Below are 57,671 nucleotides of genomic sequence, written 5' to 3' on the forward strand. Positions count from 1 at the left end.
CCAATTCTTTTGAGCCAAGAATTCGAGGCTTACGCTAGGGTGTTAAGAAGAGATATAAAACGGATTAAAGCAACACGTACTAATTTATATGAAGTAAATATGGGCGCAACAGCTGTTGGAACCGGTTTAAATGCCGAACCAGAGTATATTGAAAAAGCAGTGAAGTTCTTAGCAGAATTGACTGGTTTTCCAATAAAGGGATCAGAAGACCTTGTGGACGGTACTCAGAATACAGATGCGTACATCGAAGTTTCAGCTGCACTTAAAATTTGTATGTTAAATATGTCTAAGATAGCGAACGATTTGCGGATGATGACTTCTGGTCCTCGCTGTGGATTAGGTGAAATTAATCTGCCCGCCCGCCAGCCTGGCTCGTCTATAATGCCAGGAAAGGTAAATCCTGTAATGGCCGAAGTATTAAATCAAAGTGCTTTTCAAGTAGTTGGAAATGATTTGACCATTAGTATGGCATCAGAGGCAGGACAATTTGAGTTAAATGTAATGGAACCTGTCATTGTTTTTAACCTCTTGCAATCTATTAAGATTATGAAAAATGTATTTACGGTATTCCGCGAACATTGTATAAGCGGTATTACTGCTAATAAAGATAGACTGGAAGCTTACGTGAATAATAGTGTTGGAGTCATTACGGCTATTAATCCACATGTTGGCTATGAAACAGCTGCTAGTATTGCAAAAGAAGCAATTGATTCTAACCGGCCAGTCAGAGAAATTGTTTTAGAAAGAGAAGTTTTAACAGCAAGCGAATTGGATATGATTTTACACCCATTTGAGATGACCAATCCAGGCATAGCTGGTAAGGAATTACTTAATAAAAAAACCAAGGAATTAGTTTTAGTATAGTCATATTTCGCTGAGTGCCTAGCTTCTGTGCTGGGCGCTCTAATTAAAAAATGCAACACTGGGAGGTTTACAAAAATATGGAGCGTGGAAAACATCAGCATTTTTACCGAAAGCTGCATTCACTTTCAGGAATTATTCCTGTCGGGGTGTTTATGACCGTTCATTTATTCGTCAACTATACGGCAACATGGGGAATCGATTCTTATAACAAAGCAGCAGGCTTTATGGTGAACTTGCCTTTTAAATATTTTCTTGAGCTATTTATCATCTTTATTCCTCTTTTATTCCATGGGGTTTATGGAATTTTTATCGCCCGTCAATCCAAAAACAATGTTAACAGGTATGGTAATTTACGAAATTGGAAGTTTTTCTTACAAAGAATAACAGGTCTGATTGCTTTTGTTTTTATCATTTGGCATGTTTGGGAAACAAAAGTGCAAGTCGAGTTTAGCGGGGTAGAAGCAGATTATCATTTAATGGCCGGAATTGTTGATAATGGTATCTCCCTATCACTTTATATCATAGGAATTCTATCCTGTATTTATCACTTCGTGAATGGTATTTGGACCTTCTTGATTACATGGGGAATCACGGTATCTCCGAAATCACAAAAAGTTACACAATACATTTCTTTTGGATTATTTATTGCATTATCGTTTATCGGGATCCGTGCAATCCTTGCATTTGCTTAAGTACTAGATAGGGAGGACAGACAAATGAGCAAAGGTAATATCGTAATTGTAGGAGGCGGCCTGGCCGGATTAATGGCAGCTATTAAAATAGCAGAAAATGGTACAAAGGTTGATTTATTCTCAGTTGTGCCGGTTAAACGGTCCCATTCTGTTTGTGCACAAGGAGGTATAAATGGAGCAGTTAATACAAAAGGGGAAAACGACTCTCCTTGGGAGCACTTTGATGATTCGGTTTATGGCGGTGATTTTCTGGCAAACCAGCCTCAGGTATTAGCTATGTGTGAAGCTGCACCGAAAATTATCCATATGTTTGACCGTATGGGGGTCATGTTTAATAGAACGCCTGAAGGTTTATTAGATTTCCGTCGTTTTGGGGGAACACAGTATCATCGAACGGCATTTGCCGGGGCAACAACCGGACAACAGCTTCTTTATGCACTAGATGAACAAGTCCGCAGCTTTGAAGTACAAGGGTTAGTGACAAAGTATGAAGGCTGGGAATTCGTTTCCTCCATTATAGATAATGAAGGGGTTTGCCGTGGTATAACTGCACAAAATTTACGGACGATGGAAATTAAGGCATTTTCAGCTGATGCCGTGATTATGGCAACCGGCGGGCTTGGAATCATATTTGGAAAGTCAACAAATTCAACGATTAATACGGGATATGCTGCGGCCAGACTCTACCAGCAAGGTGCTTTATATGCAAATGGAGAATTCATTCAAATTCATCCAACTGCGATTCCTGGTGATGATAAAAACCGGCTCATGAGTGAATCTGCACGTGGGGAAGGTGGACGAGTCTGGACCTATAAAGACGGGAAGCCTTGGTATTTTTTAGAAGAAAAATATCCTGCTTATGGAAACCTTGTTCCACGTGATATTGCAACCCGCGAGATTTTCGATGTATGCGTAAACCAAAAGCTTGGTATCGATGGGGAAAACAAGGTATATCTTGATCTATCTCATATTGACTCGAAACAATTAGATATAAAGCTCGGTGGAATAATGGAAATCTATGAAAAATTTATGGGTGATGACCCACGGAAGGTACCGATGAAAATTTTCCCTGGCGTCCATTACTCAATGGGAGGCCTATGGGTAGATATTGACCAGAAAACCAATATTCCTGGACTCTTTGCAGCAGGTGAATGTGATTACTCTCAGCATGGTGCAAACCGACTGGGGGCAAATTCATTATTATCTGCAGTATACGGCGGAATGGTTGCGGGGCCCAAAGCGCTAGAATATATAAATGGAATTCAAAAGACCACTGATCAGGTTTCTAGTTCTATCTTTGAAAAACAAGTTAAAGAAGACATGGGAAAATACGAATCTATTTTATCGATGAATGGAACGGAAAACGCCTATCTGCTTCATAAGGAGTTAGGCGAGTTAATGACAGCAAACGTTACCGTGGTACGGGAAAATAAGAAATTAAAATATACCTATGAAAAACTGCAGGAATTCACGGCGCGTTATAAAAATATTAACATCGAAGACACTGCAAAATGGAGCAACACCAGTACATCGTTTGTTCGTCAGCTAGAAGGAATGATTAATTTAGCACATGTCATCACAAAAGGAGCATATAACCGGAATGAAAGCCGTGGTGCACACTACAAACCGGAATTTGCTAATCGTAATGATGAGGAATGGTTAAAAACCACAATGGCTAAATATAATCCAGCATCGAATTTGCCAGAGCTCTATTATGAAGAAGTAGACACTTCCTTAATCGAGCCGCGTAAGCGTGATTACACCAAAGCGAAAAAGGGGGCAAAATAAGATGACTGGAACAGAGAAAAAAATTCATTTTATTATTACTAGACAAAAAGATTCTGAGTCTGCCCCATATACTGAAGAATTTATTATTCCTTACCGCACAAATATGAACATCATCTCAGCTTTAATGGAGATACAAAAAAATCCAGTCAATGCCAAAGGAGAAAAATCTACTCCTGTAATCTGGGAATCAGTATGTTTAGAGGAAGTCTGTGGTGCTTGCTCTATGGTTATTAATGGGAAGCCGCGCCAAGCTTGTTCATCTTTGATTGATCAGCTTGAACACCCAATTCGGATTTCCCCATTGTCTACGTTCCCGGTTATCCGAGATTTAACGGTGGACCGTTCGCGGATGTTTGATGCACTAAAAAAAGTAAAGGCATGGATTCCAATTGATGGAACCTATGATTTAGGACCAGGACCTCGAATGCCAGAAAAGACACGGCAATGGGCCTATGAATTATCAAAATGTATGACATGTGGGTGCTGCCTTGACGCCTGCCCAAATGTAAATGAAAATTCACGATTCATGGGGCCAGCACCAGTGTCTCAAGTTCGCTTATTTAACGCACATCCTACCGGTGAAATGCACAAAGAAGAGAGGCTTGCGGCACTCATGGGAGAAGGGGGAATCACTTCTTGCGGCAACTCCCAAAACTGTGTGGTGGTATGTCCAAAGGGAATCCCGCTAACGACGTCAATTGCAGCTTTAAATCGCCAGGTTACACTTCAATCATTCAAAAACTTCTTTGGATAAGTAGTATCGGGATGTCCGAACAGTTATATTTAAAAATTTAGGCAGCCAGGAAAATTAATTCCGGCTGCCTTTATATTTTGATAAGATTAGGTAGAGGTGAATCTTATGAAGCCATCGGATAGTAAAAATCGTATTGATATACTAGATTATTTAAGGGGTTTTGCGCTGTTGGGAATCATCTTAGTAAACATCCTGCCGCTTATGGCTGTAAAAGTGCCAGAAGTTGGCTCAGCCGACGCTTCTTATCAACGGTTTCTCTATTTATTTGTGGAGGGCAGATTTTATACGCTATTTTCTTTTTTGTTCGGTGTGGGCTTCTATCTATTTATCTCAAGAGCGAATGCGAAGGGGAAAAATGGCTACGTTTTATTTTTGAGAAGGGTGGCGGCATTATTTATTTTAGGCTGGTTCCATGTTAAATTCCACCCTGGTGAGGCATTGACTGTTTATGCCGTGACAGGGCTGCTATTACTCCCATTTTACAAAGTGAAAAAAGAGATTAACCTTGCTATTGGTTTAATCTTGCTGGTGCTTCTAAGTATTATGGCATTAAAGTTGTTTATGGTTGTACCGCTGATTCTGCTGGGGATTACTGCTGGTCAATACCAGCTGTTTGAAGGACTGGCAGGAAAGAGAAAAAAGGTTTCCATCTTTACGGTCCTTATGCTAGTAATGAGTATTTCGGGGCTCATATATCAATACCAACATGCACCGTTATATCCATTTGGTTTTTATACGGGCGTGGATGAAGCTACTTATCAGTTTTTAAGTATAGGAATTATGATTGGGCCACTTGTTTCCGCTTTATATGTTGGAATGCTGATTCTGCTTTTGCAATTCCAGACTGTTCAAAAGCTGTTGTCCCCTTTGAAGAGCTATGGGCGGATGGCACTGACAAACTATATTTTTCAAACTGTTTTTCTCTATTTAGCAGGCTATATTTTTAACTTGTTTGAGTCATTAACTTATCTTCAATCTCTTTTCGTTTGTATAACGATTTATATTATACAGCTTTCCTTTAGCGTAATCTGGCTGCGCTTCTTTCAATTTGGACCATTAGAATGGATTTGGCGCGTTGTTACGTACTTGGAGGTCCCGCCCATGAAGAGACGAGTAAAAGAGATAAATTAAATAAGAGGACCTGCATGTCAGCATGCAGGTCCTTTACTCATCTTCAGTTTGTTCTTTACGGATATAATCCGAGTATTCCATAATGGATAAGGTATTATCAATTCTTTCTTGAAGACGATTGGTATTCTTTATTTTCTTCATGGTTTTTCGGTCATAGATAGATGCAGGATGTTTAGCACTTGGTGCACTGTAAAAAGTTTTATCACTAATAAACGATCCCCCTGGCAAGTAATATCTCATTCCAAGCAGGTTCTTTTTATAGTGAAAAAGATTGTGACCAATCATTTGCGTATCATGTTCTATGCCGAGTAAGTTTAATAGGGTCGGCATTAAGTCAATTTGCCCGCCGAGGTGGGAATAAGTTTCGCCTGTGAAGTGGCCTGGTACCGTAAATAACACCGGTACAACAAAGCGGTCCTGCATCGTATATTCATGACCTAAGAATTCTTTTAATAGGGTTTTATCTTTTTCGGTGACAGGTGCACCGTGAAGACCAGAGTGATCACCATAAACCAGAATAACTGATTCATCATAGATTCCCAACTTCTTTAGCTGTTTGATGAATAACCCAATTTGTTCATCCGTATAGCGGACAGATTGAAAGTAGTTCCCTACATACGTATCTTTATAGTCTTCAGGTAAGTCTAGAAACTCATATTCTTCAGGCATTTCAAATGGTGTATGGCTTGTTAGCGTAATAATATTGGAATACATTTTCTCGTGCGTCTTTAACTGCTTTTCCAACTGTTTGTCCACAAAGTTAAACAGTACTTCATCTGCCGGACCAAAGCCGATTTCCTTTTCATTTGGCATCTCGTTACTGGTATAGATATAATCAAATCCCAGTGCTGGGTATAATTTATCACGACTCCAATAGGTAATATCATCAGCATGGTAGGTTGCAGCGCCGTAGCCATTCTTTTTTAGCGTCCAAACAAGTGAAGGAATCTCTTCACCCTCAAGGGTATTAACCGTTGGGTCCATGCCTTCTGGGTATAAGGAGGTATGCATGAGCCATTCAGCATCAGAGGTATTACCCGCCCCAATTTGCTGATAAACATTATCGAAATAGGCACTTTCTTTTAAGAGCGCATTTAAATTTGGTGTGATTTCCTGTCCATTAATCTTATGGTTTAAGGTAAATTCCTGCAAGGATTCCACTTGGATAATAAAAACATGGCGGTTTTTTGCGATTCCAAAAGTGCTGTGTTTAGCAGCCGGAACATAGGTATTGCCTTTTAAACTTTCAAGTTCTTTTTCAGACATGTACTCCTGACTTGCAAAGGCTTTCCCCAGGCTGTTTGCGTATGCTTGAACGAATTGTGATTGGATATAGCCATGCTTCTTTGCAAAGTAGGATACATCAATTAATGGATAGCGAAAAGCAATAACCGTCATGACTAGTGCAATACAGCCAAAGCCAATTGCCCATTTCTTTGCTGAGGTAAAGGATGTGGGCTTCTTCTTGAAAAACCAAATAAGCGGGAGGATTAGCACCACATCTAAGAAAAAGAAAAAGTCATATGGACTGCCAAGCAGGGCAACTGTGCCTCCAACAGAGTTAGATTGATAAATTTGTTTGACATCATAATAAGATGGTACGGTTGAAAAATACCGTGTATAATAAACAACGACAATGAACAGAACTGACAAAAGCAGGCTATAAAGCCAGATAGCAAACCAAGTCCGTTTTTTACAAGTTCTCATAAGGGTACATAAAACAAGGGCCCACATCGGAAACTCAACCACTAACACATGAAAAACCGATGTATTTTCAAAAACAACTACCTGGAAGGCATATATTTTTATAAACAAAACAACCAAAAGCAATAAAATTGGGTAATGAAAAACAGTACTCGAAACCTTATCCATAAAAAACACCTCAAAAAGATACTCATCTCACATAAACTTATCAAAACATCTACAATTCTATCAACTAATATAGGCAATAAATAATTATTTTTTGAAACCTTAGTTCCTGCTGAAATTATTTTTCCAATATGATATGATTATGCAGAATTTTGGCAAAAATAACCTTATTAAGATTTAAAGGGAGGAATACGATGGAAGAGAACAATCAGGGCGCGTCATCCATTTCTGCTGGGAATATATTTTCAAATCGAATTGTGTTAGCCATTATGTCTTCGAACTTTTTACTCCAGTTAGGAATTTGGATAAGAAATTTCGCGATTTTACTATACGTTACCGATATTACAGATAATGATCCGGTTTATGTTTCATTGATATCAGTTGTTGAGTTTACCCCGATATTTATTTTTTCATTTATTGGAGGGACATTTGCCGACAGATGGAAGCCTAAATTGACGATGGTTTGGTGCGATATGTTGTCTGCCTTATCGATCGGGCTGGTACTGTTGGCACTGCTTTTTGGCTCATGGCATGCAATATTCTTTGCAACGCTTATTTCAGCTATTTTATCTCAGTTTTCCATGCCTTCAGCAATGAAACTATTAAAGCAGCATGTACCAGGTGAACAGCTGCAATCAGTCATGGCTATCTTCCAATCATTGATGGCAGTTTTCATGGTCATTGGCCCTGTGATTGGAACACTTGTCTATCAATCATATGGAATTTACATATCCATAGGTGTTATGGGAGCGATGTTCTTACTTTCAGGACTAGTGTTAATGTTCCTGCCTCGTGATTTGGAGAAGGAAAAAACGGATATTCAAAATAATTTTAAAAAAGAACTAGCAGATGGCTTCCGTTATGTGATGTCAAAAAAAATCTTGAAATCTATGGGCGGTATTTTTGCTGTTTGTGGTTTGGCGGTTGGGTTAATTTCACCGTTAATGATTTTTATAACCATCGAAAAACTCGGAATGCCAAAGGAATCTCTGCAGTGGCTGTTAATGGCAAACGGTATTGGTATGCTGGCTGGCGGTGGTATCGTCATGGCATTCTCGAAAAAAATCTCACCTCAAAAGCTCCTTGCAATTGGGATTTTCGCGAGCATGGTATTTACTGTTGGAGTTGGCTGGTCAACAAGCTTTACGGTAACGCTGGTATTACAAGTATTGAACGGCATTTTCTTCCCGTGTATTCATATAGGAATTAACACAATCATTCTAAAATATTCGGAAGAAGCATTTATAGGGCGTGTGAATGGTGTCCTTAGCCCGTTGTTTATGGGGATGATGGTGATTGGAATGTCGGTTGCAGGGGTTGTGAAAATCCCGCTGACATTATCCGGTGTTTATACGGTTTCTGGTGTATTATTTCTGATTGGGTCCTTACTGGTTGTTCCACTTTTCAAAGTAAAAGAGGAGGGGGCAAACCTCTCAATGGTAGAGAAGCAGCCGCAGGCTTAGAATGTAAAAAAGGCGCATTAAGCTCAGCTTAATGCACTTTTTTTGCGTTTTTCTTGATCGCCGCTTGTTAATTGCTGCTCTGCAAATCCGCGGTATAGTTCATGTGATTGTGTTAATTCCTGATGCGTCCCGATTCCGGTGACTCGCCCTTTTTCGATGAAAATAATTTTATCGGCGTATACGATCGTTGATAAGCGGTGGGCAATTACAAAGGTAGTACGGCCATCCATGAGACGTGCTAATGCTTGTTGAACAATACCTTCTGATTGGCTGTCCAAGCTTGCCGTTGCTTCATCCATCATTAATATCTTAGGGTCACGTAAAAAAGCACGCGCAATCGCAATCCGCTGCCTTTGACCGCCTGAAAGTTTCACGCCGCGCTCTCCAACCTCTGTGTCAAGTCCATCTGAAAAGGACTTAATAAAATCACTTGCATATGCCATCTCTGCCACTTTCCAAAGACGTTCATCTGAAATCGATAGACCATTTGGCAGACCATAACATAAATTTTCGCGGATGGTTCCCGCCATCATTGCACTTTCCTGCGATACATAACCAATCTGACTGCGCCATGCTTTAACGGATAAATTTGTTATCGGAATATCACCTACCATTATTTTTCCGGAGGTAGGCTCATAAAAACGTTCAAGTAAGCCAAACATGGTGGTTTTCCCGCCGCCGCTTGGACCGGCAAACGCAATCATTTCTCCTGGCTTAGCAACAAACGACACGTCTTCGAGGACGGGTTCATCATCGCTATAGGCAAATGAAACATGGCTGACCTGTATCGGTTTATTGGTGATGTCTAGTTCCAAACCTTTCTGGCCGTCTTCCAAAGTCAGGTTTAAGATATCGATAATCCGCTCGGTAGCCCCTTTGGCCTTTTGTAACTGGGTAAAGAACATAGCGAAACTCGTAATCGGAAAAATAATTTGAAATAGGTAAAGTAAGAAGGCTACCAGTGATCCAGTGGACATCGTTCCGTTGGCCACCCGCATACCTCCGTACCCAATAATCATTACGATGACGATCATAACAACCAGGTACATGATAGGGGCAATGAGTGCAGTGATACGTGCTTCTTTTAAACCAAAACCAAGCAGATTGGCAATGCCTGTTATTCCTTTTGTCTCTTCATGCTGTTCTGCCGTTGATGCTTTCATTAAGCGGATTTCACTTAAAGTTTGTTGAATGGTTCCAGTAAAGACAGCCGTTTCATCCTGCAGACCGCGTGAAATTTTTGCCATCTTCCTTCCGAGCGGCATCATAATAATAAACGTGAGAGGGACAGATATTAACATTATCAGTGTCATTTTCCAATCCATTATCAATAAAATTACAATAGCACCGATAATAGAAATAATTCCTGAGATAAACTGCGGAAAGTGATTTGATATTAGATCACGAACAACACTTGTATCATTTACAATCCGGCTGACGGTTTCACCGCTGGATTGTTTATCAAAATAGCTGACAGGTAAATGAATTAATTTAATCCACATCTTTTCACGCAGCCGGGCAACAATTTTTTGCCCGACAAAACTTAACAGGTAAATCGATACCCCGCTGATGATGGCTTGGAAAATGAATGCCGCACCTATCCCAATCATGAGCGGAATACTCAACGAGGCAACCGAAAATCCATCAACTAAGTTTTTCGTTAAAACTGGAACAAGAAGTCCCGCAAGAGTCGTAATCAGACTTGCAGATAAACCAATAAACAACGCAGTTTTTGGGACCTTGGCAGATAATATAAGAGAAATAAATGGCTTAAGTCCATCTGTGTTTTGTTTCATTATGTATGGCTCCAATCTTTCAAAAATGAATGATTTCATAAGCAATCATACGTTCATCAGGAATGATATGCAAATGACAATTTGGTAAAATAGAACAAGTGAGGGAAAGAGAGGAATAACGAAAATGGATGGTTCAAAAGTATTAACTGAATCAAAAGCAAAAAATGATACAAAAGCTTGGCTATTCGTAGTTCTTGCTGGACTCCTTGAGATTGTCTGGGCAAGCGGCTTTAAATATGAAGAAGTTCCGTCTTGGGTTGTACTTATAGCCATCTTGTTTAGTTTTGATTTAATTATTAGAGCGACAAAAGTAATCCCTGTTGGGACCGTATATGCTGTATTTGCTGGAATTGGTACCATTGGCACAGTTATTGTCGAGATGGTGTTTGAAAATGGCTCGGTTAGTCCATTAAGAGTGGCCCTTATTTTATTACTTTTAGCATGCATTATTGGTTTGAAATTAACAAATAAGGAGGGAGAGGTTTAATGGATTGGCTGATGCTTATTTTAGGCGGTTGTTTTGAAGTCGTTGGGGTTATTGGCTTAAAAAGAACAGCTGATAAAGGAAACGTTATCAATTATCTAATCCTTATTGGAGGATTTATAATGAGTTTCCAATTGCTAATACGGGCAATGGAGACCATACCTCTATCCACTTCCTATGCAGTATGGACAGGGATTGGAACGGTAGGAGCAGCATTGGTTGGAATGGTATTCTTTAAAGAATCCAAGAGCAGGCTTCGGATTGCGTGCATTTTAGGTGTTATTTTTTCAGTAGTTGGCTTAAAGCTTGTACATTAAAAAACATCTCTCGATTCGTCGGGAGATGTTTTCTTTGCTTAGGCGAGCTTTTCGAGCTCTGTAAATACTGCTTCGTAATCTTCCTTTTTATCGGCTTTAAACGAGGTGTTCATATAAGTGATCACGCCATCTCGGTTTACAACAAACACAGAGCGGATGGCCACACCGCCTTTTTCGTTATAAACCCTATAGTCCTTAATGGTCTGCCTTTGCCAATCAGAAGCTAATGGATAAGGCAATGTCGCCATACTTGCAGCAAAAACTCGATGCGAATGAATATGATCGGCACTGATAGCAATTACCTCAGCACCTAACTGTTCAAAACGTTTGTAATCCTCTTTCCAAGAGGAAATTTCTTTAATTCAGCCGGGAGTAAAATCCATTCCATAAAAGGCGACAACGACGTTCGTCTTTCCCCGATACTCAGAAAGAGTAAGAGGGTCCTTCGTTGTTGCAGGTAATGAAAAATCAGGGGCTGTATCCCCAACCTTTAAGGTTCCTTCCAAGATAACTCCTCCATTCTCGAAACAATATCCTTTGCTAGGATTGCCATCTTATTGAAAAATTACACACAAAAAAGATGGTGCCTGGCACCATCTTTAAACTTAATAGGAAATTGCCTGGCTCCCAAATTGGAACCAGCTTGCCACAAAGCTTTCAAGATTAGCTGATCTATTCGGGTCCGGGTAGAAGGGGTCGTTAAAATACACGTTTTTATCATCATATCCGGTGATTAAAATAGAATGCATTCTGCGAGTAATATTTACTTCTCCCTCATTTGTAGTCCATGTTTCCCATTGATCTTCTGATAATAATGTAAATGTGCTTGCGACAATTACCCAAACAGGTTTACCCTCATTAAGCTTTTTTTGTACAGAAGAAAAACGATCTCCCGTTAAATTCTCGATTTGGCCGGGCAAGTATTTGTTCGCAAGTTCTTCAATTACCTCGTGGTAAACACCCAATCCAGGCTGATTATAGGTATACATATTCCCGACAAATCCTTGATGAGGGTTCCCAAAATATCCATCACTGAAATAAGGTACTTTAGGAATTTCGTCTGCCAAAGTAAGTTTGTCAACAGAAACACCAGCGAAATTAAGCAGCATAGCCAAACTGGTTACTTCACACCCTCTTGGCAGCTCGGGGAATTGTTGCAGTGTTGGAACAGCTAAAAGAATACTTTCTTTCATGACAGGCTCCTTTTCATAGATAATTATTGTCCGATCAATATGAAAATCAGCTTTATATTCTGCGCTCGTCTTAATCGGAGAGTTAGAAGCATAGTAGATGGGAAGGATTAATAGGAGGCTTAACATTGTTATCTTTTTTGACTGCTGATTTTTCATGTGAGCGGCTCCTTTTTTCTCCAGTAGTTCTATAAATCTATTATCCTTATTTCATACTCTCAATCGATTTCTCCGACATAGGTAGCAAAACGTAAGAATCATATTTTAGTTTTACGAGGTAAACATCATATTTATGTCACAAATTATTCAAAAAATAGTGAACATAGTTCTCACAATCCGGTTGACTTGAAATTTTTCAATGCTTATAATCAAATAGTAAGGACATTGATAATGATTTTCAGTGTCATTTATTTTTATCAATTTGTGATAACTATTCTCAATTAGATTGATAATGATAGAAAAATAGAAATGTTGGGGACTGTCATGAAAAAAAGATTTTTACTGCTAGCATTACTAGTCTTATCTGCTGCTTCCTTATTTGTCGGGGTTAGCAGTATATCACCATTGGACTTGTTAGATTTCCAATCAGAGGAGACGCAAATATTCCTTATCAGCAGACTTCCAAGGCTTGTTGCGATATTACTGGCAGGAGCGGGGATGAGTATTGCTGGCTTAATCATGCAGCAACTTAGCAGGAACAAATTTGTTTCACCGACCACCGCAGGAACCCTAGATGCAACTAGGCTGGGTATCCTTGTCTCAATGCTTTTGTTTGCAAATGCAACCATGCTTGAAAAGATGGCAGTAGCCTTTGTTTTTGCGCTTGCTGGTACGTTTGTTTTTATGCAAATTCTTGATCGAATAAAGTTTAAGGATGCTATTTTCATACCGCTTGTAGGTTTAATGTTTGGAAATATCTTGTCCTCTGTGACGACTTTTTTCGCTTATCGTGCTGACGTCATTCAAAACATGTCTGCTTGGCTGCAGGGTGATTTTTCAATGATTATGAAGGGCAGATACGAATTACTCTACATAAGTATTCCGATTTTAATTATTGCTTATTTCTATGCAAACCGCTTTACAGTAGCCGGAATGGGGGAAGACTTTTCAAAAAACCTTGGACTTGCGTATCGCCGGATAGTGAATATTGGTCTTATCCTTGTTGCACTCGTAACGACAACGGTAGTTTTAACTGTCGGAATTATCCCGTTTTTAGGCTTAATTATTCCAAATATCATATCGATTTTTAAAGGCGATCATTTGCAAAAAACATTGCCGCATACAGCACTCCTTGGGGCCATCTTCCTTCTGATTTGCGATATATTGGGCAGGGTGCTCATTTATCCATATGAAATTTCAATCAGCCTGATGGTTGGGGTAATTGGAAGCGGAATTTTCTTATACTTACTGTTCCGGAGGAAGGCATATGCGTAACTCAATCAAACTACTAGTCTTTGCCTTAATCGCAGCCGGAGTATGTGCGATCTATTTATTTCATGAATTAAACGGCAGCTTTGGATATGCCCTTCCAAAACGAACGATAAAAGTACTGGCAATGGTTTTAACCGGAGTCACAATCGCTTATGCAACGGTTGTTTTCCAGACGATAACACATAATAGAATCCTAACACCAAGCATCATGGGATTGGATTCACTATACATGCTTTTACAAACCTTAATTATTTTCTTTTTAGGGTCAGGTCATATGATTATCGTCAATAAACAGGTAAACTTTTTAATCTCAGTTGTTGTAATGATTCTTTTTGCCCTTCTTTTATATAAGTTTTTATTTAAAAAGGGTAATCAGCCCATTTACTTTTTATTGCTTGTCGGAATCATTGTAGGAACATTTTTCTCAAGTTTCTCCACGTTTTTTCAGGTACTGATTGACCCAAATGAATTCCAAATTGTTCAAGACCGCATGTTTGCGAGTTTTAATAATATCAATTCAGACTTAGTTTGGCTGGCGATTGTACTCGTTGTTCTTGTGATGATTTATGCATGGCGTTTTTTAAAGTATTTGGACGTCCTGTCATTAGGCCGTGATACAGCAATTAATTTAGGGGTTCCATATGATTCGATCGTCAAACAAATGCTAATCATCGTGGCAGTCTTCATCTCCATCTCGACTGCTTTAGTAGGACCCATTACCTTTTTTGGCTTAATTGTTGCCAATCTATCGTATCAATTTTTCAAAACGTACAAACACAATATCCTGATCACTGGAGCCATCCTTATGAGTATCATCGCTCTTGTAGGCGGACAATGGGTGGTTGAACGAGTGTTTACTTTTTCAACAACGTTAAGTGTCATTATTAACTTTATTGGTGGAGTGTACTTCATCTATTTACTGCTAAAGGAGAGGAAAGCTGCATGATACAAGTCCGAGCTTTGTCAAAGCTATATGGTAAAAAGTCCGTGGTTGAGGATGTGACCGTCGATATTCAGCCGCGGAAAATCACGAGCTTTATCGGTCCGAACGGGGCAGGTAAATCGACTTTATTATCAATGGTGAGTCGTCTTCTTGATTCAGATACGGGTGAAGTATTGATTGATAAATCCGATGTGAAAAAGATGAAGTCAAATGATTTTGCTAAGAAGGTATCAATCTTAAAACAGTCCAATTATATGAATGTTCGTCTGACCATTCGCGAGCTCGTATCCTTCGGACGCTTTCCCTATTCGAAGGGGAGGTTAACGGAGGAAGATGAAAAGATTGTTGACCAATCGCTTGAATATATGCATTTAACCGATATGCAGGACAGCTTTTTAGATGAATTATCTGGCGGTCAAAGGCAGCGTGCGTTTATCGCGATGGTTATTGCGCAGGATACAGAGTACATTTTACTGGATGAACCTTTGAATAACTTAGATATGAAACATTCCGTTCAAATTATGAAAATTCTTCGCCGTCTGGTTGATGAGCTTGGAAAAACAGTCGTCATCGTGCTGCATGATATCAACTTTGCGTCAGTTTATTCAGATAGAATAGTAGCGATGAAAGATGGTAAGGTCGTGAAAGATGGACCTACAGAAGAAATTATTGAATCAGCCGCATTAAAAGAGATTTACGATATGGATATTCCCATTCAGAAAATGGATGGTTGCAGAATTTGTGTATATTTTAGCTCATAATAAAGGGAGAGAAATGTTGTGAAAAAGTGGAGTTTATTAGTTTTAATCGTATCGATGTTTTTATTCTTAGCAGCATGCGGGTCAAAGGAAGAAAGTAAGGCAGAACCAGCTGATACCAAACCGGCAGCGGCTGAAAAAATGACAATTGAACATAAGTATGGGAAAGTAGAAATCGATAAAAATCCAGAAAAAGTAGTCGTTTTTGATTTTGGGATTTTAGATACATTGGATGAATTAGGAGTGGAAGTTACTGGCGTTCCGCAAGCAGCCATTCCTTCATACTTGGAAAAATATGCAGGTAAGGAATATACAAATGTAGGAAGCTTAAAAGAGCCGGATTTTGAAGCGATTCATGCGATGCAGCCTGATGTAATTTTCATCTCTGCACGCCAGGCTGAACTATACGACCAATTCGCAGAAATTGCTCCAACTGTTTTTGTAGAATTAGACTATAACAAGTACATGGAGTCATTCGAGAAAAATATGAACCTTGTTGCTGATATTTTTGATAAGAAAGAAGAAGTAGCCAGCGCATTAGAAGAGATTAATACAACGGTTGAAGAAGTAAATAAGAAGGCTTCTGAAAATGACAAAAAAGGATTAATCGTCTTAGCGAATGAAGGAAAAGTAAGTGCTTATGGACCAAGCTCCCGTTTTGGTGTAATTCATGATGTGTTTGGTTTCGGAGCAGCTGATGAAAAAATTGAAGTGTCTACGCATGGTCAAAGCATTACGATGGAATATATTATGGAGACAAACCCAGACGTATTGTTTGTCATTGATCGTAATACAGCAGTAGGCGGAGAAGCTGGTGCTGAAAAAGTAATCGAAAATGAGCTTGTCAAAAAGACCACTGCCTTTAAAGAAGATAAGATTATTTACTTAAATCCAGATACATGGTACCTAAGCGGCGGCGGATTAAAATCTGTAAAGCTGATGGCTGAAGAAATCGAAGCGGCGTTATAAAATATGAGCCAGGTTTGATACCTGGCTTTACTTTTAGGGAGGGATATTAATGTTCTATCAGGTTAGAAGGATTGTAGTCAAAGAGGGATTTAGCGATCAGGTGGTCGCGAACTTTTCAAACCGAGGCGGTTTGTTGGCTCAACGTCCTGGATATATCGGCAGACAGATTTTGGTTAAGAAGGTACGCCGCGGCGAAGAGGAAGTTATGATTATGGTTCAATGGGAATCTGAAGAGGATTGGAAAAACTGGGAGAAGAGCCCCGAGCATATTGCCGGTCATAAGGCGAAGCCAAAGGCAGAGAAGCCTGAGTATATTATTGAAACTAGTCATGATCTTTATTATGTAAAAGGTTAAGTTTTTATACGAGAGAGGCTGACGCGATTTTTCACTTAGTGTGAACGAAGCGTGTCAGCCTCTTTGTTTATTCTTTTTCAATTTCTACGTTATGCTCTTTTGCCAATTCATCAAGTTTATCGTTATAATCTTCGATTTGTAGACGTCCTTCTTCGAGAAGTTGATTGGCTTCTTCGATTATACTAGCATCTTGTTTCTCAATGGCTTCAATAATTTTTTCAAATGCGCTAAATTGGAGTTTTGCACCAGATAGGTAGATTTCGTGGATCTCCTTCAGTTCATCTGTTTCAATCCGAACGGATTCGAGTTCAGAAATTAAATCCGTATAGTTTGGAATAACCTCGTTTACCAAGGCATCATACATGGTCTGATCATCAGTATAATTAGCCCCTGCTACACCTTCATAAGCGGCAACAGCCTTATCCTCCAATGTTTGCGCCGTTTTCAACTCCTCATTTACATAATTTAAAATGTCATCCTGAACAGGCCCCCCACAGCCAGTAAGTATAAGCAATACGCCAAACAATGCTGCTGCCAACACCCGCTTCACCATAACCCCACCTCCATCGACCATTATATGAACCACCGGAAGTCCACTATGTATGAACAAAATTTAAAAAATGGAAATAAGTGTAAAAATGTCCACCTGGGGTGGAAAGTGTCCACGAGCGGTGCCTGTCACCTTTTATTGTCACCTTTTTTGTAAATTCATCATTAAATAATGAGACAAGACTATTATGGATAGGGATGGATTGCAATGGCAAAGAGGAACAGAGGGAAAACGATTAACTATCTTCCGTCCAGAGGGCGTGGGGCATGTCCGTTGTGCGGGAGGACAAGGATAAAGCTGTTATATCCGTTTAAATATGAAACAAATCAAACTGTGAAGGTATGCAAAAACTGCCGGTTAAAAAAATACTAAATCACAAGTTCCTAGGGTGTTTCCTTAGGAACTTTTATTATGACTTAAAGGTAATTATCAAGATAGGTCTAGAAAATATTAGATTGGCAAATGATTCTTTTTGTAAAAAAGTTTATTGCCAGTGGTAATGTATAACTATTTTCCTATAAATACTGTTAATTATTATATTTTTTCGGGAAAAAGGTTGGATGGTATTTTATTTACAGCGATATTAAAATAGTTTTACGTTATAAAAATACAAATAAAATAATAAAAATACATATGGGGTATGGAGGATCAAAATGAAGAAGAAACGGATTGCAGGAATTTTGGCTGTTAGTTTACTTACGGCTGTTCCCTTTTCTACGGGTTTTGCTGAAGGTCCAAAGTGGACGAACGTAAATGTAATAGAAGAGCAGGATGGAAGCAAGTTTAATAGTGAAAACTATGACTTTATAAAATTCTCACAAATCGGGGCAAAATTAACAGAGATTGCAAAACAATCCAATCGTGTAAAAGTAGAAGTCCGCGGTACATCTGCAGATGGTCATCCTCTTTATGTCGTGACGATCGCTGACCCAACTACACAAGGGAAGTTTGGAAAAATCCAGTCTCTTAGAAAACAAATGTTTAAGAATCCTGGTAAGGCTCAGGATTGGATTAATAATAATCCTGACTTTAAAGTACCGATTATGATCAATGGTTCCATTCATGGTACTGAGTTTGTTGGAAGTGATGCGGTTATGCAATTAATCGAACGCTTTGCTACACAGAATGACGCAGAGACGAAAAATATTTTAGAGAATAATATTCTTATTTTTAACGTGGTACAGAATCCTGATGGCCGTGTTGAGGCAACTCGTTTTAATGGGGAGGGTATTGATTTAAACCGTGACTTTATCACCCAGTCTCAGCCTGAAACGAAAGAAACGGTGGAATTAATTAAAGAATGGAATCCAATGGTTTTCCTTGATACACATGGATATGTTAAGAATTATGGGCCAAATCTGCAGGGGTTAATTGAACCATGTACGCCGCCACATAATCCTAACTATGAGTATGACCTTTATAATAAGTGGGCCGTGGATCAGGCAAAAGCAATGGAAGCAGAGATTATGGGAGACAAGGACAGCTATACAGGCAATCTGTATCAAAGTATGGAGGGAGTTTACGTACCACAGCGTGATGATGCTGCTGGCTGGGACGATTATCCGCCAATCTTTACACCAATGTATGCGATGTACCATGGGGCTTACGGTCATACATTAGAAGCTCCAACAAACGACTTGGACGGAGTACGCTGGATGTATAATGCGATTATGGGTGCCTTAAATTTCGCAACGGAAAATAAGCAAGGTATGATTAATGACCAAATCGAAATGTTTAAACGCGGCATTAATTTTGATCATCCTTTCCATGAAGAAGGATTTTTCCCTAACGCTTATATTCTACCGGTTGATGAAAAAGATCCAACGGTAACCAATAAGGCAGTAAATCATTTACTTAATAACGATATTGAGGTAAAAGAAGCAACGAAGGCATTTACAGTGGAGGGAAAAACCTATCCTAAAGGAACGTATCTTGTTCAGATGGACCAAGCGAAGGCTGGTTTAGCAAACACGATGCTATGGGATGGTGAGGACATCTCTAACGATACACCGGCTATGTATGATATCTCCGCATGGAGCCTGCCGGAGCTTTGGGGCTTTAAGGCAGTTGAAGCGTTCAGTCCTGTCGATGTTACAGTTAAACAGGTAAACCAAGTTACAGTTCAAGGAGCAGTTACAGGTAAAGGTCCTTTCGTTATTCCTAATAGCTCTGTTAAAGCCATTGAGTTAGTCAATAAACTGCTTAAGCAAGGAGTAACTGTATCCCGTGATGACAAGGGTAACTTTTATACAAATGCAGACGCAAATAAAATCTCAGCAGCAGTGAAAGAATCAGGTCTGCAAATCGGATCAATTGCAAGTGTACCAGGCGAAGCAAATGCCGTATTCAACTTGCAGGTAGCCATTCTCAAGGACGGAGGAATGGGGAAAGTCCAATCTCATAGCGGAACAAAACTTGCCTTGAAGAGACTAGGTTTTGAAGTAACTGAAGTAACGCCTGTTGAAGTAGCTGAAAAAGGTTTAGAAGGCTTTGATGTTTTTGTATACAGTGGAACAGAGAACCTTATTTCTACAAGATTATCAGAAGCAAACAAAGAATTTGGCTTCCAAAATGCTGGCCAATTTACCGCTTTTAAGAATAATGTTACGAAGTTTGTAGACCAAGGCGGCAAATACATTGCAGTTGGAGCAGGGGCATCCAATGCAACAAAAACATTGGAATTGACTGATAATGTAATAAATAGTGCTGGATCAAACAGTAACGGTATTGTGAAGGTCAATTATGCTGGTACTGGATTAACAGCAGGCTATGACGGGGACGATCTTGGTTTTGTCTATCGCCCGGCATGGTATGATGTAAAGGGAAATGATGAAATCGCAGCAACATTGTTTGACACAGATGACTTCTTTGTAGCTGGCCACTGGATCAATAAAAAAGCCGATGCTAAGGGTAAGGCGGTAATTGTAAAAGAAGAACAAAAAGATGTTACCCTTATTAGCTTAGAAGCAGGATTCCGTGATCATACAGACTACCTGTTCAGACTTCTATCCAATGCAATCTTTGAAAAATAATTATGAGCAAAGCCTGGTTCTGCTATGAACCAGGCTTGTTTTTTTAAAGCTATCAAAATAGTAAATTTATGCAGGATCATTTTTTAATCAAACTTTGGTGACATACAAGGTGTGGAATAACCATAGCAGTGGAAACCGTGCTTTTCTAGAATAGGTTTGCTCATAGAACTGGCGTCGACGATCAATAACGGATAATCTTTCTGTGAAGCTTCATGTGCACGGATTGCCAGAAGTGAACTGTATAAACCTCTCGTGCGGTAATCAGCGAGGGTTGAGCCTCCCCAAAGGCTGGCGAATGGTGTGCCCGTATGAAGGTACATCCAGGCAGCACTGACAATTTTTCCATCAACATAGGCACCGTAGAGGGAAAGGTGTGCGGAACTGTCATTAAAATCCCTGACAAGACGCTGACCTAATTCTTGATAATTAACATTCCATACCTCTTCTTCTAGTTTGATAATGTCCCAGATATTCTGTTCAGTCGTTAGTCTTTTCACTTCAGGAAGGATCCTAGTTTCGAGCAGCTGATTCGTCTCCGTTAAGTCAGAAATCATAAGTGCCTCTGATTCTTCAAGTGTGAACCCTTTTTTTCGCAATCTCTCTTTCAAATCTGAAGGTTGGTCGTAATCAAAAACCTTCCATTCGAATTGCTGTTTTAGATTTCTATAGTAAGTAATTTGTTCTTCTATGACTTTGTCTGCATTAGATTCGTCCATTTCCGAGTAGGAAATAAACCCAGGTTCATTCGATAATGAAACCTTTCTGATGACAGAATCGGTCCTCTCTCTTCGAGAATCAGGCTCAATTATTCCTATCCTTAAATGCTGGTTAAAAAGAGCTAGTATTGTATTTCTGTCCATAAAAAACCTCCTCTAAAAATAAACAAAAGAGAACGATTTCATCATATAACAATTTTTTCCTAATTAGTAGAAGTTTTATTTTGATTTTTTAAAAGATTTAGATATGATAGTACAGGATTGTATCGAGAAAATATAAAATGCGGGGAAACAGTATGAAAAAAGTTCTGTTGATTATTGGGATACTTGTTGGTTTAGTAGTTTTATCACCATTTTTACTGTTAGGGGTATATGCTTTAGATTTTGTCTATTATGGTGCGAATGAAGGGAAAGCAGAAAAGGCTGCATTGGAATATTTGAAAGAGAAGTATGGTGAGCGTTTTGAAATAGAAGATGTGGAATACAATAAAATCTTAGGTGATATGGAGGGAGGTTATACTCTTTCTGTACACCCAGCCGAAAGTCCTGATATTACTTTCACAGTAGAGGCTAATGAGAAATATCAAGTGACAAGAGAACAATATAAAGAAACCAATTGGTCCGCACAATTTAGGAAAGAAATGATCCCAATCATTGAAACCCTCTTTCACGGAACAGGTGGACCCTATGTCTACGGTTCCTTTCCAAAGGAGATAGAGGACAAGTACCAATTTGAAGACAGCTATCAAAAAATCTATAATGAGAATCCTCATCAAAGCTTTGAAAGTATCCATATAGTAAATTTTGAGGATTCTTTCGAAAAGGATAAAGAGTATCAAAGAATTTATCAGTTATGGGAAACTATCAAGAACAGACAAGTTAGCGATAGTGTTATTAGAATAGAATATTATCCAAAAGAACTAATGAAAAAACTTAAAACCTATCCAGATTTAAACGAATTTGAAAATAACCATCGGCAAGAAATGACCCGAAGCTGTAGATTCTCCAAACAAGAAGTGCAAGACAAACCAATCACATCCCCAAGAGATATAGAAGCGTTTTGCAGAGAACTGTAAAAAAGGTCGGTGCCTGTCACCGAGGGTTTTGCTCGGTGACAGGCCCCGCTCGTGGACACTGTCCACCTCAGGCGGACAGTGTATGCAAAAAAAGGATTGAGCATGTTACATTGCTCAATCCTTTTTTGTTAGGATGATTTTTTTGAAACTCTTATTACATTATATATGCTGGCTGCTAAACCGCCCCAGAGTATGGTCATTCCGACGATCATCATTGTGATTGCACTTGCTGACATGTTATACAGCCTCCTTATTTAATTCTGTATTTTTATTAGCTTTCCAGCTTTTAAGTGAGAGTAAGATCCCTCCGATGATACTGACGACAACGACTAGTAACCCTCCGTACATGATGAGCTCTGTAGGGTAGCCCTCATAGTTTTCCTTTAGATTTGTTTTAATGTTGTCAAACATCATGTAACCTAGAACAATCGGTGTTACGAAAGTTAGGCAGATTTTCCACCAAGCCCCTATACGTATGTCAGAAATGGCATTTGCATGTGATTGTAAACCGCCAAGACCTTTGAAGAACCAAGCGATTAAAATTACCTCTGCTAATCCTGCTGTTACAACACCGAAGTTATTGATGAAATAATCCACAACATCAAGGAAGTATAAGCCGCCGTTAGTTGCGAAAAGCAAGGATATAACAGTTGCTGTTAAACCGCTTGTTAATACTGCTTTTGTCCGTGATACATTAAATTTCTCCTGAATACCCGCAACAAATGTTTCGACAATTGATATTAATGATGTCATTCCAGCAAATACAAGAGATAAGAAGAAAAGTACTCCAAAGAATCCATTCATTCCTGGGAATTCGTTAATAATACTTGGGAAGACAACAAATGCTAATCCAATTCCGCTGCTAACTACTTCTTCTACAGCTACACCCTGTTGATTTGCCATAAAGCCAAGGGCAGCAAATACACCAATACCAGCTAGTAATTCGAAACCCGAATTTGCGAATGCTGTAATAAATGCATTGTTACTGATGTCAGACTTCTTTGGAAGATAGCTGGAATACGTTAGCATAATCGCAAATCCAATTGATAACGAGAAGAAGATTTGTCCGTATGCTGCAATCCAAACTTTACCATCGAAAATTAAATTCCAGTTAGGCTTAAAGAAGGCGTCCAATCCTTGTGCAGCCCCATCAAGTGTTAAGGCACGAACCACGATGATTAAAAACATCACGATTAAAGTTGGAAGGAAAATTTTATTTAGTTTTTCAATGCCCTTAGATACCCCGCGATAAAGGACGAAAAGAGCAACCGCCCAGACAAAAAGAAGTGGGACCACGATACCAGGAACCAATCCGCCGATTTGTCCTGGTTTTTCTGCAAGCTTCAAAACATCTCCGAATAAAAAGCTGCCGGGGTCAGTTCCCCATTGTGTGCCAAAGGAGTAAATGGTGTATTTAACAGCCCAGGCGATAATCACTGCATAATACGTACAGATAACGAACGAAATTAATAGCTGCCACCAGCCTAGCCATTCTGCTTTTTTATTAAAGCGAAAGAGGGAAAGTGGTGCAGAACCTCTATATTTATGTCCAATCGTGAATTCCAATATTAAAATAGGAATACCTGCTGTTAAAATTGCGAATAGGTAGGGAAGGAAAAAGGCACCTCCGCCATTTTCATATGCAACTGCTGGAAATCTCCAGATGTTTCCTAAACCAACTGCGGAGCCAACTGCGGCCAAAATAAAACCGTATCGTGACCCCCATTGCTGACGCTTTTCCATAATGTCATCCTCCTAGAAATCTATGTTTTCTATTTTTTGGTAAAATTCAGATAATTAACTTGTTATATTAATATATCTATTATTTTTCGAAATGTCAAATAATTTTTTATAAAAAGAACCTTTACTAGAATATGAGATTTTGTCGTTTTTGTAAATGGATAATATTAGAATCATTTAACCATAATAAATACCATTTAATACATCTGGAGGAAACTGGAATATGAAATTTCTGGTTAAGTGGATTTTCGTGATGGCTAGTATCTTATCCATTTCGTTGACAACCGCTATGGAAACCTTTGAAGCCACTGGTATAGAAGGTAATGGTGATATTAGGAATATTATTTTTCTGATAGGTGATGGTATGGGTGTTTCATTCACATCGGGGTATCGTTATTTTAAAGATAACCCAGCCACCTTAGAACTAGAATCAACAGAATTTGGTCCATACCTCGTTGGACAGCAGACCACCTACCCGCATGACCAAAGATATAATGTAACCGATTCGGCGGCTTCGGCCACCGCGATGGCAACCGGGGTGAAAACCTATAATGGCGCAATAGGGATTAACAATAACCACACAAAATTAAAATCCGTTCTTGAAGCTGCAAAGGAAAAAGGGAAAGGGACTGGACTGGTTGCTACTGCGCAAATTACCCATGGAACTCCTGCAGCATTTGGTGCTCATGTTGTTGAACGAAAGAGCATGAGCGCCATTGCGGATGGTTATTTTGATGATTTAGTAAATGGCAGGCACAAAATCGATGTATTGCTTGGCGGGGGTTCAGAATGGTTTATCCGAAAAGATAGGAACCTAGTGGAAGAGTTTGTTAAAGATGGCTACAGCTATGTAACAAACCTTAACGAGATGACTAACAATGACAGTAGGCAGGTGTTAGGTCTTTTTGCAAAAAGAGGGCTGCCAAAAATGATCGACCGTACAGAGGAGATTCCATCACTTGCGGACATGGCAGGTTCGGCAATTGAGCGGCTAAATAAGAACGAGAAAGGTTTTTTTCTAATGGTGGAAGGAAGTCAAATTGACTGGGCAGCACATGATAATGATATCGTAGGTGTGATGAGTGAAATGGAGGATTTCGAGAAAGCATTTAAAGTTGCCATTGATTTTGCAAAAAAGGATGGACATACATTGGTTATCGCTACAGCGGACCATTCAACTGGAGGTTTCACGATAGGAGCCAAGGGACAATACAATTGGTTTAGCTCAGTAATAAAAACAGTAAAGCGAACACCTAACTATATGGCTTCGGAGATTTTCAACGGAGCGGGAGTAGAGGAAACTTTATCAAAATATATTAAGCTTCCTTTAACAAAAGCTGAAATAAGATTGGTTGAAAGTGCAGCAAGAACACAAAATGCAAAAAACATCGACAATGCCATCGAGGAAATCATTAATTCCCGTTCCTTCAGCGGCTGGACAACCAGAGGACACACCGGGGAAGACGTTAACGTCTATACCTACGGGCCAGGAAGTGATCGCCTCAAAGGCCAAATCGACAACACTGACCATGCCAAAGTCATTTTTGATATTCTCAAATGATAATGATATAGAGCGGTGCCTGTCACCACGTATGTGGTGACAGGCACCGCTCGTGGACAGTTTCCACCTGAGGCGGACAGTGTTTTTTGTCATTGATTGCTAATTTCTTCACATTCGGGTGCTCTTTTTTCATTATATCAATTTTATAATGGTGATAAGATAAAAAATTCAGAGGAGCACTCTATTATGAAGAGAATAGTAAAGGGCGCAGTTTTAACTGTACTCCTATGTATTGGTTTGTCTGCATGCGGGGAAAAAGTGAAGGTGAAGGCTCCAACTAATCTGCCAACAGAGGAAAAGAGTGAAGCAGAGAAGGGATATGATATTAATCCTGAGGGGCTTTTAACCAGCCTTCAAAATCATACAAATCTTGTACCGATTGGTGATGTACCAATCCCGCCGGACAATCCGATGAAGCCTGAAGTGCTTGAACTAGGGCAGATGTTATTTTTTGACCCGCGTTTATCAGGGAATAATGAGGTAAGCTGCCAAACTTGTCATGACCCGAACATGGGTTATGGAGATAATCAGCCTACTTTTAATAAATTTACCGGCGGTACTGGAGCAAGAAACAGCCCCACTGTGATTAATTCAGGTTATTACACGTCCAACTTTTGGGATGGCCGTGCTGTCTCCCTAGAGGAGCAAGCGCTTGGTCCTATTCAAAATCCTGATGAGATGAATCAGCCTCTTGATGAACTTATAAAAGAACTATCGGCTATTAAAGGGTACCAGGAACGTTTTCAGGCTGTATTCCCTGATGGAATCACCGAGCAAAATATTGCAAAATCTCTCGCCGCTTTCCAAAGGCAAATTGTTGTCAAGGATACACCTTACGACAGGTTCCTAAAAGGGGATACACAGGCATTAACGAAACAAGAAGTCAACGGCCTCCGATTGTTCACGGGAAAAGCGTTTTGTGTAACCTGTCATAATGGACCCAATCTTTCTGATAACAATTTTTACAATATCGGTCTCAATACAGAGGACAAAGGCCGCCAAGCGGTAACTGGGCAAGAAGGGGATTTAGGCAGGATTCGTACCCCAGGACTATATGGAATTACCCATACCGCTCCATACATGCGGGATGGAAGTCTCGCAACGCTTGAGGAGGTTATCGACTACTATGACCGCGGCGGCGACAGCCATCCCAATAAGAGCTTTTTTATCCAAAAATTCATGAGTCCTATTGGTTTAACAGACGAAGAGAAAGCAGATTTACTAGCATTTCTAAAAACCTTGGGCGGAGAACCGCCAATTTTTACAAAACCACAACTACCGTAATAGACCTGAGCCCTCTTGAACAGGTACACCAACAAGGGGGCTCAGGACTTTATTTTACCGAGGTTTCCAATTTTTTTATTACCTGTTTGTAGTGTTTAATAGAGGCTAATTTATCAGTGTAGGATACTTGGTTTTGATAATCTCAAATCAGTAATTTGAGCAATAACACCCAGGCTGAAGCCAAAAATAATATAAGAAACTGTGTCCATTCATATTCCTCCTTACCGAGTACTTCATGCATATATTTTCTTCGAGGGTTCATCGATAACAGCAGAATAATGGTTTACCAGGGTATCAAATATCTGATCCCACTTTTGTGTAATTGCGTACTTTCTAGCATTTACTGACATTTGATTCCTAAAAGTGTCATTGCCTAACAGCTGAACAATACTGTTAACAAAATCTTCTGTATTACCCGGCTCACACAACTGTCCGGTAACACCGTTTGAAATGATATGTTTCACTCCGCCAGCATTTGCCCCAATAACCGGTGTCCCGCTGGCAAGAGCCTCTAACGCAACATTTCCAAACGTTTCTGTCGGGGACGGGAAAATAAATAGGTCTGCAGCGGAATAGACTTCAGCTAATCCAACTCCTTTCAAATAACCAGTAAACGACATATTTGGCAATGCAGCCATTTGCAATTCTACTAATAAGGGACCATCCCCGGCAATTAACCAATGAACCTGTTTATTTATATCAGGTGGTAATAAGTTTGCGATATTCATAAGAGTTTTTAAATCTTTTTCGGGAGCAAGCCTGCCAACATAGGTAAGGAGATATCTTTTAGAAATTCCGTATCGGTACAAAACAACCTCTTTTTGATAATTTGGATGATAAAGCTGGCAATCAACGCCTCTAGGGAAAATTTCTAAATTTTTAAACCCTCGGTTTTTAAGTTTTTCCAGTGTATCAATTGAAGGGACAAAGAGCTTTTTAAAAGGACTGTGAAACCATTTCAGGTATTTCCACAGAGGATTCGATAGGAATTCAAGGTCATAGAAATGTAAATAGTCATTGAAATCGGTGTGATAAGAGCCGACAACCGGGATATTATATTTTTTTGCAAAATAAAGACCACAAAGACCAACCGTAAAAGGAGTTGCTACATGAATTAAATCAGGGGAGAATTGCTCTATTTCCGACTTTACTTGGATAAAGTTTGGGAAAGCTAATCGACATTCGGGATAAAGGAAAAAGGACCGGCTTTTTAACCGATGAATATGGTCTGAAACATATTCATTTGAAATAGGATCGGGTGCAAATACTTTATAGGAAATACAATGGCCCTCAAGATAGTTTGTGAATCTTTTGAGTGTCTGGGCAACCCCGTTTATATCCGGATAAAAGGTGTCAGAGAAAATAGCAATTTTCATATAAACCCCTCCTTCGCAGTGTCCAAATCGTTTTAGGATAAGAAGTAATAGCAAAGACTGCCGAAGAACGCCCCGAGAGTTCCTCCTGCAATAACGTCTGATGGATAATGAAGGCCAAGATAGATTCTCGATATTCCGACACAGAGTCCTAAAGGAATCAGAACGGGTGCTAGAACAGGGTTTAGAATAACAAAAGGAACAATGACTGAAAAAACGGCTGTTGTATGTCCAGACGGAAAAGAATGATCCTTTAAGGGATTAGGGAAAATTTTTGTTGTTTCAAATAATAAATAAGGTCTTTTACGTGGGAAAAGCTTTTTAACCACTTGAACAGGAATATGACTTAGAGCCAAGGCTGCTGCGCTTGAAATCGCTGTAATTCTAGTTTGACCCGTAGAAAAAATGATGAGTAACAGGGAGGCTGCACTTATAAACAATGCTCCTCCTAATCTGGTGATTGTACGAAAAAAGAGATTAATAAGTTTTTTATCAAAATGGCTATTAATCTCTTGAAAAACCATGCATTCGAATTGATAAAAGGATTGGATTATTCTCATCATGATTGTGTCTCCCCTATGCTAAAAATGTTGGGCAGGCTTTACAAATGATACAGGTGGTCTACCAATCGAAACATAGGTAATTGGATATCGTTGAATATCTTGAAGGGAATAGCAATTTCGTCCATCGAAAATAACCGGTTCCTTCATATAGGCAGCATACGTGTCTAATGGAAGATACTTAATTTGGTCCCACTCTGTTGCAATGACAGCAAAGTCAGCTTCTTTGAGGGCTTGTCGAATATCGGTTGTGTACTCAATTGAATTTCCTAGTACCTTATGGGCGTTGGGAATCGCAATCGGATCAAAAGCAGTGACCACTGAACCTTCTTCGAGTAATTCTCTAATAATGGTTAAGGAAACGGCTTCTCGGATATCATCTGTTTCTGGTTTAAAAGCGAGTCCCAATACGGCGGCTTTTTTCCCTTTTAATGAGCCGAGCTTTTCTTTTGCCTTCTTCACTAGAAGGGAATGCTGATGCTGATTTACCTTAATCACGGACTCAAGCAGTTCGAACGGATGTTGGACGTTTCCTGCTAGTTGAACGAGAGCTTTTGTATCTTTTGGAAAGCATGAACCTCCGTAACCAATCCCGGGCTGAAGATGGTTAGGCCCAATTCGTTTATCCATTCCCATCCCATAAGAGACATCCTCAATATTTGCACCAACCTTTTCGCAGAGATTGGCAATTTCATTGATAAAGCTGATCTTTGTTGCGAGAAAGGCATTGGAAGCATATTTAATCATCTCAGCACTTCTAATGTCAGTGACCACTATCGGTATTTTTAATGGAAGATAGAGCTGCTTCATAATGGAGGCGGCCTCTGGGTTATCAGTGCCAATTACGATTCGATCTCCTAAATAGAAGTCCATTATCGCTGAACCCTCGCGAAGAAATTCAGGGTTTGCGACAACATCCACTTTAAGGTGGCGTGGCTTACGATTCTGGAAAATTTGCTTGATGATTTCGTTTGTTCCAACTGGGACGGTACTTTTTGTACAGACAATGACATCATTCTCGATATTCTCAGCAATGTGGTAGGAAGCGATATATATATAAGATAAGTCAACAGATCCATCTTTTTTTTCAGGAGTTCCAACTGCTATAAATATAATTTCAGCACCGCGATAAGCTTGTTTGGGGTTCGTTGAGAAGCAAAGTTTTCCGTTAGCGAGGTTCTTTTCTAATAAAGGTTCCAGTCCAGGCTCAAAGAATGGCGAATATCCTTTTTCGAGCATTTCTATTCTCTCTGTTTGTGTATCTAAACAGGTTACTTGATGACCTGCTTCTGCGAAACAAACTGCTGTAACCAGCCCGACGTTTCCTGCTCCTGCAACTGTAATCCTCATCCTATCCCTCCTAATAATCGTGTTTGTTTAATCTTATCTGAAAAGTTTGGAATTTTTCTTAACCTAGTGTTAAAAGAGTGTAAAGACTTTGTATAGGTGATAGGGAATTGACATTTTAAACAGCCAAAAGAAAGTAAAGACCTGAGCCTTGGTGCGTTTGTTAATGAACGCAACATGGCTCAGGTCCCTATTTTGTGTACCGGTTGGCATAGCTTGAGGCAACAAAAGCATTTGGCTTTATCTTCGGTTCTACCCCCATGGACTCCATTCGTGCAACCATTTCTTTCACAAATTCTCTCGTTTTGTTGCGCTTACCGGCTCCGATATCAATATGGCCTTCCATGGTGAAGCTTGCACCTTGATAGACAAATGGAAGGACGATATTGATTAACCGGGTCTTTCTTTCCTCAGTAAATAAAGCGACAATGTCCTCTGTTAATGACAGCTCAAAGGAGATACGTTCATGCAGTTGTGTCATTTTTCTTGGAATCACAATCTTTCTAATACAGGCCCATGCACCCTTACCCTCATTTTGAATAACAATTCCAGTAATAAAAATCGTATGTCTTTTATGAACCTGTGAATCTGTTCCAACCATTAAGCGAAAATTCCCGCTCGGTGCTATGTTCATAAACTTTACAATGTTTTCGAATACCTCTTCAAACGACATGCTTTTCTCACGAAGATTCTGAAACGAATAATCAAAAACCTGATAATTTTTCACTTAAAACACCACATCTTTCCTTTCATTTTGATAATCACTCTTACAATTCTTAATATTATTTTATGGAATAAAAATTATTCTTGTGCAGCAGGAATGGGACATGCCGAACACAAAGTTCACAAAAAATATTTAAACTGTCCACCTGGGGTGGAAAGTGTCTTTCTGTGGTGCCTGTCACCGAAATTGTCATTGCAGCTCTCACCTCACTCACACCGCGACTTTCACCACACCAACAACCAGTCCTTTAACAGGAAAATTAGTCCATTGCCAGTTATGTGATATTTTGTTACATTAGATACTTGGGGAAGGACAGAAAAAAGACAATAGGAGGGAAAACAGAGGATGGGTTTTATTGAGAGTTTTATGAATAGTGCGAATACCTTGCTTTGGTCTTATGTGTTGATTGTGATGTTGGTGGGCTTGGGACTTTATTTTACATTCCGAACCAAGTTTGTCCAATTCAGGATGTTAGGGGAAATGTTTCGTTTAATGGGGGATAGCGCAAAGGGTGATAAAAAAGGAATTTCATCATTCCAAGCCTTTTGTATTAGTACGGCTTCACGTGTCGGAACGGGGAACCTTGCCGGGGTTGCCATTGCCATTACAACTGGTGGACCGGGTGCCGTTTTCTGGATGTGGCTCATTGCTTTAATTGGTTCGGCATCGGCTTTTGTAGAAAGTACATTGGCGCAAATTTATAAAGTAAAAGATGGTGACACCTTCCGCGGCGGACCTGCTTACTATATGGAAAAAGCGTTAAAAGCTCGTTGGATGGGGATTACATTTGCTGTTTTAATTTCGATCACTTTTGGACTAGCATTTAATTCAGTTCAAGCAAACACCATTGCTAGTTCTATAAATAATTCCTTTGGGATTAATAAGACCCTTATTGCTGTTGTCATTACATTAATTACTGCTGTGATTATCTTTGGTGGGCTTAAAAGGATTGCTAAGGTTTCTGAGTGGATGGTTCCCATCATGGCAGGAGCATATATTTTAATTGCATTGTATATTATGGTTACGAATCTATCAGAAGTTCCTGCTGTTTTTGCATTAATTTTTAAGAGTGCATTCGGTTTGGAAGAAGTTGCAGGCGGAGCAATTGGCGCTGCGATGATGAACGGAATTAAGCGTGGATTATTCTCGAATGAAGCGGGGATGGGTAGTGCGCCGAATGCAGCGGCGACAGCGAATGTCAGCCATCCCGTGAAACAAGGCCTTATTCAGTCTCTTGGTGTATTTGTGGATACACTCGTTATCTGCAGCTCTACGGCATTTATCATTCTATTATCAGGTCTATATACTTCCGATGAGGCAAACGGAATTATTCTTACCCAAAATGCTCTTGAAGGTTCATTAGGCTCTTGGGCAGGGATTTTCCTCGCGGTGATTGTATTTTTATTTGCCTTTAGTTCGATTATAGGGAATTATTATTATGCACAATCTAACATTGAGTTTATTAAGAATAATAAGCTTTGGTTAAATGGCTTCCGTGTACTAGTGGTAGGTATGGTTGCATTTGGTTCATTAGCTGAGTTGAGTTTTGTATGGAACCTTGCTGATTTATTTATGGCACTGATGGCAATCATCAATTTAATTGCTATAACACTCCTTGGAAAAATTGCGTTTGCAGCACTAGCAGATTATAAAAAGCAAAAAGCTAGTGGAAAAGATCCGGTCTTCTATGCTTCTAATATTGAAGGGTTAAAAGGTTTAGAGGCTTGGGAAGATACTCCAAGTGACAGCAAGTCTGCAAGACTAAGATAATAATAGGTTAATCATTTGGGTGACAGGCACCGTAGCGGCCTGTCACCCTTTTTTAAAAAAATATTGTAGAAACAAGTTCTTTTGATGTACTATGACTTTATTAGTTTTTGTGGATAGGAGTGTCTTAAATTGACGGAAAATTTCGAAAGACAGATTTTAACTTGGTTTGACCATTTCCATGCTTATCCAGAGGTTAGCTGGAAAGAGGTTAATACTACCCAAGCAATTGCAGATATCTTAGATAATCTTGGTATCGAATACCGCCGTTTTTCTGATGTAACCGGACTTATAGCAGAAATCGGAGAGGGAGAAGAAGTGATAGCGGTTCGGGCGGAGATAGACGCTTTATGGCAGGAGGTGGATGGTGTTTGGCAGGGGAATCACTCATGCGGTCACGACGCCATTATCTCAATGGCGCTTGGAGCACTGCTTTACGTGAAGGATCAGCGCCTCAATAAAAGGCTGCGTTTTATTTTCCAGCCGGCCGAAGAAAAAGGGAACGGTTCGATTGCGATGATCGAAAGAGGTGCGATCGAAAACGTCAGCCACTTATTCGGTATTCACCTTCGGCCAATAGAAGAGCTTCCTATGGGACGAGTTTCAGCCTCTATCCATCACGGAGCCGCAATCTTTCTAGAAGGAAAAATACTTGGTGAAGATGCGCATGGTGCCAGACCGCACCAAGGAAAAAATGCTCTTGACGTGATAGCAGGACTGCACCAGTTCATCAAGTCTATCTATCTATCACCGTTTGATGCTTATTCAGCAAAACTTACAAAAGTGATTGCTGGCGGTGACAGCTTAAACATTATTCCCGGTACTGCAGAATTTGCAATTGACGTCCGGGCACAAAAAAATGAGGTTCTAGCAAAACTTAAGGACCAAATCGACCACGGAATTAACAGCCTTAAAGATTTTTATGGGGTCGATATCGAATGGAATTGGAGCGATTTTACTCCTGGAGCTGAGGTTTCTGCTGAAGCGGAGGCGATCGCCGAAGAAGCGATTCTTAATGTTGTCGGCCGAGAGGCGCTCGCACCTCCTGTTATTACATCCGGCAGTGACGATTTCCATTTTTATACCATAAAAAATCCAAAGTTAAAAGCAGCTATGATTGGTGTTGGCGCGGACATGCAGCCAGGGTTACACCATCCTAAAATGACCTTTAACAGATCTGCCCTTGACTTAGGGGCGCGAATCCTAGCTGAAACGCTGCTGAAAGCATAGAAAAATGCGGTGCAAATATTGCACCGCATTTTTTTCTGAATTGCTGGAAAATTACGTTGACGTGAAATTACAGAGTGTATAGAATATAATTACCGACTATTTAACGACAATTATAATTTTTTAAAAACGTAAGCGTTAACATTATTTGCGAAATAATTTCGATGGGGGAACAGTATGAAAAAAGAGATGACTTTTAAAATGGCAATAATACCACTTCTAGTCATGATTGTGGTAATGGGGATCACCATCATTGTTTTTGAACAAGGTCCGCATATTCCACTGATTTTTGGAACATCAATTGCAGCGATCGTTGCTTGGCGCTGTGGCTACAAATGGTCAGAAATTGAAGAAATGATGTATAAAGGAATTCGCTTAGCATTACCAGCTGTTGTTATCATCATTCTTGTTGGCTTAACGATCGGGGCCTGGATTGGCGGCGGTATTGTTGCAACAATGATTTATTATGGATTAAAGATTATTACCCCATCCCTCTTTCTAGTATCGATTACAGTTATTTGTATAATTGTTTCACTGGCAATTGGCAGCTCATGGTCAACAATGGGAACCATTGGTGTAGCTGGCATGGGTATTGGCTTAAGTATGGGAATACCAGCACCAATGGTTGCGGGTGCTATTATTTCAGGATCATATTTTGGTGATAAAATGTCACCACTATCGGATACGACAAATCTAGCATCAGGGTTAACAGGAACTGATTTGTTTGTACATATCCGCCATATGCTTTATACAACCATCCCAGGTATCATTATCACATTGGCTGTATACGGATTTATGGGCAGGAAGTTTGGAAATGAAGGAATGGATACTTCTAGTATCGATAAAACGTTAGGGGTCCTTCAGGATAGCTTTGTTATCTCACCATATTTATTAATTGTTCCCTTATTGGTTATTGTTTTGGTAGCAAAAAAAGTACCAGCAATACCTGCATTAATTATTGGTATCACGCTTGGATTCCTCTCTCAAGTATTGATTCAGGGCGGGACGATGTCCTCAGCAGTTGCTGCGCTTCAAAGCGGGTTTGTGATTGATACTGGTAATGAGATGGTGGACAACCTGTTTAACCGCGGCGGTCTAGACTCCATGATGTACACAGTATCAATGACCATTGTCGCAATGACATTTGGGGGAATTCTAGAAAACTCCGGAATGCTTCAAGCGATTGTTAGCCAAATACTTAAATTGGCTAAGTCAGCTAAAGGTATTGTAGCCTCCACGGTGGTTTCATGTTTCGCCACCAATGCAACTTGCTCAGAACAATATATTTCAATCGTTATTCCATCACGGATGTATGCAAAGGCATATCGAGATAAAGGCCTTCATTCAAAAAATTTATCGAGGGCACTTGAAGATGGAGGAACACTTACTTCCGTATTTATTCCTTGGAATACGTGCGGTGTATTTATCTTTGGTACTCTCGGAGTACATGCAATCGATTATGGTCCATATGCAATCTTGAATTTCATCGTGCCGATCATTTCAGTCTTTTATGCGTTAACAGGGATTACAATTGCCAAGTTGACACCAGAAGAAATACTTCGGTTAAAAAAAGAAGAGGAAGCGACAATTTCAGTTTAAATTAATAAGGAAAGTTCACAACTTTGGAACTTTCCTTTTCCTTTATTGAGGCAGCGGCAGGTGAAGCTCATATATTGCCCTTGGCCGTCCTTGGTGATACACCATCTCTCCGCCGACCACCTTTACATAACCGTTATCCACAAGTTTTTTAATAATCCGTTCTGTAGAGCGGCGGGTAACCTGGAGATAGTCTGTGAGATCTGCAGACGTAAATTGAAGTGACTGCCTTGATCTGCTGAACTCAATAATTTTAGAAAGATTAGAAGGACTCAGTTTCGTTTCTTTTGCCACTTGTATCAGCATAGGATGGTCATTTTTCAAACTGTACTGTTTATGCTCGTATGGGAAGGGGCCGACCATTTCCTTGTCTTCTGTTAGAATATAACCGCATTTTGAGGACAATTCTTTCTCGGCAAACTGCAGTGCTATCCTAGCGTGTTGGTCTGCCTCTTTCATCGTTGAACCATAGCCAAAACCAACCAAAATTGTTCCAGACCATTTTTCTAAAAAGTCATTCAGGCGATATTTATCCATTTCACCCCTAGTACTATAGATGATAAATAGGGTTTGGTTTATTGGCTGAATGTATGCATTAAGCGAATGTGCGAGGTTATCGATTTGTTCTTGCTGAGGTTCTTGAAGTGATAGATAACCAACAGCCACTTGGGCGGCTTTACTTTTAAAAAGATCTGCTTGATCTTTTGCTGTTTGCAAACCACGGAGTAAAGAAATTTGCGGGTCAGCCATTCTAATAGCAGGCACACCAAGAGATTGAAGCTGGTGATAAACCGCATGTACACTAGTTAAAGCAACTTCAGTTAAACCTTGTTCCCAGAGGTTAAAGTGGAATTGGACAATACGTTCTAAATTGAAACTGTCTTCGAGCATTTGTTGTTTAAAGTCCATAATATTTAAGCATTCAATCTTAATTTCACTTTCGGAAAGAACATGGTCGATATTTGAAGCATCAAACAAATCAATAGAAATCCTTTCAAATGGAATTTTGCTTTTATGAGCGATAGATAGTAATGATGCTGCAACTGCTATTTCGTCTTGAGTGAGAATGAGCATTGGAAGTGTCAAATTCTCAAGGTGCTTTTTAGCAAAATAGTAAGGCAGGGCACCTGAGAAAAAAACGACGTCACAAGGCATTAATGTCCTAGCAAGTTCAGCTGCTTCCTGTGGCTGCTGATAAATATATGGATCAATTGTAATATCCTCAACCTGTGACCCAACGGTAAGAATTTTTTCTAAAAACTCCCTTGAGCCTATGACAGCAATTTTCGTGGCCAAGATAAACACTTCCCTATAACGTCTATTTAACGACAACTATAACATAGTTCTGATTGGAGAGGAAAGATTATTATGAAAATTACGTCAATTCAACTTTTTGCGATCCACTTGCCTTTAAAAGAACCATTTATTATTAGCTATCACACCTATGACCATATGCCTTCAATTATCGTGAAAATCACTACGGACGAGGGCATTGTCGGTTATGGCGAAGGGGTGCCAGACCAACATGTTACGGGAGAAACGTGGGAAGGTACTTTTGAAATTATTAAGAATACGATAGGGCCTGTTTTGATTGGGCAAAGTCCGATGGAGATGGAACGAATACACGAATTGATGAACAAAGCAATATATGGTGCACCGACAGCAAAGGCAGCAATTGATATTGCCTGTTTTGATATAATAGGAAAAAAACTGCAGCAGCCGGTTTACCAGCTTATAGGCGGGCGGTATCATAAAGAGTTTCTGATTACCCATGTACTCAGTATTGCGGAGCCTGAAGAAATGGCTGCAGAGGCAGCCATCATGATGGAGAGGGGCTATCGTTCATTTAAAATGAAAGTCGGGACGAATGTACGCAAAGATGTTGAACGAATTAAAGCGGTTCGGGCTCAAGTAGGTGAGGATATTGCCATCCGTGTGGATGTGAATCAAGGCTGGGTTAATAGCGGTACAACCATAACGGCAGTAGAGCAGCTGTACAGTCTGAGCCTTGATTGGCTGGAGCAGCCTGTTACTGCTGATGACATCGATGGGATGGTTGAGGTAAAATCGAAAACGACAATCCCTCTTATGATTGATGAAGGTTTAAAAGGAACACGGGAAATGCGGGAAATCATACAAAAGCGTGCGGCCGATAAGGTAAATATCAAACTTATGAAATGTGGAGGCATCTATCCTGCTGTAAAGCTGGCACATCAAGCAGAGTTAGCAGGAATCGAATGTCAGATTGGTTCCATGGTCGAGTCCTCAGTCGGTTCGGCGGCAGGTTATCATGTTGCTTTTTCAAAGAAGATCATTACCAGTGTTGAGTTGACTGGACCATTGAAATTTTCTCAGGATGTTGGCAATTTAGCATTTGAGGTGCCATTTATCCGGTTAACAGAAGAGCCAGGATTAGGGATAGAAGTAAATGAAGATACACTGCTAGAGTTAACAGTATTTCAGGGCAGTGTACAATAGGGAGTGGCGGTTCTTGAAATGGATATATGAAGGAATACTTAGAAATGGAAATATACCTTTTAAGGTTCGAAAGTTAGCTGTTGAAGACTTAATCGAGATTTTAGAGGTGCAGAAGCAAGTTATCCAAGCGATGGAAGCTCCGGGTATACTCCAGCCTCTAACGAAGGATGAGTATCAGTATATCTTAGAAGGTAAGGGTTTAATGATTGGTGCATTTGCAGGAACTAAGCTGATTGCCTTTCGGGCACTGCTTATACCGCCCATGGATGAGGACCATTTAGGAAGGGATATTGGTTTGCCAGAGCATGAACTGCCAAAGGTTCTCTATCAGGAAATCTCAAACGTCCTTCCTAAGTTCCGTGGAAACAACTTGCAAAAGACTTTAGCAGCACTCATTATGGATGAGTTAGGAAGGGAAAATCAACAATTCCGCTATATTTGCTGCACGGTTGCACCGTTTAATATTCCTAGTCTAAAAGATAAGTTTGCACAAGGAATGCAAATCGCAGCCCTCAAAGAGAAGTACGGGGGCAGCCTGCGTTATATCTTTGTGAAAGACCTTAAAGAAACCGAGGAACAGACAGTGTCTTTTCGGGAAAGTCTCACCATTAATATGGATGACATTGAAGCCCAACAAAAATTGATCGAACAAGGCTGGAGAGGAATAAAAATGGAGGAAGCTGGAGGAACTTATTGGGTATATTATTCTCATACCTAATAAAAAGCAATAAACTGCGAGATGCCTGTTACCATTTTATTGTGGTGACAGGCACCTTTTTTTATATCATCGATTTAATTTCTTTGATTTGCTGTATATGCCGCTCTTCATGCAGATAAATCAACTCAATCCATTGGTCTAGTGGCGTGTAACCAAAGAGCGGGTGTTTGGTGGATTTTTCTTTTAGGATAGACTTGTCTTCAAGTTGGTTATAAAACTCTAAAAATAGGTTTCTTGATTGATTCAACAGCTCTGTTATCTTCTTAAACTCTAACGGGTCTTTACTAGGGACAACCATATCAGGTGCCTTTGCCTTGTGGGTGCGGTCAACTGCCAGTTGAACTGGCTTCGGCTCTGCCTTTTTTGCATTGCTTTTCGTAAGCCCATAAATAATCGCTTGTGTAAAGACACTTTCGGATAAATACAAATGATGACACACCTGAGCAATACTCCAAGTATCCTCGTCAGGCTTGTTATTCAATTGTTCAAAACTTAACCCTGAAATCTCGTCTAACAACCTATTTCTCGTTACCGTTAGATTTTCCACAACCTCTACTTTAATAATAACCACGCTCCTCAAATGAACATTCAATACTGTTTATATTCTTCAGAATAAAAAATATTCCTTGCACGAATGCAAGGAAGCTGGATGGTATTTTGGTTAATTCTCCATTTTAGCGGTACGAAACTGTTTGTTTTTTAAATAAAAGATAACGGTAAGGATAAGGGTTAGCCCGCCATAAAGGATACACATTAATTGCAGACCAATAAAATCCAGAAGGAATCCAGTCAAAAGTAGAACGACCTGGAAGCCAACCCGATCGAGCATATTGCGGAATGAGAAAAATCTCCCATGGAAATCCTTTGGAACTTTTGTTTGAAAAATCGTTGCTGCCGTTGGGAAAAAGCAGCCGACTGAAAAACCAAAAACGAGGAATGCTGCTATCGTTACGACAAAAACATCGGCAAAATAAAGCATAATCTGCGAGAGTCCAACAAGGAGCGAACTGCCAAATAAAATTTTGTATGGCGAGAATTTGTCGCTGATTTTTTTAATAAAAAAGGCACCTATCATAAAGGAAACTCCTTCTGCTGCGTAGATGTATCCTTTTATTGCTGAACTGTCCTGCAACTCGCTAATATTAATAACTAAGAGATTGAAACCGCCAAGAAACAAAAGTGGTACAAGGGTCATCAACAGCGTCATAAAAACAATTGGAAGCCCCTTTATTACTGGTATTACGTCTTTAAAACTGGTTTTTCCATCGCTGTTTTTTGCTGAGGGTTTATCATTATTCTCTTCAAAGTTTAGGAACCAAGTCAGAATCAATAAACCAAGGTAGGCAATGAAAGAACCAATATAGAGCATGGATAGGGGTAGAAGTACCAACAAAATCCCTGCAACTGCGGTCCCAATGATCCGCGAAAGGGTGGACACATTCATATGAACTCCATTGAGCTGGAGTAAATCCTTATCTTTGACTATAAGAGGGATCGCTGCTTGTAAGGCCGGAAAGTAGAAGGCGGCAGAAATCTGAATGAAAACGAAAAATGCGAGCATCCACCAAACGGACCCTGTAGCAATAGCAATAAACATAAAGATGACACTGACTGCACGTAATAAACCAGACCAAAGCATCACCGTTTTCTTACTCGTTTGATCCGTAATTTTGCCTGCGTATGGGCCAACAACAATCCCGGCGACAAGTCCAGTCGCCATAAGGAGTGATTTTAAGAAATCCGAAGGAATCTTTTCCTGCATAAACTCTAAATTACCAATAATCCCAAGCCATAAGCCAAGGCCAGCGATAAATTCTCCCGTTAAAATAATCCAAACATTTCTATTTCTCCACATAGGCATTAGCCTCTCAGTCCATTAATTTAATTTATCCAAACACTATCATAATCTAATAGTTAATAGATGAGAACAACTTCTTTTACATATTTAAAGAGGAAAAATTTTTTAAAAAATTTTATCGTACCTCCTCTCCTTTCACCAAGTTTTCACCATTGTCCTATAAACTTCAAACTATCAAGAACGAAAGGAGGAAAGATAGCGATGAATACTAGAGTTAAACTAGGGATTATCTGGGGTGCGATTATTACTTCTGGACTGGTTGTAATGAATTTTTTCCTGCATTTAGCAGGAGGACATCAAACTAATGTGGGGTTCCAAAATGGGTTTCGGCCTGAAGGGCGGGGGCACCATGGCGGAAGAGGGCACCATCCGTTAATAAATGGTCCTCATCATGGAGGAGAATTTTCTTGGTTTGGACTTTTATTATTTCTCATGATTGGACTAGCACTTTTAGTTCTAATTGTGAGATGGGTTAGAAAAAACAATTATGGTGCCTGTCACCACTCGTGGACACTGTCCACCTGAGGCGGACAGTGTGAATCAAAAATGCCTGATCCTTTTTTAAGGGTCAGGCATTTTCTGTGGACCGTTTGTTAAGTGTTTGCTGATATATACGGTAAATCTTAATACAAATACGGATAGTATAACGTAATACCATGGGTCCCACCAGACTTTACTATGGAGGATTCCTGCCTTTTGAAGAATAAGGTTGACGATGAAAGTTAAACATGCAGTTACCACATACTTGAACCAGTTTAGCTTCCAAGGATATTTGGCTATCCAAACATAGAAAAGACAGACAGCCATGTAATAAATAGAGCCAAAGGCAGTGGTATCTTCTGAAAGCGTATTAAACAAGCCTAGTTCATAATATCGGTTTGAAAAAAACATAATTGGTGTAAATTGAAAACTCGCTGATATTGGACTAATAATTAAAAATAAAAGGATGGAGTGAAGTTTCCCTTGTATCGACTGCCAAAGCAAGGTATAGAACAACTTTGCTAAAGGGAAATAAACAAAAAAAAGTCCAAGAGCCGTATAGGTAATTTTCCACCAATTATGTTTATAGATACCAAGCTTCAAGAATAACCATTCAGTACCTGCAAAAAAACAGATAAAAAATAGTATCCAGAGCCAATTTTTTCGAAGAGCAGCTAAAAATGTGGCCGCAACAGGTAATGCCAATGCATTAGAGGCCATTGCCCCCATATTACTGTCATAAAAGGTATCGTGCCTAATCAGTTTTGGGTAATAATGATAACTATGTCCGAAATTATAAATCACCGTTTCTATGATATACCCAAGTCCCACCATAGCAAGGAACAGCAGAAAATTTCTAGGATCTCTCGTTTTTAGATATACATAGGCTAACAGAAGAATACTTAAGATACCTAATCCCAGATACCAATAGGATTTAAACTCCATATTTAAATCTCCTTCTGTTTAATCATTAGCAGGTAGTATTCTTCAAACTGTTGATTTTATTCAAATTATTAGAATAAAAAAACATATCATTCCGACTTGACTGATAGGAATAAGTATATTAGTATTCTCATAGACTAATTTACGCAACACAAAATATATATATCATAAGGGGGGAAACAAGATGAATGCATTTCTTATTGTTGTGAATGTTGCCGTACTGCTTTTACTCATGGTCGTTTTACGCATGATGGCAAAGAAGCATGTATCATTCTCAAAACGTGTATTCACTGGTTTAGGTTTAGGTCTTATCTTTGGTTTTATTATTCATCTTATTTATGGTACAGATTCTGAGGTAACAACAGGTACAATTGACTGGTTTAACATTGTAGGAACAGGTTATGTAAAACTATTACAAATGATTGTTATGCCGCTTGTATTTATTTCAATAGTTGGAGCCTTTACGAAATTAAAACTAACGAAAAACATTGGAAAAATTAGTATTCTTGTAATTGGTATTCTTCTTGGAACAACAGCTATTTCTGCAGCGATTGGTATTGGGACTTCATTAGGCTTTGGTCTTGATGGGATTGAGTTGACAGAAGGGGAAGCAGAAAAAGCGCGTAATGAGGCATTAGTAGAAAGAGCTACAACCGTTGAAACGATGACTGCACCGCAGCAAATTCTTGAAATGTTCCCTGGTAATCCATTCTTAGACTTAACGGGTGCACGTGCAACCTCAACGATTGCGGTAGTAATCTTTGCGGCTTTCATTGGGATTGCCTACCTTGGCGTTAAACGTAAGGAACCTGAGCATGCAGAATTATTTGCAAAAATTATCGATACTTTATATTCGGTGACAATGAGGGTAGTTACACTTATTCTTCGTTTAACTCCATACGGTATTCTTGCAATTATCACAAAGGTTGCTGCAACAAGTAACTATGACGCGATTGTAAAATTAGGGAAGTTTGTGATTGCTTCATATGTAGCACTTATTCTTGTGTTTATTGTTCATTTATTGTTATTAACAATCGCAAAAATTAACCCAGTTAATTATGTGAAAAAAGCTTTACCAACTTTAACATTTGCCTTCACTTCAAGGTCAAGTGCAGGAACGCTGCCTTTAACGATTAAAACGCAAACGAAAGACTTAGGTGTTTCAGAAGGGATTGCAAACTTTGCGGGTTCATTTGGCCTTTCAATCGGTCAAAACGGATGTGCTGGGGTTTACCCTGCAATGTTAGCTGTTATGGTTGCACCAGCAGCAGGAATTGATCCACTAAGCCCTGGATTTATTGTTACATTAATTCTTGTGGTGGCGCTTAGCTCATTCGGTGTAGCAGGAGTGGGCGGCGGTGCAACATTTGCAGCACTAATCGTTCTATCCGTCATGAATCTGCCAATCGCTATTGTGGGTCTCCTAATCTCAGTAGAACCGCTAATTGACATGGGACGTACAGCCCTAAACGTAAGCGGAGCAATCACATCAGGAGTTCTAACAAGCAAAGCAACAGGCGAATTCGATCAAAAAGTATACCAACAACCAAATATTGTTGAAGCATAAAAAAGGGTGAACACCTTGGTGCCTGTCACCACTCGTGGACAGAGTCCGTGTGGTATGGACACTTTGGAATTTACTGGATAGTCAATTTGGCTGTCCAGTTTTTTTTGTGGTTAAAAACTAATCAAACGTTTGATTAGAACGGAAGGTAAACTAATTAAACGTTTGATTAAATAGTTTTGAAGCCTTTGTATCACTGCTGAAATACTGATATTATAGGTTTTGATAGATGTTTAGGGAGGATATACATATGATAACAAATCTAGCAACCGTTGCAGTTTATGTAGAGGATCAGCAAAAAGCAAAAGAATTTTGGACAAACAAGGTTGGGTTTGAGGTGTTTGCGGAATATCCAATGGGACCAAATGCATACTGGCTTGAAGTGGCGCCAACAAATGCCCAGACACATCTAGTAATTTACCCTAAGTCGATGATGCAAGGCCACGAAAACAGAATGGCTTCTATCGTGTTTGCTTGTGAAGATGTAAAAGGCAGTTATGAAAAGATGAAAGCCAATGGAGTCAATTTCAAAGGTGAGCCTCAGGAAATGCAATGGGGAACCTTTGTACAGTTTACTGATGAAGACGGTAATGAGTTCTTATTAAAAGGGTAAAAATACATTCCAAAAGAAGACCCCGCAATGTAAAGCCATTGTGGGGTCTGCCAATTATATCAATTCCTTTTTCCGACTCCATGCATGATAAACTGAATCGTCCGCTCAATCTCAAGCTCATCATCCCATTTTAAATGGGGAAACAGAAGATAACGAGAGAATAAAAACCCAAGTATATTCGTAATAGCAAATCTTGCGATACTTTCCGGAGGCATTTCAATCAAAAATCCTTTTTCCTGGTAAGAGATAATTACTTTTTCGACCCGATTAAAAATATTCTTTACCACAAGTTCAAGAAATTGTTCCCGCAATTCCGGCTGAAAAGGAATCTCCTGAAACATGATTTTCACCACAGGGAGCATTCTAACCAGAAGATCTCGTCTATTTTCAATGGTTGCCCGTAAGAATTCCTCTACAGTTTCAAATTCACGGTCCAGCACCTTATTAAAGTCCTTTACCACTAACGGAGCAATAAACTTTGTCATCAGCGGGGCAACAATGGAAACTAACAGATCCTTCTTTGTTTTATAATGCCGGAAGATGGTTCCTTCGGCAACTCCTGCCTTTTTGGCAATCTCACTAGTAGAAGAGGCAGCATACCCTTTTTCAGAAAAGGTTTCAATCGCGGCTATAATAATCTTTTTTTGCTTATCAGTCAATTTTTCTTCATCAAATAACTGCCGCAGCAGTAATTCTTCTTCAGTCATGCGATAACTCCTTTTCACATCACAAAAATCAAATCTTCCTATATTTCCTCAATGCTACTACATTTAAAATAATGAAGACAAGGGCAAAGCCCAGCAAGATTAAAAGGTCGTTTGTGATCTCACTTAATCCCGAACCTTTATACATAACCTCCACTAAGGCGTTCCCGCCATAATACATCGGCATACATTTAGCAAGAATCTGCATCCAGCCAGCCATAGACTCAAAAGGGAAAATACCTGCAAAAAAGACCTGAGGAATGATTGCGATCGGAATAAATTGCATCATCTGAAACTCAGAATTGGCGAATGACGACAATAAAATTCCAAGTGATAACGCTACTAAGGCAAGGGTTAAATTGATAATGACAACATTCCAGAACGATCCAACCAGCGTTATATCTAATACCTTTACAGCATACGTAACGACAATAATGGTTTGGATTACCGCAAATAATCCATATCCCAACAAATAACCAAAAACAATATCTCTTCTTTGAATAGGTGTGGAGAGTAATCGTTCAAGCGTACCAGTAGTACGTTCCCGCAGTAAAGCAATCCCAGAAATTAAGAAAACGAAGAAGAACACAAAGAATCCAACCAGTATCGGGCTTAACTGATCAAAAAAGATAGTCTCTTCATTTCCATAAAGATATGAGGTATTGATTTCAGCGGCCTTAACTGGCTCCATCTTAACTGGAATTCCTGGCAATTGACTCTGAATAGTTTCCATAATTGTGGAAAAATTAGCAGCCTGCTCTTTCGCTTTTTCAGCCGCTATGGCCTGCTGCACCTTTATGTGTAAAGCCTTTGCTGTACTAGGCTGGTCGTTCGTTAGAGTCAATGAGATTTCTTCATCATTAAATTGAAGAATACCATCAAGGTCTTTACCAAGTAAAAGCTCTTCTGTGTTCTCTTCAACCTGTATGATCGTAATGCTGCTATCTTTTAACCTCTCAACTAGTTTATCATCTGCATTAATAACACCGAGTCTGGGATCAACTGTATTTCCTGAAAGCAGATAATTCAGCAGGGTTAAAACGAGTAATGGGGCAGCCATCATCAACGCCAAAGCCCGTTTATCTCGTAACATTTGATGGAAAATCCGTTTTACCATCGCAAATATTCTCATTGCTGATTACCCCCCGCCTTTAGAAATACCTCTTCTAAACTTGTAATCCCATATTGATTTTTCAATTCCGAGGGTGAGCCGCTCGTGATTATTTCGCCGTTGCGGACCATCGCAAGATAATCACATTTTTCTGCTTCATCCATAACATGGGTTGTTACTAAAATCGTTTTTCCGTCATTTTTTAAACGATATAACTCAGACCAAATGGATTGCCTCAACTCTGGATCAATACCGACAGTCGGCTCATCTAAAATAAGGACTTCGGGATCTTGTATTAATGCCACTGCCAGTGATAGGCGCCGCTTCATACCGCCAGAATAGTTTTGAACCTTCTTTTTCAAATCAGCTCTTAGATTCACTAAATCGGCTGCATAAGCAATCCGTTCTTTTTGGACATCTTTTTTCAGTTTAAAAAGGGAGGCAAAAAATGCAAGATTTTCTTCTCCTGTTAAATCACTGTATAAGGCATCTGCTTGGGCCATGTAGCCGACCCTCTGCAATAGCTGTAAATTAGGAACGGGTGTATTGAGTAATTGAACATTCCCTTTACTTGCTGAATCCATGCCCACGATAATCTTTACCAAGGTGGTTTTGCCTGAGCCGGACGGACCAATTAGGCCATATATCTGTCCGGATTCCACAGTTAAGCTGATCTGATTAAGAACTACCTTTTTTCCAAAGCTTTTACTCACTTCATTTATGACTATAGTTGATGACATGGTTAATCAATCCTCTCCAAAATGAGTGATTACTCACTCCGATTTTATCAAATATAACCATTAAGTCAATAGGCTGGATACGGTGACTTAGCTAAAATTTTTGTCAATATGGTATACTATTGTCACATAGTATTTTTGGGGGTGAATGGATGGCTCGTGAACGGAAATTTAATACAGTGGAGTTATTTCAGGAGGCAAAGCACCTTCTCCTTCAGCATGGATACGACGGATTTACCTTCAGTCTTTTGGCGGATCGGATGGAAATTTCAAGAGCTGCTTTATATAAATACTACGACAATAAAGAAAATTTAATTACAGACTTCATGATATACGAAATGGAAGATTTTCTTCATGACTTAAAAGAAATTGATAAACTTGAAGGCTTTGAACAACAATTCGACTTCCTAATCGATGTTATTTTTAAAAAAACAGAGTTACATGAATTAATCAAAGCCGCCCAGCACGTTATGGACAGAACGGAGGCAGCCTTCACAAATAAAGAAAAGCTGAAAAAGCTGCCTCTAGATATGTATAAATTTTTACAAAGATTCATCCTGCTAGGGAAGGATGAAGGAAAATTAAAAAGCCATATTCCTGATGGATTGATTATAGGATTTATTCTTCAAACAGTAGCTATTCCCAACCATTTTGGAATCCCAAAGGCAGAATGGATTCATTCTATAAAGGAAATTATTACTCAAGGAATGTTCATAAATAAGTAATTGACACAAGTGTCACTTTGAAAGATAATAAAAGTGTTATTGTGTGTCAATTATTTTTTAGTCAAAGTTACACTTGTGTTACTTTGAAATTATAGGAAAAGGAGAACGAAAGCATGAATTCATTCTTACGGCCGATAACAGACCGTGTTACCTCAAAAAAGGGAATGTGGATGACGCTTGGAATCTGGCTTTTAGTAACGATACTGCTGTCTGTCTTTGCTCCAAGTGCTAAGGAATACGAGGTCTCAAGCATTGACACTATTCCTGCGGATGCAAAATCTATCATTGCTGAAAATAAGGTCGACAAGTATTTTAAAAATAATGAAGGAATACCAGCCATATTGGTTTTCCAATCTGATGATAATAAAGTGGAAATATCGGATTTAAGTTCAATATTTGGAAAGTTTGATCAAGTAGAAGGAATAAAAGAATATGTTCCTTTAACAAATTTGCCGCCACAAGCTACTGCAAGTTTTTTCTCTAAAGACCAGAGTACTTTGATTCTGCCATTAACGTTTGAAGCCGAATTAGAGTCAAAGGAGATTAGAACAGCACTTGAGGAAATCGATGAAATTGTTAAGGGAAATTCGGACTTAACGTTATATACTACCGGTCCTGCAGGAATCGCAGTCGATACTCTCGATCTCTTTTCCCGTGCTGACTTAGTGTTATTATTTTCAACTGTAGGCTTAATCTTAATCTTATTAATCGTCATTTATCGATCACCACTATTAGCTCTAATTCCGCTGTTTGCAGCAGGATTTGTCTACCAAGTTGTAAATCAGATATTAGGTTTGATGGGGAAGGCTGGATTACTGATTAGCGGTCAAACTTTTTCAATTATGACGATTCTTTTGTTTGCAGCAGTCATTGATTATTCCCTATTTGTTTTCTCACGTTACCGTGAAGAATTGAAAAGAAATGATAGCAAATACGATGCGATGAAACATGCAATGAGAGAAACTGGATTGCCAGTTTTCTTCTCAGGGGGGACCGTGTTAGCGGCCATGCTGGTCCTATTCTTTGCGGAATTTGGAGACTATCGTAACTTTGCACCGGTGTTTGCAGCAGCAATGCTTATAATTATGCTTGCTTCCATTACCCTTGTACCCGCCTTGTTTACTTTTTTTGGCAGAAAATCCTTCTGGCCTAAGATTCCAAGAGTGGGTGAGGAAACAGTTAAATCCAGTTCTGCTTGGAGTAAAATCGGAAAATTTGTCGTTAAAAAACCAGTGGCATCAGCTTCCGTGATTGGTATCATCCTGCTGGTATCAGCCCTTAACATGCTAAATTTGAAATATGAATTCGATACGATTAAGTCGTTCCCAAAGGATATGCCTTCAAGACAAGGCTATGAAATTTTAGAAGAAAAGTTTGAAAAAGGTGATCTTGCTGCAACGACAGTATTGTTTGAAGCGAAAGAACCGATTACACCTGAACAGCAAACAGCATTACTCGAAACGCTTGCAGACCAAAATCTAGTCAGCAATGTTCGTCCGAACGGCACCACATCAGATAACAAGGTAATCCAATATAGTCTAACATTTGAGGAAAGTCCCTATGCGGTAGAAACCATGGATGCATTGGAGAAAATGCGAGATAATGCAGAAAAATTTGCGGCAGAAAGTAATGTGGATGGAGAGCTGCATTTTGCAGGAGAAACAGCCAAAAAAGTGGATGACCGTGCAACGAATGACAGGGACTTAATTGTTATCGTGCTGCTTGAATCACTCTTGATATTTGTGATGTTGATTATTATGACAAAATCATTTAAAATGCCAATCTATATGATGGGAACCATTCTGGTTTCCTTCCTGGCAGCAGTCGGCCTAGGGATGTTCTTAAGCAATCTCTTCTTTGATATTGACACCATCAGTAACCGTGTGCCGCTCTATTCATTTGTCTTTTTAGTGGCACTTGGCATTGATTATAATATCATTCTCATTTCGCGGTTTATGGAAGAAAGGAAAAAGCACCCTGTGAAAAAGGCAGTAGAAATTGCTGTTGCCAATACAGGCGGTGTAATCTCATCCGCCGGAATCATTCTAGCAGCAACCTTTGCGGTATTGATGACACAGCCGATTCAATTATTGTTTGTATTTGGCTTCATTGTCGCAGTAGGAATTTTATTAGATACGTTCTTAATTAGAGGTATTCTATTACCAGCATTAATTGTACTATTTGAAAAGGAGAAATCTGCTGTAGAAAAAGGTATTTAACACTAGTAATTACAAAGAAGAAGTACCGTAGCTGGTACTTCTTTTTTGCTGGTATAATCCCCCATGAAAAATAAATTATTGCATATGGTAATAGAGAAAATTCTAGTTTATGATAGAGTGAAAAGTATGATTTTTTGGGTGGGAGTTCATTGTTCTTAATAGATTACATAATAAATCTGTCTATTTTTTCACTCTTGGTTACTATCCCATTAGTAATACGTTCTTTAATTAATCATAAACCCGTAAAAAATTTCCACCTCTGGGCTGGCTGTTATGGAGGAATTGTTTCCGTTATTCTTATTGTGCTGGCCATACAGGAACAGGGGTACACTTACGATATTCGTTATGCACCTGTCATTCTTGTATTTGCCTACTTGGGTCCAATTGCTGGAATGATAACAGGGGCCTTTGGGTTATTAGCACGACTGCTGTCAAACGGGCATTGGGAGACAGCCACTACGGGCTGGTCATTCATGATGATAGGTTTCTCCTTTATCCATATATATATTAAACAGCTTTCATCGATAAAAAGGACCCTTATTTTCTCGGGGGCTTATTTAATCATTTATACTCTTACCGTACCGATTTATTTTAACGTAATGAGGGATCAACCATTTTTCCATTTCCAATATTTACTCTTTGTTATTCTTGGCGTAATCATGGGGATATTGCTGATCGAATCCTATTTAAAGCTATATAGATTGAATCATAGATTAACAGATATGTATAAAATGGTTGAAGCAAGTGAATCAAAGTACAGGCTGATTGCTGAAAATACATCGGACTTAATAATGGTCATGGATAAAGACCATAATCTAACTTATTTCTCACCGTCACATGAAATGGTTTTAGGTTATCAATCCGATGAATTGGAAGCGGTTAAAATATGCAAATTTATTCACCCTGAAGATGTTGAGATGTTTAAGAATACAATTGACGGAATGTTTAATCATAAAGAGATGAAATCCATTGAATTTAGTCTCCAGCATAAACAAGGTCAATGGATTGAATTTGAGTCCAGGTGTGTACCTGTAGATGGCGATAACGGTGAGGTTGAACATATTGTAATTATCAGCCGTGATATTTCTGAACGGAAAAAAGCAGAAGAAATTCTACTGCAATCTGAAAAACTATCGATTGTCGGTGAGTTAGCGGCAGGTGTTGCCCATGAAATCCGTAATCCTCTAACTACGATAAAAGGCTTTATACAGTTATTTAAATGGGAAAATGGTGCTGACGAAATAAATGACCTGCTCCTAAGTGAGCTTGGACGAATCGAAACGATTACGAGTGAAATGCTTACCTTAGGAAAACCACAGGCTGTTCAGCTTCATCGGATGAATTTAAGAGAGCTAGTTGAGAATACCCTTGAACTTCTGTCTCCGCAGGCGCATATGGAAAATATTCAATTTAATACATATGTCGAGGAAGGGGAGTTTTTTATAACAGGTGAGAAGAATCAACTAAAGCAGGTTTTCCTTAATGTTCTCAAGAATGCATTCGAGTCAATGCATGATGGAGGGATTATTCACATTAACCTATATAAAGGTGAAAAGGGTCAATGTGTTCTTTCTGTTAAGGATGAAGGTTGTGGGATACCTGAAGAAATATTACCTCGGCTGGGTGAACCTTTCTATACATTAAAAGAAAAAGGAACCGGACTTGGATTAATGATCTGTAATAAAATTATAAAACAGCACCATGGAACTATTACGTACCAAAGTAAAGCACAACAGGGTACATTAGTTGAAATTAAATTACCATTGGCAAATTAAATGAGAAAAGCACTTTCCTAGATGGAAGGTGCTTCTCTTTTTTATGTTGTACTTCAGGTACAGGGTGTAACTAAAAATAACTGATTCCGGAAATACGGAAATTTCCGGAAATACGGAATCTATAATACTTATTTTTTCCGCAAATCCGGAAAAACACAACCAATTAAAGGTACAGTTTTTATGGTAATCAACTAACTTATAGTATTAACTAGTATAATAAGTAGAAAGATTGCTACTATTTAGAAAATAATAAATAAAGTTGGCATGGAACTTGCATTTATTAAAGCGTAAGCATCAAATGAAAACGCTTACGAAGGGGTATTTAGTTTGAATCTTGTAAAAAAAGGTATAGGGGGATTTAAATGGATCTAATTGTTATTCTTCTGGCGCTCGGACTGTTAATGTTCGCCGCCTACCGTGGTTTTTCTGTTATCTTATTCGCACCGCTTTGTGCCATTTTAGCAGTTCTATTTATTGAGCCGCTTCAAGTTTTACCATTTTTCTCCGGTGTATTCATGGAAAAGATGGTCGGATTCATCAAATCCTACTTCCCAGTTTTCTTATTAGGAGCCATCTTTGGGAAAGTAGTTGAAATGTCAGGAATCGCTGAATCTATTGCGAAGACGATTGTTCGTATGCTTGGTGCAAAACGTGCCATGTTAACGATCGTATTATTGGGTGCAATCTTAACGTACAGCGGTGTAAGTTTATTCGTAGCCGTATTTGCCATTTATCCGTTTGCTGCGCAAATGTTTAGAGAAGCCAATATTCCAAAAAGACTTATTCCAGGAACGATTGCTCTTGGTGCATTTACATTCACTATGGACGCCTTACCGGGAACACCGCAAATTCAGAACGTAATTCCCATTGCTTTCTTTAAAACAGATATTTATGCTGCTCCAATTCTTGGTATCATCGGAGCTATTTTCGTTTTAACCCTTGGATTATGGTATTTGGAAACGAGAAGGAAAAAGGCAGAAAGAGCTGGGGAAGGCTATTACGGCTTCGGTGCTGAGAATGCCGCTGCCTTAGAAAAGGAAAGATTAACAGAAAAAGAAGAAGTTGTTCCAGATTTAACTTCTAATCAGTCTGTTTTAAGACAAGTTTTAGCATTTGTTCCACTTATTCTTGTAGGTGTTACCAATAAACTATTTATTACGTTTATACCTAAATGGTATCCAAATGGGTTTGATTTTAAAGCGTTAGGTTTACCATACACCATTGACGTTACTGCAAGTGCTGCAATTTGGGCAATTGAGATGGCATTAGTTGTCGGTATTATTTCTTCTCTTTTATACGATTGGAAACGAGTGTCAAATAAATTCAAAGAAGGTATCAACCAAAGTATTGGCGGTTCATTACTTGCAACCATGAATACTGGTGCTGAATATGGATTTGGCGGTGTTATTGCTGCACTTCCTGGCTTTGCAAAAATTAGTGATGGAATCTCTACTACATTCACAAACCCGCTGGTAAATGGTGCAGTTACAACTAGTACTCTTGCAGGTGTTACGGGCTCTGCGTCAGGCGGTATGGGGATTGCACTTGGAGCCATGGCAGATAAATACAATCAGGCCATAGCTGCAGCTAACATTCCGCCTGAAGTTATGCACCGTGTTGTTGCGATGGCGTCAGGCGGTATGGATACACTGCCGCACAATGGTGCTGTCATTACCCTTTTAGCGGTTACAGGATTAACTCATAAACAATCCTACCGTGATATTTTTGCGATTACAATCATTAAAACAGTAGCTGTTTTCTTCGTTATTGCGATCTATACGTTTCTAGGTCTTGTGTAAAACTTAGAAACATACGATAGATTAGTAATTAGTTATTATAGGAGGATCCAACATGTTAGTAGGAAAGGTAGCTTTTATTACTGGGTCTGCCAGTGGGATTGGGTTAGAGATCGCTAAGACTTTTGCCCAAGAGGGAGCAAAAGTGGTCATCTCTGATTTGAATAAAGAAAAAAGTGATAGTGTTGCAAATGATCTAAGAGAAGAAGGGTATGAAGCATTTTCTGCTCCTTGTGATGTCACGGACGAGGAAGCATTCAAGAAAGCGCTAGAATCTGCACATGGAAGATTTGGAAGAATAGATATTTTAGTCAATAATGCGGGACTTCAGTATGTTTCACCGATTGAGGAATTCCCTACTGAAAAATTTGAGTTATTAATCAAGGTGATGCTGACGGCTCCATTTATTGGTATTAAACATGTATTCCCTATTATGAAACAACAGGGATTTGGAAGGGTCATCAATATGGCATCGATTAACGGAGTGATTGGTTTTGCCGGTAAGGCTGCCTACAATAGTGCGAAGCACGGAGTGATTGGATTAACCAAGGTTGCGGCGTTAGAAGGTGCGCAGCATGGAATCACTGTAAATGCTTTATGCCCTGGTTATGTGGATACACCACTCGTTAGAAACCAGCTAAAAGACTTGTCTATCACAAGAAATGTCAGTCTCGAACGTGTTATCGATGATGTTCTGCTTACACTAGTACCTCAAAAGAGGCTGCTCGCGGTATCTGAAATTGCTGATTACGCTGCTTTCTTGGCGAGTGATAAGGCAAGAGGAGTTACAGGTCAAGCTGTTATCCTTGATGGCGGTTATACTGTCCAATAACGAAAAGAGATCCTGCTCGGTTTACCGAACAGGATTCTTTTATCCTAACTTAGTGAATAACACAGCCTCTTTGATATAATGAACATAAACAAATATACCAAGGTGAAAAGATATGAAACTAGGAACGGGAAAAATTCCACATCATTGGATTGAAGAAATTATAAACCTTGCAGGTGAACGAATTGTTGTTGTAAACCGTGAGGGTATTATACTTTATATCAATGCAGCTTATTGTGAATTTCTAGGCACCACGGTTGAAAAATCTATAGGCAAGCATGTTCAAGATGTAATTGAGAACTCAAGGATGCATATCGTAGCCAAAACCGGACAAAAAGAACTGGCATCCATACAGCCCATTAACGGCAGTGAAATGATTGCCAACCGATATCCTCTTATTATTGATGGTGAATTAGTAGGAGCTGTCGGAACGGTCATGTTCCGCAATCCCGAGGATTGGTTATTGTACAAAAATAAAATACAGCATCTCGTTGAAGAGGTAAATTATTATAAAACAAAAGCTGAAAAACATAGTAAAAGCAAATATTACTTCAGTAACCTCATTGGAAATAGTCCAGCTTTTTTAGGTGTGAAAAAATTAGCTGAAAGAATTTCCGGCAGTCAATCAGCCGTTTTAATACTTGGAGAATCAGGTACAGGTAAGGAATTGTTTGCGTCTGCTATTCATAATAACAGTACGCGTGCCGACTACCCTTTCGTGCCAATCAATTGTGCGTCTATTCCAGAACATTTACTTGAATCGGAACTTTTTGGTTATGATGAAGGTGCCTTTACTGGTGCTAAAAAGGGTGGAAAGAAAGGTCATTTTCAACTAGCGAATCGTGGAACGATTTTCCTTGATGAAATCGGTGATATGCCGCTCGCAATGCAAAGTAAACTTCTAAGAGTTTTACAGGAACGCGAAATACTGCCAGTCGGCGGTCAAAAATCAATTGCAGTAGATGTTCGCATTATTGCGGCAACACATCGGAATTTAGAGAAAATGGTGGAAGAAGGCACATTTCGCCAAGATTTATATTACCGGTTAAATGTGATTAAAATTGAAATCCCCCCGCTTAGAGAGCGGAAAGGCGATGTCGAGTTAATAGCCAACAATCTATTAGAAAAGTTGGAAAGAAAATTCTATCGTAATGGTATTAAACTGTCGGCTGAAGTAATAGAGAGACTTAATCAGCATAAGTGGCAGGGGAATATACGAGAACTCGAGAATGTTCTAGAAAGATCGATTAACGTTTTAGACGGTGATACAGTAGAAGTGACACACCTGCCATTATATTTACGCGATCAGGAAACAGTAAGTATTTCTAAAAAGACCAGTGAGAAAAAATCAGAAGACGCACCTGATTTTCCTGTTCAGTCCTTAAAAGAAACACTTGCAAAAGTAGAGAAACAAGCCATTTTACATGCACTGTCCGTTACCAATGGGAATAAGCAGGAAGCGGCAAAACTGCTTGAAATAGGTAAAACAAGATTTTACGAGAAATGCAAAATATATGATATTCATTAATTTGAAGGGCAGTTTCCACGTGGGAGGCTGCTTTTTTATTATGGTTACTAATAAGATGTAAAGAATTTCGCAAAAATGGTCAAAAAAGTGTTTAAACAGATCAAATTTTTTCTATTAGACTATAAGAAATGTGAAAGTGAAATTAAAAGGAGGAGAATATTAGGAATGGAATCATCAGAATGGATGGGAAGATTCTATGGAATTTGTCAATGGATTACCAGACTGGCATTTATTAACCTTTTATGGCTGTTATTTATGGTCGTTGGTATTTTTATATTTGGGGCAGCCCCTTCCACAGTAGCCATGTTCACAATCATTCGAAAATGGCTAAGAGGAGAAACGGACATACCAATATTCTCATGCTTCTGGGAAACCTATAAAAAAGAGTTTTGGAATGCAAATCGCCTTGGCTTTATCCTGCTGGGAATTAGTATTGTCTTATTCTTAGATTGGCGCCTAATCAGCTCATTACAAGGATCATTGTATCCCGTTTTAATGGGGTGTTTAATAGGTGTTGTTCTTCTATTTTTGACTGTTTTGTTATTTATTTTCCCGGTGTATGTTCAATTTGAATACAAAACGCTGCACTATATTAAAGCAGCTTTTTTGCTCGGGGTTTCTTATCCTCTCTATACAATGGTAATGATATCTGCAGCAATTTGTGTTTTTACCATCAGTATTTTTTTCAATGGCGTGGGTATCCTCTTTTTTGGAAGCGGATTAAGTTATGTGCTAATGTATATTTCTAATTTATTATTTAGTAAAATAGCTAAAGATTTTACTGTAGTAGTCAAAAAAGTATTATAATGAGTAAATTTATTGGTATTAGTTATAAATTTGAATTTGTTAAACTTTCATTGTAAGGGTTTTCAAATAATTGATAGGTAAAAACATTGAGGGGGAAAGGGAATGAAGAGAAAGATTTGGTCGCTATTAATCTTTACTATGCTATTTTGTTTAGTCCTTGCTGGCTGTTCCGGCGGCGGAAGTGAGGAAAAAGCCTCGTCAGAACCAAAAAAGGACGAAAAGGTTACTATCAAATTCCACACTCATGGAAATGAAGCATCCTACAACTGGAAAAGCACTATCGCAGCATTTGAAGAAAAGTACCCTAACATCAAAGTAGAATTAGTCATCCTCAGTGAAAAGGGAGATACACAAGAAGCACTTAAAAAGCTAGATTTAGCAGCAGCTTCTGGAGAACAATTAGACGTTCTTATGTTCAGTGACCCAGCAAGTTATGCACAACGTGTAAGCATGGGCATGGTAGCACCAATCGATGAGTTTATAAAAGAAGAAGGTTACAAAGTAACAGAAGAGTATAAAGTTGATACACAGATTGATGGAAAGTATTACGCTTTACCTGGAAAGTTTAACCCGTGGTATGTTCTACTTAATAAGAACCATTTAACGGAAGCAGGTCTTGAGGTGCCAAAAGATTGGACATGGGATGAATTTGCAGAATATGCAAAGGCTATGACAACGAAAGAACATTATGGAACATACTTCCACGGACCACAAGGCGGCGGCTGGATGGAGTTCATGAAGCTTGCGCTTGCTAGCGAAGCAGATAATACAGAATTCACAACTGCTGATGGTAAATCAAATCTTGATAACCCATTATTCAAGAAGACACTTGAACTAAGAGTACAAATGGAAAAAGAAGACAAGTCTTCTGTTCCATACACTGATATCTTATCTCAAAAGCTTCATTACCGTAACCAATTCTTTGGTCAAGATGCAAGTTCAATCTTAATCGGAAGCTGGATGAATACGGAACTTGGCGGTACTGACCAGTTCCCATTAGAATTTGATGTCGCTGTTGCTCCGTATCCAAAAAATGAGAGCGGTGATGAGGGCGGTTATACACCTGTAACAACAGACTTTATGTCAGTTGCAAACACTTCTGAAAATAAAGAAGCTGCTTATACATTCGTTCGCTGGTATACAACAGAAGGACAGATTGTTCAAGGTAAGAATATTCCATCATGGAGCAAAGTGAGTGAAGATGAGTTAACTGGTATCATTGATAAGATTCTTAGCGGAACAAAGAACCCTGAAAAGGTCGATAAAGATTCTCTTGTAAATGTTTTATCAAATGCCAAGTCATCTAAAATCATTTCACCGGTTTCATATCAATCTGAACTTTATAAAGTTATCAATGAAGAATATGAAAAGCTTATCTTTGGTGAGCAGGATATCGATGCAACCATCAAAGCTTCTCAAGAAAGATTTAA

Annotated in this window: 52 protein-coding genes (2 of these 52 running past the window's edge); 33 read left to right on the forward strand and 19 right to left on the reverse strand. The window is 39.2% G+C overall.

Annotated features, from left to right (window positions below):
- From aspA to QNH29_RS02620, 5 genes are all read left to right on the forward strand, one after another.
- Nucleotides 1-864 carry the 3' portion of an aspartate ammonia-lyase gene (gene aspA, locus QNH29_RS02600; protein ID WP_481858770.1) on the forward strand. Its footprint begins 585 nt before the window's first position, so 864 of the gene's 1,449 nt are visible here — the last part of the coding sequence; its start codon lies beyond the left edge, outside the window; its stop codon occupies nucleotides 862-864.
- Nucleotides 865-941: 77 nt separating this feature from the next.
- Entirely contained in the window at nucleotides 942-1,556 is a 615-nt protein-coding gene (locus QNH29_RS02605) for a succinate dehydrogenase cytochrome b558 subunit (RefSeq protein ID WP_283863307.1), read from the forward strand.
- A 24-nt stretch (nucleotides 1,557-1,580) separates the two neighbouring features.
- Nucleotides 1,581-3,344 carry a succinate dehydrogenase flavoprotein subunit gene (gene sdhA / locus QNH29_RS02610; RefSeq protein WP_283863308.1) on the forward strand — a complete coding sequence of 588 codons (1,764 nt, stop codon included), beginning with the start codon at nucleotides 1,581-1,583 and terminating at the stop codon, nucleotides 3,342-3,344.
- Nucleotide 3,345: 1 nt separating this feature from the next.
- Nucleotides 3,346-4,098, forward strand: coding sequence for a succinate dehydrogenase iron-sulfur subunit (gene sdhB, locus QNH29_RS02615; RefSeq protein WP_283863309.1), 753 nt, complete (start codon nucleotides 3,346-3,348; stop codon nucleotides 4,096-4,098).
- 105 nt (nucleotides 4,099-4,203) lie between these two features.
- Nucleotides 4,204-5,229 carry a DUF418 domain-containing protein gene (locus tag QNH29_RS02620; RefSeq protein ID WP_283863310.1) on the forward strand — a complete coding sequence of 342 codons (1,026 nt, stop codon included), beginning with the start codon at nucleotides 4,204-4,206 and terminating at the stop codon, nucleotides 5,227-5,229.
- A gap of 33 nt (nucleotides 5,230-5,262) precedes the next feature.
- On the opposite strand, the gene QNH29_RS02625 is transcribed toward QNH29_RS02620, so the two are convergent.
- Nucleotides 5,263-7,101, reverse strand: coding sequence for an LTA synthase family protein (locus QNH29_RS02625; protein WP_283863311.1), 1,839 nt, complete (start codon nucleotides 7,099-7,101; stop codon nucleotides 5,263-5,265).
- Nucleotides 7,102-7,292: 191 nt separating this feature from the next.
- Here QNH29_RS02625 and QNH29_RS02630 point away from each other — a divergent pair, with 191 nt between their 5' ends.
- The gene (locus QNH29_RS02630; RefSeq protein ID WP_283863312.1) at nucleotides 7,293-8,561 is read left to right on the forward strand and encodes an MFS transporter; all 1,269 of its coding nucleotides are present in this window, start codon (nucleotides 7,293-7,295) and stop codon (nucleotides 8,559-8,561) included.
- A gap of 23 nt (nucleotides 8,562-8,584) precedes the next feature.
- On the opposite strand, the gene QNH29_RS02635 is transcribed toward QNH29_RS02630, so the two are convergent.
- A complete protein-coding gene (locus tag QNH29_RS02635) occupies nucleotides 8,585-10,357 on the reverse strand; it encodes an ABC transporter ATP-binding protein (RefSeq protein WP_283863313.1) in 1,773 nt (590 codons plus the stop codon).
- Between the two features lie 124 nt (nucleotides 10,358-10,481).
- Between QNH29_RS02635 and QNH29_RS02640 the strand changes: the two genes are divergently transcribed.
- Nucleotides 10,482-10,844, forward strand: a complete 363-nt coding sequence (locus QNH29_RS02640; RefSeq protein ID WP_283863314.1) for a DMT family transporter — start codon at nucleotides 10,482-10,484, stop codon at nucleotides 10,842-10,844.
- Entirely contained in the window at nucleotides 10,844-11,158 is a 315-nt protein-coding gene (locus tag QNH29_RS02645; RefSeq protein ID WP_283863315.1) for a DMT family transporter, read from the forward strand. The genes QNH29_RS02640 and QNH29_RS02645 overlap by 1 nt, the downstream gene beginning before the upstream one ends.
- Nucleotides 11,159-11,196: 38 nt before the next feature.
- Here the strand turns inward: QNH29_RS02645 and QNH29_RS02650 are convergent, their stop codons facing one another.
- A complete protein-coding gene (locus tag QNH29_RS02650; RefSeq protein WP_283863316.1) occupies nucleotides 11,197-11,664 on the reverse strand; it encodes a redoxin domain-containing protein in 468 nt (155 codons plus the stop codon).
- 99 nt (nucleotides 11,665-11,763) lie between these two features.
- Nucleotides 11,764-12,507: a C39 family peptidase gene (locus QNH29_RS02655; protein WP_283863317.1), complete on the reverse strand. Its 744-nt coding sequence runs from the start codon at nucleotides 12,505-12,507 to the stop codon at nucleotides 11,764-11,766.
- A gap of 324 nt (nucleotides 12,508-12,831) precedes the next feature.
- Between QNH29_RS02655 and QNH29_RS02660 the strand changes: the two genes are divergently transcribed.
- Genes QNH29_RS02660 through QNH29_RS02680 form a run of 5 tightly spaced genes read left to right on the forward strand, consistent with a single transcriptional unit; the run spans nucleotide 12,832 to nucleotide 16,804 of the window.
- Nucleotides 12,832-13,782, forward strand: coding sequence for an ABC transporter permease (locus QNH29_RS02660; RefSeq protein ID WP_283863318.1), 951 nt, complete (start codon nucleotides 12,832-12,834; stop codon nucleotides 13,780-13,782).
- Nucleotides 13,775-14,725, forward strand: a complete 951-nt coding sequence (locus tag QNH29_RS02665) for an iron chelate uptake ABC transporter family permease subunit (RefSeq protein ID WP_283863319.1) — start codon at nucleotides 13,775-13,777, stop codon at nucleotides 14,723-14,725. Before QNH29_RS02660 ends, QNH29_RS02665 begins: the two co-directional genes overlap by 8 nt.
- Nucleotides 14,722-15,483 (forward strand): iron ABC transporter ATP-binding protein, encoded by a 762-nt coding sequence (locus QNH29_RS02670; protein ID WP_283863320.1) that lies wholly within the window; start codon nucleotides 14,722-14,724, stop codon nucleotides 15,481-15,483. Before QNH29_RS02665 ends, QNH29_RS02670 begins: the two co-directional genes overlap by 4 nt.
- 18 nt (nucleotides 15,484-15,501) lie before the next feature.
- A complete protein-coding gene (locus QNH29_RS02675; protein ID WP_283863321.1) occupies nucleotides 15,502-16,449 on the forward strand; it encodes a siderophore ABC transporter substrate-binding protein in 948 nt (315 codons plus the stop codon).
- A gap of 49 nt (nucleotides 16,450-16,498) precedes the next feature.
- A complete protein-coding gene (locus QNH29_RS02680; RefSeq protein WP_283863322.1) occupies nucleotides 16,499-16,804 on the forward strand; it encodes an antibiotic biosynthesis monooxygenase family protein in 306 nt (101 codons plus the stop codon).
- A 67-nt stretch (nucleotides 16,805-16,871) separates the two neighbouring features.
- Here QNH29_RS02680 and QNH29_RS02685 read toward each other — a convergent pair whose 3' ends face one another.
- Nucleotides 16,872-17,357, reverse strand: a complete 486-nt coding sequence (locus tag QNH29_RS02685; RefSeq protein ID WP_283863323.1) for a hypothetical protein — start codon at nucleotides 17,355-17,357, stop codon at nucleotides 16,872-16,874.
- Nucleotides 17,358-18,007: 650 nt separating this feature from the next.
- On the opposite strand from QNH29_RS02685, the gene QNH29_RS02690 reads away from it, so the two are divergent.
- Entirely contained in the window at nucleotides 18,008-20,386 is a 2,379-nt protein-coding gene (locus tag QNH29_RS02690) for a M14 family zinc carboxypeptidase (RefSeq protein WP_283863324.1), read from the forward strand.
- Nucleotides 20,387-20,469: 83 nt separating this feature from the next.
- On the opposite strand, the gene QNH29_RS02695 is transcribed toward QNH29_RS02690, so the two are convergent.
- Nucleotides 20,470-21,246, reverse strand: a complete 777-nt coding sequence (locus tag QNH29_RS02695; protein WP_283863325.1) for a GNAT family N-acetyltransferase — start codon at nucleotides 21,244-21,246, stop codon at nucleotides 20,470-20,472.
- Between the two features lie 152 nt (nucleotides 21,247-21,398).
- On the opposite strand from QNH29_RS02695, the gene QNH29_RS02700 reads away from it, so the two are divergent.
- Nucleotides 21,399-22,178 carry an SHOCT domain-containing protein gene (locus QNH29_RS02700; RefSeq protein WP_283863326.1) on the forward strand — a complete coding sequence of 260 codons (780 nt, stop codon included), beginning with the start codon at nucleotides 21,399-21,401 and terminating at the stop codon, nucleotides 22,176-22,178.
- A gap of 128 nt (nucleotides 22,179-22,306) precedes the next feature.
- Here the strand turns inward: QNH29_RS02700 and QNH29_RS02705 are convergent, their stop codons facing one another.
- Both QNH29_RS02705 and QNH29_RS02710 read right to left on the reverse strand, forming a co-directional pair.
- The gene (locus QNH29_RS02705; protein WP_283863327.1) at nucleotides 22,307-22,414 is read right to left on the reverse strand and encodes a methionine/alanine import family NSS transporter small subunit; all 108 of its coding nucleotides are present in this window, start codon (nucleotides 22,412-22,414) and stop codon (nucleotides 22,307-22,309) included.
- Nucleotide 22,415: 1 nt separating this feature from the next.
- Nucleotides 22,416-23,921: a sodium-dependent transporter gene (locus QNH29_RS02710; RefSeq protein ID WP_283863328.1), complete on the reverse strand. Its 1,506-nt coding sequence runs from the start codon at nucleotides 23,919-23,921 to the stop codon at nucleotides 22,416-22,418.
- Between the two features lie 220 nt (nucleotides 23,922-24,141).
- On the opposite strand from QNH29_RS02710, the gene QNH29_RS02715 reads away from it, so the two are divergent.
- Both QNH29_RS02715 and QNH29_RS02720 read left to right on the forward strand, forming a co-directional pair.
- On the forward strand, nucleotides 24,142-25,479 hold the full coding sequence (locus QNH29_RS02715) for an alkaline phosphatase (RefSeq protein WP_283863329.1): 1,338 nt from the start codon (nucleotides 24,142-24,144) through the stop codon (nucleotides 25,477-25,479).
- Between the two features lie 186 nt (nucleotides 25,480-25,665).
- Nucleotides 25,666-26,763, forward strand: coding sequence for a cytochrome-c peroxidase (locus QNH29_RS02720; RefSeq protein WP_283863330.1), 1,098 nt, complete (start codon nucleotides 25,666-25,668; stop codon nucleotides 26,761-26,763).
- Between the two features lie 233 nt (nucleotides 26,764-26,996).
- On the opposite strand, the gene QNH29_RS02725 is transcribed toward QNH29_RS02720, so the two are convergent.
- From QNH29_RS02725 to QNH29_RS02740, 4 genes are all read right to left on the reverse strand, one after another.
- Complete coding sequence (locus tag QNH29_RS02725; protein WP_283863331.1) at nucleotides 26,997-28,139, reverse strand: glycosyltransferase family 4 protein; 1,143 nt, start codon at nucleotides 28,137-28,139, stop codon at nucleotides 26,997-26,999.
- Nucleotides 28,140-28,171: 32 nt separating this feature from the next.
- Nucleotides 28,172-28,699: a phosphatase PAP2 family protein gene (locus QNH29_RS02730; RefSeq protein WP_283863332.1), complete on the reverse strand. Its 528-nt coding sequence runs from the start codon at nucleotides 28,697-28,699 to the stop codon at nucleotides 28,172-28,174.
- Between the two features lie 18 nt (nucleotides 28,700-28,717).
- Nucleotides 28,718-30,046, reverse strand: coding sequence for a UDP-glucose dehydrogenase family protein (locus QNH29_RS02735; protein ID WP_283863333.1), 1,329 nt, complete (start codon nucleotides 30,044-30,046; stop codon nucleotides 28,718-28,720).
- Between the two features lie 187 nt (nucleotides 30,047-30,233).
- On the reverse strand, nucleotides 30,234-30,716 hold the full coding sequence (locus tag QNH29_RS02740; RefSeq protein ID WP_481858813.1) for a ribonuclease H-like YkuK family protein: 483 nt from the start codon (nucleotides 30,714-30,716) through the stop codon (nucleotides 30,234-30,236).
- Nucleotides 30,717-31,112: 396 nt separating this feature from the next.
- On the opposite strand from QNH29_RS02740, the gene QNH29_RS02745 reads away from it, so the two are divergent.
- From QNH29_RS02745 to nhaC, 3 genes are all read left to right on the forward strand, one after another.
- Nucleotides 31,113-32,537, forward strand: a complete 1,425-nt coding sequence (locus QNH29_RS02745; protein ID WP_283863335.1) for an alanine/glycine:cation symporter family protein — start codon at nucleotides 31,113-31,115, stop codon at nucleotides 32,535-32,537.
- 129 nt (nucleotides 32,538-32,666) lie between these two features.
- Nucleotides 32,667-33,764 (forward strand): amidohydrolase, encoded by a 1,098-nt coding sequence (locus QNH29_RS02750; protein WP_283863336.1) that lies wholly within the window; start codon nucleotides 32,667-32,669, stop codon nucleotides 33,762-33,764.
- A 174-nt stretch (nucleotides 33,765-33,938) separates the two neighbouring features.
- Complete coding sequence (nhaC, locus tag QNH29_RS02755; RefSeq protein WP_283863337.1) at nucleotides 33,939-35,360, forward strand: Na+/H+ antiporter NhaC; 1,422 nt, start codon at nucleotides 33,939-33,941, stop codon at nucleotides 35,358-35,360.
- A 42-nt stretch (nucleotides 35,361-35,402) separates the two neighbouring features.
- Here the strand turns inward: nhaC and QNH29_RS02760 are convergent, their stop codons facing one another.
- On the reverse strand, nucleotides 35,403-36,653 hold the full coding sequence (locus QNH29_RS02760) for a helix-turn-helix domain-containing protein (RefSeq protein ID WP_283863338.1): 1,251 nt from the start codon (nucleotides 36,651-36,653) through the stop codon (nucleotides 35,403-35,405).
- A 72-nt stretch (nucleotides 36,654-36,725) separates the two neighbouring features.
- Between QNH29_RS02760 and QNH29_RS02765 the strand changes: the two genes are divergently transcribed.
- Together QNH29_RS02765 and QNH29_RS02770 are read left to right on the forward strand one after the other, a co-directional pair.
- Nucleotides 36,726-37,835, forward strand: a complete 1,110-nt coding sequence (locus tag QNH29_RS02765; RefSeq protein WP_283863339.1) for a mandelate racemase/muconate lactonizing enzyme family protein — start codon at nucleotides 36,726-36,728, stop codon at nucleotides 37,833-37,835.
- 13 nt (nucleotides 37,836-37,848) lie between these two features.
- Nucleotides 37,849-38,553 carry a GNAT family N-acetyltransferase gene (locus tag QNH29_RS02770; RefSeq protein WP_283863340.1) on the forward strand — a complete coding sequence of 235 codons (705 nt, stop codon included), beginning with the start codon at nucleotides 37,849-37,851 and terminating at the stop codon, nucleotides 38,551-38,553.
- A gap of 61 nt (nucleotides 38,554-38,614) precedes the next feature.
- Here the strand turns inward: QNH29_RS02770 and QNH29_RS02775 are convergent, their stop codons facing one another.
- A complete protein-coding gene (locus tag QNH29_RS02775) occupies nucleotides 38,615-39,145 on the reverse strand; it encodes a DinB family protein (RefSeq protein WP_283863341.1) in 531 nt (176 codons plus the stop codon).
- 69 nt (nucleotides 39,146-39,214) lie between these two features.
- The gene (locus QNH29_RS02780) at nucleotides 39,215-40,408 is read right to left on the reverse strand and encodes an MFS transporter (protein WP_283863342.1); all 1,194 of its coding nucleotides are present in this window, start codon (nucleotides 40,406-40,408) and stop codon (nucleotides 39,215-39,217) included.
- Nucleotides 40,409-40,612: 204 nt separating this feature from the next.
- Here QNH29_RS02780 and QNH29_RS02785 point away from each other — a divergent pair, with 204 nt between their 5' ends.
- Nucleotides 40,613-40,936, forward strand: coding sequence for a hypothetical protein (locus QNH29_RS02785; protein WP_283863343.1), 324 nt, complete (start codon nucleotides 40,613-40,615; stop codon nucleotides 40,934-40,936).
- A 36-nt stretch (nucleotides 40,937-40,972) separates the two neighbouring features.
- On the opposite strand, the gene QNH29_RS02790 is transcribed toward QNH29_RS02785, so the two are convergent.
- Nucleotides 40,973-41,836, reverse strand: a complete 864-nt coding sequence (locus QNH29_RS02790; RefSeq protein ID WP_283863344.1) for a hypothetical protein — start codon at nucleotides 41,834-41,836, stop codon at nucleotides 40,973-40,975.
- Between the two features lie 181 nt (nucleotides 41,837-42,017).
- On the opposite strand from QNH29_RS02790, the gene QNH29_RS02795 reads away from it, so the two are divergent.
- Together QNH29_RS02795 and QNH29_RS02800 are read left to right on the forward strand one after the other, a co-directional pair.
- Entirely contained in the window at nucleotides 42,018-43,400 is a 1,383-nt protein-coding gene (locus QNH29_RS02795) for an L-cystine transporter (protein WP_283863345.1), read from the forward strand.
- 247 nt (nucleotides 43,401-43,647) lie between these two features.
- Nucleotides 43,648-44,010, forward strand: coding sequence for a VOC family protein (locus QNH29_RS02800; RefSeq protein WP_283863346.1), 363 nt, complete (start codon nucleotides 43,648-43,650; stop codon nucleotides 44,008-44,010).
- 59 nt (nucleotides 44,011-44,069) lie between these two features.
- Here the strand turns inward: QNH29_RS02800 and QNH29_RS02805 are convergent, their stop codons facing one another.
- From QNH29_RS02805 to QNH29_RS02815, 3 genes are read right to left on the reverse strand one after another with little or no spacing between them, the layout of a single operon-like run.
- A complete protein-coding gene (locus tag QNH29_RS02805; protein WP_283863347.1) occupies nucleotides 44,070-44,717 on the reverse strand; it encodes a TetR/AcrR family transcriptional regulator in 648 nt (215 codons plus the stop codon).
- Nucleotides 44,718-44,745: 28 nt separating this feature from the next.
- Nucleotides 44,746-45,846, reverse strand: coding sequence for an ABC transporter permease (locus QNH29_RS02810; RefSeq protein WP_283863348.1), 1,101 nt, complete (start codon nucleotides 45,844-45,846; stop codon nucleotides 44,746-44,748).
- Entirely contained in the window at nucleotides 45,843-46,565 is a 723-nt protein-coding gene (locus QNH29_RS02815) for an ABC transporter ATP-binding protein (RefSeq protein WP_283863349.1), read from the reverse strand. Before QNH29_RS02815 ends, QNH29_RS02810 begins: the two co-directional genes overlap by 4 nt.
- Before the next feature lie 149 nt (nucleotides 46,566-46,714).
- Between QNH29_RS02815 and QNH29_RS02820 the strand changes: the two genes are divergently transcribed.
- The 8 genes from QNH29_RS02820 to QNH29_RS02855 form a co-directional block, all read left to right on the forward strand.
- Complete coding sequence (locus QNH29_RS02820; RefSeq protein WP_283863350.1) at nucleotides 46,715-47,287, forward strand: TetR/AcrR family transcriptional regulator; 573 nt, start codon at nucleotides 46,715-46,717, stop codon at nucleotides 47,285-47,287.
- A 113-nt stretch (nucleotides 47,288-47,400) separates the two neighbouring features.
- Entirely contained in the window at nucleotides 47,401-49,506 is a 2,106-nt protein-coding gene (locus QNH29_RS02825) for an MMPL family transporter (protein WP_283863351.1), read from the forward strand.
- A gap of 149 nt (nucleotides 49,507-49,655) precedes the next feature.
- Nucleotides 49,656-51,281 (forward strand): ATP-binding protein, encoded by a 1,626-nt coding sequence (locus tag QNH29_RS02830; protein ID WP_283863352.1) that lies wholly within the window; start codon nucleotides 49,656-49,658, stop codon nucleotides 51,279-51,281.
- Nucleotides 51,282-51,643: 362 nt separating this feature from the next.
- Nucleotides 51,644-53,080, forward strand: a complete 1,437-nt coding sequence (locus tag QNH29_RS02835) for a GntP family permease (RefSeq protein WP_283863353.1) — start codon at nucleotides 51,644-51,646, stop codon at nucleotides 53,078-53,080.
- A 52-nt stretch (nucleotides 53,081-53,132) separates the two neighbouring features.
- Entirely contained in the window at nucleotides 53,133-53,909 is a 777-nt protein-coding gene (locus QNH29_RS02840; protein WP_283863354.1) for a 3-hydroxybutyrate dehydrogenase, read from the forward strand.
- Nucleotides 53,910-54,021: 112 nt separating this feature from the next.
- Nucleotides 54,022-55,434 carry a sigma-54 interaction domain-containing protein gene (locus tag QNH29_RS02845; protein WP_283863355.1) on the forward strand — a complete coding sequence of 471 codons (1,413 nt, stop codon included), beginning with the start codon at nucleotides 54,022-54,024 and terminating at the stop codon, nucleotides 55,432-55,434.
- A gap of 231 nt (nucleotides 55,435-55,665) precedes the next feature.
- Complete coding sequence (locus tag QNH29_RS02850; protein ID WP_481858814.1) at nucleotides 55,666-56,241, forward strand: YesL family protein; 576 nt, start codon at nucleotides 55,666-55,668, stop codon at nucleotides 56,239-56,241.
- A gap of 102 nt (nucleotides 56,242-56,343) precedes the next feature.
- A protein-coding gene (locus QNH29_RS02855; RefSeq protein ID WP_283863357.1) for an ABC transporter substrate-binding protein crosses the window boundary here: on the forward strand, nucleotides 56,344-57,671 show its 5' portion. The gene runs 25 nt beyond the window's last position; 1,328 of the gene's 1,353 nt are visible here — the first part of the coding sequence; the start codon lies at nucleotides 56,344-56,346; the stop codon falls past the right edge of the window.

Source organism: Neobacillus sp. DY30, assembly GCF_030123065.1.
Lineage (GTDB): Bacteria > Bacillota > Bacilli > Bacillales > Cytobacillaceae > Neobacillus.

Coding starts and splice junctions, on each gene's coding strand:
- QNH29_RS02605 (WP_283863307.1), top strand. CDS start 942: ATGGAGCGTGGAAAACATCAGCATTTTTACCGAAAGCTGCATTCACTT.
- sdhA (WP_283863308.1), top strand. CDS start 1,581: ATGAGCAAAGGTAATATCGTAATTGTAGGAGGCGGCCTGGCCGGATTA.
- sdhB (WP_283863309.1), top strand. CDS start 3,346: ATGACTGGAACAGAGAAAAAAATTCATTTTATTATTACTAGACAAAAA.
- QNH29_RS02620 (WP_283863310.1), top strand. CDS start 4,204: ATGAAGCCATCGGATAGTAAAAATCGTATTGATATACTAGATTATTTA.
- QNH29_RS02625 (WP_283863311.1), bottom strand. CDS start 7,101: ATGGATAAGGTTTCGAGTACTGTTTTTCATTACCCAATTTTATTGCTT.
- QNH29_RS02630 (WP_283863312.1), top strand. CDS start 7,293: ATGGAAGAGAACAATCAGGGCGCGTCATCCATTTCTGCTGGGAATATA.
- QNH29_RS02635 (WP_283863313.1), bottom strand. CDS start 10,357: ATGAAACAAAACACAGATGGACTTAAGCCATTTATTTCTCTTATATTA.
- QNH29_RS02640 (WP_283863314.1), top strand. CDS start 10,482: ATGGATGGTTCAAAAGTATTAACTGAATCAAAAGCAAAAAATGATACA.
- QNH29_RS02645 (WP_283863315.1), top strand. CDS start 10,844: ATGGATTGGCTGATGCTTATTTTAGGCGGTTGTTTTGAAGTCGTTGGG.
- QNH29_RS02655 (WP_283863317.1), bottom strand. CDS start 12,507: ATGAAAAATCAGCAGTCAAAAAAGATAACAATGTTAAGCCTCCTATTA.
- QNH29_RS02660 (WP_283863318.1), top strand. CDS start 12,832: ATGAAAAAAAGATTTTTACTGCTAGCATTACTAGTCTTATCTGCTGCT.
- QNH29_RS02665 (WP_283863319.1), top strand. CDS start 13,775: ATGCGTAACTCAATCAAACTACTAGTCTTTGCCTTAATCGCAGCCGGA.
- QNH29_RS02670 (WP_283863320.1), top strand. CDS start 14,722: ATGATACAAGTCCGAGCTTTGTCAAAGCTATATGGTAAAAAGTCCGTG.
- QNH29_RS02680 (WP_283863322.1), top strand. CDS start 16,499: ATGTTCTATCAGGTTAGAAGGATTGTAGTCAAAGAGGGATTTAGCGAT.
- QNH29_RS02685 (WP_283863323.1), bottom strand. CDS start 17,357: ATGGTGAAGCGGGTGTTGGCAGCAGCATTGTTTGGCGTATTGCTTATA.
- QNH29_RS02690 (WP_283863324.1), top strand. CDS start 18,008: ATGAAGAAGAAACGGATTGCAGGAATTTTGGCTGTTAGTTTACTTACG.
- QNH29_RS02695 (WP_283863325.1), bottom strand. CDS start 21,246: ATGGACAGAAATACAATACTAGCTCTTTTTAACCAGCATTTAAGGATA.
- QNH29_RS02700 (WP_283863326.1), top strand. CDS start 21,399: ATGAAAAAAGTTCTGTTGATTATTGGGATACTTGTTGGTTTAGTAGTT.
- QNH29_RS02705 (WP_283863327.1), bottom strand. CDS start 22,414: ATGTCAGCAAGTGCAATCACAATGATGATCGTCGGAATGACCATACTC.
- QNH29_RS02710 (WP_283863328.1), bottom strand. CDS start 23,921: ATGGAAAAGCGTCAGCAATGGGGGTCACGATACGGTTTTATTTTGGCC.
- QNH29_RS02715 (WP_283863329.1), top strand. CDS start 24,142: ATGAAATTTCTGGTTAAGTGGATTTTCGTGATGGCTAGTATCTTATCC.
- QNH29_RS02720 (WP_283863330.1), top strand. CDS start 25,666: ATGAAGAGAATAGTAAAGGGCGCAGTTTTAACTGTACTCCTATGTATT.
- QNH29_RS02725 (WP_283863331.1), bottom strand. CDS start 28,139: ATGAAAATTGCTATTTTCTCTGACACCTTTTATCCGGATATAAACGGG.
- QNH29_RS02730 (WP_283863332.1), bottom strand. CDS start 28,699: ATGATGAGAATAATCCAATCCTTTTATCAATTCGAATGCATGGTTTTT.
- QNH29_RS02735 (WP_283863333.1), bottom strand. CDS start 30,046: ATGAGGATTACAGTTGCAGGAGCAGGAAACGTCGGGCTGGTTACAGCA.
- QNH29_RS02740 (WP_481858813.1), bottom strand. CDS start 30,716: ATGTCGTTTGAAGAGGTATTCGAAAACATTGTAAAGTTTATGAACATA.
- QNH29_RS02745 (WP_283863335.1), top strand. CDS start 31,113: ATGGGTTTTATTGAGAGTTTTATGAATAGTGCGAATACCTTGCTTTGG.
- nhaC (WP_283863337.1), top strand. CDS start 33,939: ATGAAAAAAGAGATGACTTTTAAAATGGCAATAATACCACTTCTAGTC.
- QNH29_RS02765 (WP_283863339.1), top strand. CDS start 36,726: ATGAAAATTACGTCAATTCAACTTTTTGCGATCCACTTGCCTTTAAAA.
- QNH29_RS02780 (WP_283863342.1), bottom strand. CDS start 40,408: ATGTGGAGAAATAGAAATGTTTGGATTATTTTAACGGGAGAATTTATC.
- QNH29_RS02785 (WP_283863343.1), top strand. CDS start 40,613: ATGAATACTAGAGTTAAACTAGGGATTATCTGGGGTGCGATTATTACT.
- QNH29_RS02790 (WP_283863344.1), bottom strand. CDS start 41,836: ATGGAGTTTAAATCCTATTGGTATCTGGGATTAGGTATCTTAAGTATT.
- QNH29_RS02795 (WP_283863345.1), top strand. CDS start 42,018: ATGAATGCATTTCTTATTGTTGTGAATGTTGCCGTACTGCTTTTACTC.
- QNH29_RS02800 (WP_283863346.1), top strand. CDS start 43,648: ATGATAACAAATCTAGCAACCGTTGCAGTTTATGTAGAGGATCAGCAA.
- QNH29_RS02805 (WP_283863347.1), bottom strand. CDS start 44,717: ATGACTGAAGAAGAATTACTGCTGCGGCAGTTATTTGATGAAGAAAAA.
- QNH29_RS02810 (WP_283863348.1), bottom strand. CDS start 45,846: ATGAGAATATTTGCGATGGTAAAACGGATTTTCCATCAAATGTTACGA.
- QNH29_RS02815 (WP_283863349.1), bottom strand. CDS start 46,565: ATGTCATCAACTATAGTCATAAATGAAGTGAGTAAAAGCTTTGGAAAA.
- QNH29_RS02820 (WP_283863350.1), top strand. CDS start 46,715: ATGGCTCGTGAACGGAAATTTAATACAGTGGAGTTATTTCAGGAGGCA.
- QNH29_RS02825 (WP_283863351.1), top strand. CDS start 47,401: ATGAATTCATTCTTACGGCCGATAACAGACCGTGTTACCTCAAAAAAG.
- QNH29_RS02835 (WP_283863353.1), top strand. CDS start 51,644: ATGGATCTAATTGTTATTCTTCTGGCGCTCGGACTGTTAATGTTCGCC.
- QNH29_RS02840 (WP_283863354.1), top strand. CDS start 53,133: ATGTTAGTAGGAAAGGTAGCTTTTATTACTGGGTCTGCCAGTGGGATT.
- QNH29_RS02845 (WP_283863355.1), top strand. CDS start 54,022: ATGAAACTAGGAACGGGAAAAATTCCACATCATTGGATTGAAGAAATT.